Origin of the sequence: Halomonas koreensis (assembly GCF_031451675.1) — a bacterium.
Taxonomy (GTDB): Bacteria; Pseudomonadota; Gammaproteobacteria; order Pseudomonadales; family Halomonadaceae; genus Halomonas; species Halomonas koreensis.
In genome coordinates this window covers 1-56,856 of the sequence record NZ_JARWAK010000002.1, presented here as the reverse complement: position 1 = coordinate 56,856, position 56,856 = coordinate 1, and the positions used below count along the sequence as shown (strand labels likewise).

The 56,856-nt window shown below is 69.1% G+C and carries 49 protein-coding genes and 3 tRNA genes (1 of these 52 only partly in view); 19 read left to right on the top strand and 33 right to left on the bottom strand.

The annotated features are described in order from the left end of the window. The 3 genes in view from QC818_RS02390 to QC818_RS02380 are tightly spaced (at most 32 nt apart) and all read right to left on the bottom strand, a layout consistent with a single transcriptional unit that may run on beyond the window. Positions 1-3,729, bottom strand: the 5' portion of a protein-coding gene (locus QC818_RS02390) for an AAA family ATPase (RefSeq protein ID WP_309651242.1). The gene continues 171 nt to the left of window position 1, outside the view; 3,729 of the gene's 3,900 nt are visible here — the first part of the coding sequence; the start codon lies at positions 3,727-3,729; the stop codon falls past the left edge of the window. 32 nt (positions 3,730-3,761) lie between these two features. Continuing rightward, complete coding sequence (locus tag QC818_RS02385) at positions 3,762-4,394, bottom strand: MiaE family protein (protein WP_309651241.1); 633 nt, start codon at positions 4,392-4,394, stop codon at positions 3,762-3,764. Continuing rightward, positions 4,391-4,849 (bottom strand): DUF1289 domain-containing protein, encoded by a 459-nt coding sequence (locus QC818_RS02380; protein ID WP_309651240.1) that lies wholly within the window; start codon positions 4,847-4,849, stop codon positions 4,391-4,393. Before QC818_RS02380 ends, QC818_RS02385 begins: the two co-directional genes overlap by 4 nt. A gap of 244 nt (positions 4,850-5,093) precedes the next feature. On the opposite strand from QC818_RS02380, the gene acnB reads away from it, so the two are divergent. From acnB to QC818_RS02365, 3 genes are all read left to right on the top strand, one after another. Continuing rightward, on the top strand, positions 5,094-7,697 hold the full coding sequence (acnB, locus tag QC818_RS02375) for a bifunctional aconitate hydratase 2/2-methylisocitrate dehydratase (RefSeq protein WP_309651603.1): 2,604 nt from the start codon (positions 5,094-5,096) through the stop codon (positions 7,695-7,697). A 510-nt stretch (positions 7,698-8,207) separates the two neighbouring features. Then, positions 8,208-8,693: a ribonuclease E activity regulator RraA gene (gene rraA, locus QC818_RS02370; RefSeq protein ID WP_309651239.1), complete on the top strand. Its 486-nt coding sequence runs from the start codon at positions 8,208-8,210 to the stop codon at positions 8,691-8,693. A 42-nt stretch (positions 8,694-8,735) separates the two neighbouring features. Next, entirely contained in the window at positions 8,736-10,619 is a 1,884-nt protein-coding gene (locus QC818_RS02365) for a glycerophosphodiester phosphodiesterase family protein (protein WP_309651238.1), read from the top strand. Positions 10,620-10,634: 15 nt separating this feature from the next. Here the strand turns inward: QC818_RS02365 and QC818_RS02360 are convergent, their stop codons facing one another. From QC818_RS02360 to ppsA, 5 genes are all read right to left on the bottom strand, one after another. Continuing rightward, complete coding sequence (locus QC818_RS02360; protein ID WP_309651237.1) at positions 10,635-11,033, bottom strand: hypothetical protein; 399 nt, start codon at positions 11,031-11,033, stop codon at positions 10,635-10,637. 52 nt (positions 11,034-11,085) lie between these two features. After that, positions 11,086-11,859: a universal stress protein gene (locus QC818_RS02355; RefSeq protein WP_309651236.1), complete on the bottom strand. Its 774-nt coding sequence runs from the start codon at positions 11,857-11,859 to the stop codon at positions 11,086-11,088. After that, positions 11,846-14,251: a Lon protease family protein gene (locus tag QC818_RS02350; protein ID WP_309651235.1), complete on the bottom strand. Its 2,406-nt coding sequence runs from the start codon at positions 14,249-14,251 to the stop codon at positions 11,846-11,848. Before QC818_RS02350 ends, QC818_RS02355 begins: the two co-directional genes overlap by 14 nt. Before the next feature lie 64 nt (positions 14,252-14,315). Further along, positions 14,316-14,822 carry an anti-virulence regulator CigR family protein gene (locus QC818_RS02345; RefSeq protein WP_309651234.1) on the bottom strand — a complete coding sequence of 169 codons (507 nt, stop codon included), beginning with the start codon at positions 14,820-14,822 and terminating at the stop codon, positions 14,316-14,318. Positions 14,823-14,964: 142 nt separating this feature from the next. Next, positions 14,965-17,337 carry a phosphoenolpyruvate synthase gene (gene ppsA / locus QC818_RS02340; RefSeq protein WP_309651233.1) on the bottom strand — a complete coding sequence of 791 codons (2,373 nt, stop codon included), beginning with the start codon at positions 17,335-17,337 and terminating at the stop codon, positions 14,965-14,967. A gap of 231 nt (positions 17,338-17,568) precedes the next feature. On the opposite strand from ppsA, the gene ppsR reads away from it, so the two are divergent. Next, a complete protein-coding gene (gene ppsR / locus QC818_RS02335) occupies positions 17,569-18,402 on the top strand; it encodes a posphoenolpyruvate synthetase regulatory kinase/phosphorylase PpsR (RefSeq protein ID WP_309651232.1) in 834 nt (277 codons plus the stop codon). A 79-nt stretch (positions 18,403-18,481) separates the two neighbouring features. Here ppsR and QC818_RS02330 read toward each other — a convergent pair whose 3' ends face one another. The 17 genes from QC818_RS02330 to QC818_RS02250 form a co-directional block, all read right to left on the bottom strand. Beyond that, positions 18,482-19,687 carry a CaiB/BaiF CoA transferase family protein gene (locus QC818_RS02330; RefSeq protein WP_309651231.1) on the bottom strand — a complete coding sequence of 402 codons (1,206 nt, stop codon included), beginning with the start codon at positions 19,685-19,687 and terminating at the stop codon, positions 18,482-18,484. Positions 19,688-19,933: 246 nt separating this feature from the next. Beyond that, complete coding sequence (locus QC818_RS02325; RefSeq protein ID WP_309651230.1) at positions 19,934-21,115, bottom strand: acyl-CoA dehydrogenase; 1,182 nt, start codon at positions 21,113-21,115, stop codon at positions 19,934-19,936. 46 nt (positions 21,116-21,161) lie between these two features. Beyond that, on the bottom strand, positions 21,162-22,556 hold the full coding sequence (locus QC818_RS02320) for an MATE family efflux transporter (RefSeq protein ID WP_309651229.1): 1,395 nt from the start codon (positions 22,554-22,556) through the stop codon (positions 21,162-21,164). 93 nt (positions 22,557-22,649) lie between these two features. Then, on the bottom strand, positions 22,650-23,891 hold the full coding sequence (locus QC818_RS02315) for a uracil-xanthine permease family protein (protein ID WP_309651228.1): 1,242 nt from the start codon (positions 23,889-23,891) through the stop codon (positions 22,650-22,652). Between the two features lie 121 nt (positions 23,892-24,012). After that, the gene (locus QC818_RS02310; RefSeq protein WP_309651227.1) at positions 24,013-25,683 is read right to left on the bottom strand and encodes a glycerol-3-phosphate dehydrogenase/oxidase; all 1,671 of its coding nucleotides are present in this window, start codon (positions 25,681-25,683) and stop codon (positions 24,013-24,015) included. Positions 25,684-25,873: 190 nt separating this feature from the next. Then, positions 25,874-27,601, bottom strand: a complete 1,728-nt coding sequence (locus tag QC818_RS02305) for an ABC transporter substrate-binding protein (RefSeq protein ID WP_374710047.1) — start codon at positions 27,599-27,601, stop codon at positions 25,874-25,876. 73 nt (positions 27,602-27,674) lie between these two features. Beyond that, on the bottom strand, positions 27,675-27,947 hold the full coding sequence (locus QC818_RS02300; RefSeq protein ID WP_309651225.1) for a DUF2160 domain-containing protein: 273 nt from the start codon (positions 27,945-27,947) through the stop codon (positions 27,675-27,677). A gap of 12 nt (positions 27,948-27,959) precedes the next feature. Further along, positions 27,960-28,853: a carbohydrate ABC transporter permease gene (locus QC818_RS02295; RefSeq protein ID WP_374710046.1), complete on the bottom strand. Its 894-nt coding sequence runs from the start codon at positions 28,851-28,853 to the stop codon at positions 27,960-27,962. A gap of 1 nt (position 28,854) precedes the next feature. Beyond that, entirely contained in the window at positions 28,855-29,739 is an 885-nt protein-coding gene (locus QC818_RS02290) for a carbohydrate ABC transporter permease (RefSeq protein WP_309651224.1), read from the bottom strand. Then, a complete protein-coding gene (locus tag QC818_RS02285; protein ID WP_309651223.1) occupies positions 29,732-30,832 on the bottom strand; it encodes an ABC transporter ATP-binding protein in 1,101 nt (366 codons plus the stop codon). Before QC818_RS02285 ends, QC818_RS02290 begins: the two co-directional genes overlap by 8 nt. Position 30,833: 1 nt before the next feature. Then, positions 30,834-31,922, bottom strand: a complete 1,089-nt coding sequence (locus tag QC818_RS02280) for an ABC transporter ATP-binding protein (RefSeq protein ID WP_309651222.1) — start codon at positions 31,920-31,922, stop codon at positions 30,834-30,836. A 345-nt stretch (positions 31,923-32,267) separates the two neighbouring features. Further along, a complete protein-coding gene (gene upp / locus QC818_RS02275) occupies positions 32,268-32,897 on the bottom strand; it encodes a uracil phosphoribosyltransferase (protein ID WP_309651221.1) in 630 nt (209 codons plus the stop codon). 160 nt (positions 32,898-33,057) lie between these two features. Continuing rightward, positions 33,058-33,744: a uracil-DNA glycosylase gene (gene ung / locus QC818_RS02270; protein ID WP_309651220.1), complete on the bottom strand. Its 687-nt coding sequence runs from the start codon at positions 33,742-33,744 to the stop codon at positions 33,058-33,060. A 3-nt stretch (positions 33,745-33,747) separates the two neighbouring features. Continuing rightward, positions 33,748-34,227 (bottom strand): xanthine phosphoribosyltransferase, encoded by a 480-nt coding sequence (gpt, locus tag QC818_RS02265; protein WP_309651219.1) that lies wholly within the window; start codon positions 34,225-34,227, stop codon positions 33,748-33,750. 7 nt (positions 34,228-34,234) lie between these two features. Then, positions 34,235-34,780, bottom strand: coding sequence for an adenine phosphoribosyltransferase (locus tag QC818_RS02260; protein ID WP_309651218.1), 546 nt, complete (start codon positions 34,778-34,780; stop codon positions 34,235-34,237). Between the two features lie 21 nt (positions 34,781-34,801). Beyond that, positions 34,802-36,106 carry an NCS2 family permease gene (locus QC818_RS02255; RefSeq protein WP_309651217.1) on the bottom strand — a complete coding sequence of 435 codons (1,305 nt, stop codon included), beginning with the start codon at positions 36,104-36,106 and terminating at the stop codon, positions 34,802-34,804. Between the two features lie 172 nt (positions 36,107-36,278). Further along, on the bottom strand, positions 36,279-36,908 hold the full coding sequence (locus QC818_RS02250; RefSeq protein WP_309651216.1) for a riboflavin synthase subunit alpha: 630 nt from the start codon (positions 36,906-36,908) through the stop codon (positions 36,279-36,281). A gap of 419 nt (positions 36,909-37,327) precedes the next feature. Between QC818_RS02250 and QC818_RS02245 the strand changes: the two genes are divergently transcribed. From QC818_RS02245 to QC818_RS02230, 4 genes are all read left to right on the top strand, one after another. Continuing rightward, positions 37,328-38,377 carry a methionine ABC transporter ATP-binding protein gene (locus QC818_RS02245; RefSeq protein WP_309651215.1) on the top strand — a complete coding sequence of 350 codons (1,050 nt, stop codon included), beginning with the start codon at positions 37,328-37,330 and terminating at the stop codon, positions 38,375-38,377. Further along, a complete protein-coding gene (locus tag QC818_RS02240) occupies positions 38,358-39,011 on the top strand; it encodes a methionine ABC transporter permease (protein ID WP_309651214.1) in 654 nt (217 codons plus the stop codon). Before QC818_RS02245 ends, QC818_RS02240 begins: the two co-directional genes overlap by 20 nt. Positions 39,012-39,147: 136 nt before the next feature. Beyond that, complete coding sequence (locus QC818_RS02235; RefSeq protein ID WP_309651213.1) at positions 39,148-39,945, top strand: MetQ/NlpA family ABC transporter substrate-binding protein; 798 nt, start codon at positions 39,148-39,150, stop codon at positions 39,943-39,945. A 72-nt stretch (positions 39,946-40,017) separates the two neighbouring features. Beyond that, positions 40,018-40,473: a GAF domain-containing protein gene (locus QC818_RS02230; protein ID WP_309651212.1), complete on the top strand. Its 456-nt coding sequence runs from the start codon at positions 40,018-40,020 to the stop codon at positions 40,471-40,473. A gap of 112 nt (positions 40,474-40,585) precedes the next feature. Here the strand turns inward: QC818_RS02230 and QC818_RS02225 are convergent. The 4 genes from QC818_RS02225 to glpK all read right to left on the bottom strand — a co-directional run bounded on the left by QC818_RS02225 (position 40,586) and on the right by glpK (position 42,475). Beyond that, a tRNA-Val gene (locus QC818_RS02225) sits at positions 40,586-40,662 on the bottom strand. 23 nt (positions 40,663-40,685) lie between these two features. Beyond that, positions 40,686-40,762 (bottom strand) — tRNA-Val (locus QC818_RS02220). A 23-nt stretch (positions 40,763-40,785) separates the two neighbouring features. Next, a tRNA-Val gene (locus QC818_RS02215) sits at positions 40,786-40,862 on the bottom strand. A gap of 104 nt (positions 40,863-40,966) precedes the next feature. Next, on the bottom strand, positions 40,967-42,475 hold the full coding sequence (glpK, locus tag QC818_RS02210) for a glycerol kinase GlpK (protein ID WP_309651211.1): 1,509 nt from the start codon (positions 42,473-42,475) through the stop codon (positions 40,967-40,969). Positions 42,476-42,689: 214 nt separating this feature from the next. On the opposite strand from glpK, the gene QC818_RS02205 reads away from it, so the two are divergent. Together QC818_RS02205 and glpD are read left to right on the top strand one after the other, a co-directional pair. After that, positions 42,690-43,448, top strand: a complete 759-nt coding sequence (locus tag QC818_RS02205) for a DeoR/GlpR family transcriptional regulator (RefSeq protein WP_309651210.1) — start codon at positions 42,690-42,692, stop codon at positions 43,446-43,448. A 150-nt stretch (positions 43,449-43,598) separates the two neighbouring features. Then, positions 43,599-45,122 carry a glycerol-3-phosphate dehydrogenase gene (gene glpD, locus QC818_RS02200; RefSeq protein WP_309651209.1) on the top strand — a complete coding sequence of 508 codons (1,524 nt, stop codon included), beginning with the start codon at positions 43,599-43,601 and terminating at the stop codon, positions 45,120-45,122. Between the two features lie 35 nt (positions 45,123-45,157). On the opposite strand, the gene QC818_RS02195 is transcribed toward glpD, so the two are convergent. Beyond that, entirely contained in the window at positions 45,158-45,703 is a 546-nt protein-coding gene (locus QC818_RS02195) for a histidine phosphatase family protein (RefSeq protein WP_309651208.1), read from the bottom strand. A 174-nt stretch (positions 45,704-45,877) separates the two neighbouring features. Here QC818_RS02195 and phnD point away from each other — a divergent pair, with 174 nt between their 5' ends. From phnD to phnE (QC818_RS02175), 4 genes are all read left to right on the top strand, one after another. Continuing rightward, on the top strand, positions 45,878-46,879 hold the full coding sequence (phnD, locus tag QC818_RS02190) for a phosphate/phosphite/phosphonate ABC transporter substrate-binding protein (protein ID WP_309651207.1): 1,002 nt from the start codon (positions 45,878-45,880) through the stop codon (positions 46,877-46,879). A gap of 78 nt (positions 46,880-46,957) precedes the next feature. Next, entirely contained in the window at positions 46,958-47,755 is a 798-nt protein-coding gene (phnC, locus tag QC818_RS02185) for a phosphonate ABC transporter ATP-binding protein (protein ID WP_309651206.1), read from the top strand. Next, on the top strand, positions 47,742-48,557 hold the full coding sequence (phnE, locus tag QC818_RS02180) for a phosphonate ABC transporter, permease protein PhnE (RefSeq protein ID WP_309651205.1): 816 nt from the start codon (positions 47,742-47,744) through the stop codon (positions 48,555-48,557). The genes phnC and phnE (QC818_RS02180) overlap by 14 nt, the downstream gene beginning before the upstream one ends. After that, positions 48,551-49,360 (top strand): phosphonate ABC transporter, permease protein PhnE, encoded by an 810-nt coding sequence (gene phnE, locus QC818_RS02175; protein WP_309651204.1) that lies wholly within the window; start codon positions 48,551-48,553, stop codon positions 49,358-49,360. The genes phnE (QC818_RS02180) and phnE (QC818_RS02175) overlap by 7 nt, the downstream gene beginning before the upstream one ends. Positions 49,361-49,453: 93 nt before the next feature. Here phnE (QC818_RS02175) and QC818_RS02170 read toward each other — a convergent pair whose 3' ends face one another. Continuing rightward, the gene (locus QC818_RS02170; protein ID WP_309651203.1) at positions 49,454-50,833 is read right to left on the bottom strand and encodes a class II fumarate hydratase; all 1,380 of its coding nucleotides are present in this window, start codon (positions 50,831-50,833) and stop codon (positions 49,454-49,456) included. 195 nt (positions 50,834-51,028) lie between these two features. Here QC818_RS02170 and QC818_RS02165 point away from each other — a divergent pair, with 195 nt between their 5' ends. The 3 genes from QC818_RS02165 to ehuB all read left to right on the top strand — a co-directional run bounded on the left by QC818_RS02165 (position 51,029) and on the right by ehuB (position 53,025). After that, positions 51,029-51,403, top strand: coding sequence for a phasin family protein (locus QC818_RS02165; RefSeq protein ID WP_309651202.1), 375 nt, complete (start codon positions 51,029-51,031; stop codon positions 51,401-51,403). A 113-nt stretch (positions 51,404-51,516) separates the two neighbouring features. Continuing rightward, entirely contained in the window at positions 51,517-52,056 is a 540-nt protein-coding gene (locus QC818_RS02160; protein WP_309651201.1) for a carboxypeptidase-like regulatory domain-containing protein, read from the top strand. A gap of 93 nt (positions 52,057-52,149) precedes the next feature. Continuing rightward, complete coding sequence (gene ehuB, locus QC818_RS02155) at positions 52,150-53,025, top strand: ectoine/hydroxyectoine ABC transporter substrate-binding protein EhuB (RefSeq protein WP_309651200.1); 876 nt, start codon at positions 52,150-52,152, stop codon at positions 53,023-53,025. 3 nt (positions 53,026-53,028) lie between these two features. On the opposite strand, the gene hda is transcribed toward ehuB, so the two are convergent. Continuing rightward, entirely contained in the window at positions 53,029-53,730 is a 702-nt protein-coding gene (hda, locus tag QC818_RS02150) for a DnaA regulatory inactivator Hda (RefSeq protein WP_309651199.1), read from the bottom strand. Then, positions 53,727-54,803, bottom strand: a complete 1,077-nt coding sequence (locus QC818_RS02145; protein ID WP_309651198.1) for an AI-2E family transporter — start codon at positions 54,801-54,803, stop codon at positions 53,727-53,729. The genes hda and QC818_RS02145 overlap by 4 nt, the downstream gene beginning before the upstream one ends. 141 nt (positions 54,804-54,944) lie before the next feature. Here QC818_RS02145 and purM point away from each other — a divergent pair, with 141 nt between their 5' ends. Then, a complete protein-coding gene (purM, locus tag QC818_RS02140; RefSeq protein ID WP_309651197.1) occupies positions 54,945-56,018 on the top strand; it encodes a phosphoribosylformylglycinamidine cyclo-ligase in 1,074 nt (357 codons plus the stop codon). After that, positions 56,015-56,755: a phosphoribosylglycinamide formyltransferase gene (purN, locus tag QC818_RS02135; protein ID WP_309651196.1), complete on the top strand. Its 741-nt coding sequence runs from the start codon at positions 56,015-56,017 to the stop codon at positions 56,753-56,755. The genes purM and purN overlap by 4 nt, the downstream gene beginning before the upstream one ends. Positions 56,756-56,856: the final 101 nt, after the last annotated feature.

Below are 56,856 nucleotides of genomic sequence, written 5' to 3'. Positions count from 1 at the left end.
CTCCTGGTGGAGGTTGCCGTCGTCGCGGGCCTGCTCCAGGGCCTGCTCGGCCAGCGCCCGGACCTCCTCGGGGGGATGGCCCAGGCGATGCCGCACCCAGGCCAGCTGCACGGCCAGCTCGGGCACGAACAGCGTGGCCCGCTCCCGGGCGATCAGCAGGCACTGGTCGAGGTAGTCCTCGGCCCGGGCCAGCTCGCCCAGGGACACGCAGGCATCGACGAACCACAGCGCCGGGCGCTGGTAGGGGTCGCGGCCGGTGACCTCGGCCAGCTCCTCGAGCGCCGCCTCGATGCGGTTGAGCCCCTCGCGGTCGCCGGACAGGGCGCGCTGCCAGCCGAGCACGATGCGCGCCGCCACCTGCCACAGCTGCAGGTCCGGGGTCCCGGTCAGCTCGAAGGCGCGCTCGGCGCGCTGGGCGGCGAGGTGGACATGGCCCACCTGGCGGTAGAGGGCGGCGGCATACATCAGCGCCATGGCCAGGCTGCCGGGATGATTGATGCGCTCGGCCAGGCGGATCGCCGACTCCACCTGGCGCTCGGCGCGCCGGTAGTCGCCCCGCAGGCACAGCGCCCAGCCCTGGAAGCAGGCCGCGGCCACCTGGGGGTGATCCGAGAACGGCAGCCACTCGATCATCATCGGCGAGTTCAGCGGATCGATCTCCTCCAGGTGCTCGTAGGCCTGCTGGATGCGTCCCGCCCAGTACTCGCAGCTGGCCCGGGCGAAGTCGGCCAGGCGGCGGTAGCGCGGGTCCTCCAGGCGGTCGGCGAGGTCGGCCAGGCGCGAGGCGAGCAGGAAGGCGTCGGCATGGGCGTTGCGCTGGCTGCAGCCCACCCACAGGCCCCACTTGACCAGGAAGGCCTGCTCCAGGTCCTCGATGTCCTCCGGCGCCTCGTCGGCGCAGACCAGCAGCTCCCGGGCGCGCACGAAGCTCTCGTGGGCGGTCGGCGAGCCGTGCCCCTCCAGGGCGAAGGCCGCCTGGCCACGCACCGTGTGCAGGCTGATCTCGCGCTCGGCGGGATCCTCCACGTGGCGCAGGCTGGCCAGGCCGGCGTCGGCCATCTTCAGCGCCGTGCGGTTGGCGCTGACCTTGAGCGCCTCCCGGGCCGCCAGCTCGAAGTAGCGCGCGCCGCGGGCATAGTGGCCGCTGCGCCGCAGGTGGGTGGCGAAGTCGCCGGGGTGGCGACTGATCCACATCGGGAAGCGCTCCTCGATCAGCGCCACCACCTGGCGATGCAGCGACACCCGCAGGTCCCGGGGACAGGACAGGTAGGCGGCCTCCTGGAGCAGCTGATGGGTGAACTGGAACTCGCGGCCGCCCTCCTCGCCGGCCACCGCCTCGATGATCTCCAGGCGCTCCATCTGCTCCAGGGCCGCGCTCAGCCGCGGCAGCTCCCAGCCGCTGCACTCGGCCAGGAAGTCGAGCCGGAAGCGCCGCCCCAGCACGGCGGCCACATGGGCCACCTCGCGGTCGGCGTCGAGCTGGTCGATGCGGCTGGCGAGCAGGCCGAGCAGGCCGTGGGGCAGCTCGTCCAGCTGCACGCTGCGCCCCTCGCGGCGGTCCATGTCGACCCGCCGGCAGAGCTCCTGGAGGTACAGCGGCACGCCGTCGCAGCGCTCGATGATCTGGCTGCGCAGCCGCGGGCTGAGGTGCAGCCGGTAGCGACGGGCCAGCTGGGTGAGCAGCCGCGAGGCCTGCATGGGATCCAGGCGGCCCAGGGTGATCTGCTGATCCCAGTCGAGCTTGGCGGGCAGCGCCTCGCGGCCGTGGTGACTGGCCACCAGCAGGAAGGGGCAGTTGATCGGCAGCCGGGCCTGCAGGCCGGCCAGCACCTTGAAGGAGGGCTCGTCCAGCCACTGCAGGTCGTCGATCATCACCACCAGGGTGCGCTGCTCGGTGAGCCGCTCGATCAGCCGGTGCAGCAGGCCCACCACCAGCTCCACGGCCTCGCCGCTCTGGGCCAGCACCGCCAGCTCGCGGGGCTCGCGCACGCCCAGCGCCTCCTCCAGCAGCAGGCGCTGCTCGTCGTCGAGATCGGCGTCCACCAGGGCGTCCAGCGCCTCGGCCTCGATCCGGCCGCCCAGGTGCCAGGCCAGCAGCTGGCGGGCCACGCCGTAGGGCTCCTGCACCGACAGCCGGGTGGTGGGCTGCCAGCAGATCGCCGCCTCGCGGCTCTGCTCCAGCTGGCGGAAGCCGACCAGCAGCGCCGACTTGCCGAGCCCCGAGGGCCCGCGCACCAGCACGCTCTGGCGCAGGCCGATGCCGGCCCGGGCCAGGGCGTCGCGCAGGTTGCGCAGCGCCGACTCGCGGCCCACCAGGCTCGGCGGCAGGGCCTCGCGGCCGCCCTCGTTGGTGCCCAGCACCAGGGCGCGCAGGCGCACCTGGCCGTCGCTGGCGACCAGCCGGGTGGACAGCCGGGGCTGGAGGTCCAGGGCCGGCGGCATGTGCTGGCTGGCGTCCTGGGAGATCACCAGCTCGCTGCCCTGGGCGGCCCCCATCAGCTCCAGGGCGCCCTGGGTCACCTGGCCGAGGGGGTCGACCAGGTGGCGCTCGGGCAGGTAGACCACCCGCCCGCTGTTGAGGCCGGCGGCCAGGGCGATGCGCGGCGGCTCGCCCTCCCCCGACCAGTGGCGGGCGCTCTCCTCGGGCAGCACCCGGCGGCAGTGCTCGTACAGCGCCACCAGCTCGGCCAGCTGGTGGGCCGGCCCGTGGGTGCCGAAGCAGGCCAGCCCCAGGCCGCCGGTGGCGCCGGGCAGCCAGAAGCCGCCCAGGTGGTGGCACTGCTGCTCCAGCCAGCGCATCAGCTCGATCTGCAGCGCCAGGCAGGCGCGGGCCTCGCCGCGAGTCGCCAGGTCGGCGTCGAGGGTCAGGCGGATGGCCATCACCGACAGCTGGCGCTGCTCGATCTCGTCCTCGCGGGGCGGGGCGCTGTCCGCCGCCAGGGTCCGCGAGAAGGCGCCGCTGGGACCGGCACCGGGCTCCGGCTGGCCGTCGGACCAGTAGCGGGCCAGCTGCAGGAAGGACGGGTCCGGCTGCTGGCCGGTCAGCGCCAGCAGCTGCAGGTAGCCGTTGTACTGCTCGTGGGCCGCGGCCAGCTGCCCCTGCTCGGCGAGCTGGCGCACCAGCCGCTCGTGGAAGGGCCCATAGCCGGAGAAGCGGCTGACCAGGGCCTGCAGCAGCTCGTCGGGAAGCGGGTCGCAGCGCTCGAGGACCGCCTCGGCATAGCGGATCACCCGCTGGCGCCACTCGTTGCGCACCTGCACCAGCCAGCGCTGGAACTCGGCGCAGGCGGCGAGCTGGAGCTCCTCGGCCAGGTCGCCCTGGTAGCATTCCAGGACCGCCTCCAGGGTCTCCACCTCCGGGGGCGAGGCCAGCAGGCCCTGCAGCTCGTGGAGGTCGAAGCGCCAGTGCTCGGGCAGGCGGAAGGCGATGGTCTGGCGGGACACCGACAGCACCCGCTCGGCCTGCTCGCCCAGCGACTGGCGCAGGCAGTGCAGGGCGTGGCGCAGGTTGGTGCGCCCCGACGACAGTCCCTGGTCCGGCCACAGCAGCTCGGCCAGGGTCGCCCGGTTGACCGGCTGCTCGTGCAGCAGCAGGTAGACCAGCAGCGCCTTGACCTTGTCGTAGCTGAAGTGGGTCAGGGCGTCATCGCCCAGGGTCAGCGAGAAGTGACCGAAGAGAGCCAGGCGATCCTGGTCGTCGGGGGTAACGGCGTCGGAAGCATCCCGCATGTTGATGGGTCCTGCTGGGCGTCGCCCCGGCCTCAGGCCGGGACGCCGCTGTGAAAACGAAATACCGTGTCCGGCATGCGAATCAGCTCGGCCTCGCGCTCGGCGAAGAAGGCGACCCGATCCTCGATGGCGGCCGGGGCGGCCTGCCGCGCCAGCATCAGGTAATCCTCATAATGACGCCCTTCCGACTTAACCAGACCGCGGTAGAACTTGGCAAGCTCGTCGTCAAGATGGGGGATCAAACGCGCGAAGCGCTCGCAGCTGCGGGCCTCGATCAGGGCGCCGATGATCAGGATATCGACCAGCCGCCAGGGTTCTTCACCGCGCAGGTGACGCCGCAGCCCCTCGGCATAGCGCGAGGCCGAGAGATGCCGGTAGACGATGCCCCTGGCCTCCATCAGCTTGACCACCTGCTCGAAGTGCAGCAGCTCCTCGCGGGCCAGCTGGCTCATCTTGGTCATCAGCAGCGGCCGGTCCACGTAGCGGTAGAGCAGGCTCATCGCCGTGGAGGCCGCCTTCTTCTCGCACTGGGCGTGATCGATCAGCAGCAGCTCGGGGTTGGCGAGCGCGGCCTCCACCCAGGCATCGGGCGTGGCGCAGTTCAGGAAGTCGAGCAGCCCGGCGGGCAGCAGGTCGTCGGGGGCGGCGGCGGATATCGCGGTCATGGCTGGGTCCGGGGGTTCTGGGTTCGGGAGAGGGCCTCGGCCTCGCGGCGCGCCTCGGCGGCGGCCATCAGTTCGCCGACCAGGCGCGCGTGCAGGGTCGCGGCGTCCAGCGGCTCGACGGGGGCCAGCCCATAGCGCGACAGGTCGCGGATCCGCTCGCGGCCCACCCGCAGCAGCTCCACGGCCCGGGACAGCGCCGGCTGCTCGGGCCGGAAGCGGATCCGGTGGCGCACCAGCTGGGCCTCCAGGGCCTCGGCATCCACCACCCTCAGGTGGCGGGCGGCGACCTCGACGCGCAGGGCGTCCAGCTCGGCCATGCGCCGAGCCCGCGCCTCGCCGGTCAGGGCGGGCCAGTCGCGGATCTCGTCGTCGATGCGCTGACAGCCGCGGCACACCCGGTCCCCGACCGTCGTCGAACACACCCCCACGCAGGGGGAGACCACGCGCCCCGTCATCGGCGGCTCCTCTCCGTTGATTGCGGGGCCCATGGTAACGCGCCGCCGCGGCGCTGGCACCCCGCCCGGCCCGCCGACCAAAGTTCAAGGGCCCGTCATGGCGGGGATTCTTAACATTGTCGACAGTTTCTCCTAGAATGACGCCACCGTTGACCGTGCCGTTTCACGTCGTGCCGAGCGGTCGCGCCGAGGCGCCATGACCCGCGCGGCGAGTTCGGCCACCACCACCAATGAGGGCCACCACGTGCTTGAAGCCTATCGCCAACATGTCGAGGAGCGTGCCCAGGCCGGCGTGCCGCCGAAGCCGCTGAACGCCGAGCAGACGGCTGCCCTGGTCGAGCTGCTGAAGAACCCGCCCGCCGGCGAGGAGGAAGCCATCCTCGACCTGCTGACCAACCGCGTGCCGCCGGGGGTCGACGAGGCCGCCTACGTCAAGGCCGGCTTCCTGACCGCCATCGCCAAGGGCGAGGCCGAGTCGCCGCTGATCGACAAGGTCCATGCCGTCAAGCTGCTGGGCACCATGCAGGGCGGCTACAACATCGTCTCGCTGGTCGAGCTGCTGGACGACGACGCCCTGGCCGCCGAGGTGGGCGAGCAGCTCAAGCATACCCTGCTGATGTTCGACGCCTTCCACGACGTGGAGGAACGCGCCAAGGCGGGCAACGCCGTGGCCAAGGACGTCATCCAGTCCTGGGCGGAGGCCGAGTGGTTCCTGTCCCGGCCCGCCCTGGAGGAGAAGATCACCCTGACGGTCTTCAAGGTCCCCGGCGAGACCAACACCGACGACCTCTCCCCGGCCCCGGATGCCTGGTCGCGCCCGGACATCCCGCTGCATGCCAACGCCATGCTCAAGAACCCGCGCGACGGCATCGAGCCGGTCGAGCCGGGCGTGACCGGCCCGCTCAAGCAGATCGAGGACGTGAAGGCCAAGGGCCACCCGGTGGTCTACGTCGGCGACGTGGTCGGCACCGGCTCCTCGCGCAAGTCCGCCACCAACTCCGTGCTGTGGTTCTTCGGCGACGACATCCCCAACGTGCCGAACAAGCGCGCCGGCGGCTTCTGCTTCGGCGGCAAGATCGCGCCGATCTTCTTCAACACCATGGAAGATTCCGGTGCCCTGCCCATCGAGATGGACGTCGAGAAGCTCGAGATGGGCGACGTCATCGACGTCTACCCCTATGAAGGCAAGGTCTGCCGTCACGGCACCGACGAGGTGCTGACCACCTTCGAGCTCAAGACCCAGCTGCTGCTCGACGAGGCGCGCGCCGGCGGCCGCATCCCGCTGATCATCGGCCGCGGCCTGACCGCCAAGGCCCGCGAGTCACTGGGCCTGGCGCCCTCCGAGGTGTTCCGCCTGCCCGAGCAGCCCGCCGACACCGGCAAGGGCTTCACCCTGGCCCAGAAGATGGTCGGCAAGGCCTGCGGCATGGACGGCGTGCGCCCGGGCATGTACTGCGAGCCGAAGATGACCACCGTGGGCTCCCAGGACACCACCGGTCCGATGACCCGCGACGAGCTCAAGGACCTGGCCTGCCTGGGCTTCCAGGCCGACCTGGTGATGCAGTCGTTCTGCCACACCAGCGCCTATCCCAAGCCGGTCGACGTGGAGACCCACCACACCCTGCCCGACTTCATCATGAACCGCGGCGGCGTCTCGCTGCGTCCGGGCGACGGCATCATCCACTCCTGGCTGAACCGCATGCTGCTGCCCGACACCGTGGGCACCGGCGGCGACTCGCACACCCGCTTCCCGATGGGCATCTCCTTCCCGGCGGGCTCCGGCCTGGTGGCCTTCGCCGCCGCCACCGGCGTGATGCCGCTGGACATGCCGGAATCGGTGCTGGTGCGCTTCAAGGGCAAGCGCCAGCCCGGCGTCACCCTGCGTGACCTGGTCCACGCCATCCCCTACTACGCCATCCAACAGGGCCTGCTGACCGTCGAGAAGTCCGGCAAGAAGAACGCCTTCTCCGGCCGCGTGCTGGAGATCGAGGGCCTCGAGGACCTCACCGTCGAGCAGGCCTTCGAGCTCTCCGACGCCTCCGCCGAGCGCTCCGCCGCCGGCTGCACCATCACCCTGGGCGAGGACTCGGTGGCCGAGTACCTGAAGTCCAACATCACCCTGCTCAAGTGGATGATCGCCAACGGCTACGGCGACAAGCGCACCATCGAGCGCCGCATCCAGGGCATGGAGGAGTGGTTGGCCAACCCGAGCCTGATGCGCGCCGACAAGGACGCCGAGTACGCCGAGGTGATCGAGATCGACCTCGACCAGCTCGCCGAGCCGGTGCTGTGCGCGCCGAACGACCCGGACGACGCCCGCCTGCTCTCCGAGGTGGCCGGCCAGTCCATCGACGAGGTGTTCATCGGCTCGTGCATGACCAACATCGGCCACTTCCGCGCCGCCGGCAAGCTGCTCGAGAAGCAGCCCGCGGGCAGCCTGAAGACCAAGCTGTGGCTGGCCCCGCCGACCAAGATGGACCAGCACCAGCTCACCGAGGAAGGCTACTACGGCATCTACGGTCGCGCCGGGGCGCGCATGGAGATGCCCGGCTGCTCGCTGTGCATGGGCAACCAGGCCCGGGTCGCGGCCAAGAGCACCGTGGTCTCCACCTCCACCCGCAACTTCCCCAACCGCCTGGGCGACGGCGCCGACGTCTTCCTGGCGTCCGCCGAGCTGGCCGCCGTGGCCGCGGTGGAGGGTCGCCTGCCCAGCGTCGACGAGTATCGCCGCTATATGAGCGAGTTCGACGCCATGGCCGGCGAGATCTATCGCTACATGAACTTCCACGAGATCGAGGAATTCCAGAACGCCGCCTCGAGCGTGATCCCCGTGGCTCAGGAAGGCTGAGCCCCTTCGACGCCGATGCTCGCACCATCGCAGGTCCGCCCCCGGGCGGGCCCGTCGATCACCGAAGCGCCCCGCCCGGGGCGCTTTTTTTTGGTTCTTCGCACCTTGGCGTGAATACCATTGTGGGGCACTCGGTTCGGCGCTTCAGAGCCCCTCAAGGCCGGGCGGGCAACATAGAATCTCCCGCGAAGCGCCCTATCAGCGAGACAGAGCCATCGCGCAGGTCACCGTGGGAGCCCAATTCATTGGGCGAAAGGCGCCGATAGGCGCCCGGGGGAGATCCTACCGCGGTGCCTCTATCGCCGCCGCTGCGCGGCGGATCGCGATCTGAAGATCGCTCCCACGAAGAGCACACCCACCATGCCAAGCTGAGCCGTGCAGCGACTTCACGCTGATCCGCGAAGAACCTTTTTTTTGCATGCCCGCGGCCGGCGGGCGACCAAGGGGGCATTCCCCTGGGCGGCGGCTATGGCATCATCGGGCCCTCACTGTCATCGCCGAGAGGTTCCCATGACGACCATCGTCACCCCCGATATCTGCGACGCCTACCCCGAGGTCGCCATCCTCGAGCCGCTGTTCGTGAACTTCGGCGGCCTCGAGGCCTTCTGCGGCCCCGTGCGCACCGTCAAGTGCTTCGAGGACAACTCCCGAGTCAAGGAGGCCGTGTCCGAGCCCGGCGACGGCGCCGTGCTGGTGGTCGACGCCGGCGGCTCGACCCGCTGCGCCATGCTGGGCGACATGCTGGCCGAGAAGGCCGCCGGCAACGGCTGGGCGGGCGTGGTGATGTACGGCTGCGTGCGCGACGTCGACGATCTGGCCGAGACCGAGCTCGGCATCCAGGCGCTGGCCGCCCATCCGCGCAAGAGCGACAAGCGCGGCGAGGGGCAGCGCGACGTGCCGGTCAGCTTCGCCGGGGTGACCCTGGAGCCCGGGCAGTGGCTGTACGCCGACAACAACGGCATCCTGGTGGCCGAGCAGCGCCTGGCCCTGGACTGACCGCCCTTGGCGGGGCCGGCGGGGGGCTGCCACCCTGAGGGCATGACCACCGTGCTGGCCCTGTCCCGGCTGACCGGCGATGTGCTGCGCAGCCTGCGGGATCACCTGCGCCCGCTGATCGCCTGCCACCTGTTCTTCACCCTGCTGGCCTCCGGCCTGCTGCTGCCCGCGGCGGGCTGGGCCCTGGCCCACCTGCTGGCGCGGCTGGAGCGCCCGCTGGTCAGCCATGCCGCCGTGCTCGAGGCCCTGCTGACCCCGATCGGACTGGGCTGGCTGCTGGCGCTGCTGGCCCTCGCCTTCCTGGTGCTCTATCTGCAGCAGGCCGGCCTGACCCTGGTGGCCGTGCGGCCCCGGGATCACCATCTGAAGCTGGCCGTCGACGCCCTCTGGACCTGCCTGCGCCGGCTGCCGTCGCTGTCGGGGCTGGCCCTGCTGCAGGTCGGCAGCCAGCTGGCGCTGCTGCTGCCGGTGGCGCTGGCGGTCCTGGTGCTCCACGACCGCCTGCTCGGCGACCTCGACCCCGACTACCTCCGCCAGGTGCGACCGCCGGCGCTGTGGCACTTCCTGGCGACCGCCGCCCCCGCCGTGCTGGGCTGGGCGCTGGCCGCCGCCGCCCTCTACACGCGCTGGCACCTGGCCCTGCCGGTGCTGATCCTGGAGGGGGCGACGCCCCGCCGGGCGCTGGCCCGCAGCGCCCGGCTGACCCGCGGACGTGGCCACGGCATCGCCGCGGCGATCCTGGTGCTGCTGGCCGCGCTCCTCGCCCTGCCGCTGGCGGCCACGGCGCTGTTCGACGCCGCCTTCACGCCGCTGCTGGCGCGGCTGCCCGAGCGCCCCGCCCTGCTGATGCCGGCCATGCTGGGCTACGTCAGCGCCTACACCCTGGTGGCCCTGGCCGCCACCTTCGTCGGCATCGCGGCCAACGCCCTGCTGGGGGCCTGCCTCTACCTGCGCCTGGCCCATCGCGAACCCCGCCCGCCGACGCCGCCCCCCGGCGCCCACCCGGGGCGCCTGGCCTGGGGGGTCGAGCTGGGGGTCATCGCCATCGCCGTCACCCAGGCCTGGCTGATGCTGCAGGCCGGCGAGATCCGCGAGCGGGTCGATATCGTCGCCCACCGGGGCAGCTCCCGGGCGGCGCCGGAAAACTCCCTGGCGGCCATAGAGCGGGCCGTCCGAGAGGGGGCCGACCTGGTCGAGGTGGACGCCCGCCTGACCGCCGACGAGGCGGTGGTGCTCCACCACGACCGCAGCCTGGCCCGGCTGGCCGGGGACGCCCGACGCATCGCGGCCCTGGACCGGGCCGCGCTCACCGCCCTGCGCCTGACCGGCCCCCGGGGCGGGGCATCCCGGGTCGCCGGCCTGGACGAGGCCCTGACCCGGGTGCGCGGCCGGGCGGGGCTGATGATCGAGCTCAAGGGCGAGCCGGGCCGGGAGGCCCGCCTGGTCGCCCGGGTGGGCGAGGTGCTGGCGGCGGAGGCCCGGGCCCGGCGGCGCTGCCGGGATCGGGCCGCCGACGGGGTGCGGCGCGCGGCCTGCGGGGATCCTAGGGTGATGCGCCGCGTGGCCCTGGCCAGCCTCTCCTACCCGACCCTCAGCGAGATCGCCGAGCGGCTCCCGGCGGCGCGCCGGATCCTGCTCGCCCAGCTGACGCTGCGCGGCGCCCTGCCCCGCCGCGGCTTCGACATCCTGGCGCTGCGCCACAACCGCGTCGATGCCGCGGCGGTGCGCCGCGCGGACCGCCATGGCTATGCGCTCTACGCCTGGACCGTCAACGATCCGGCGCGGATGTCGCGGCTGATCGACCTGGGCGTGGACGGCATCATCACCGACCGCCCCGGCCGGCTGCGCGCCCTGCTCGCCGAGCGCCATCGGCTCGGCGATGGGGCGCTGATGCTGGTCAAGCTGCACAACTGGCTCCGGCAATAGGCCCCGCGACAGGGATCAGCCGCGCCGGCAGCGCCAGGCCGCCAGGCCGCCGATCGCCGCCAGGCCGGTCAACCCCGCCGCCCCCCAGCCGACGGCGTCCACCAGCGCCTGGAAGCCCCCCGGCGCCGCCCGGGGGCGGGCGTCCATGCCGTGGGCCGCCAGGCGGACGCCGCCATAGAGCAGCAGGGTCACCAGGGCAAGCGGCAGGATGCCCTGCAGCCGGGCCAGCGCCCGGGTCGGCGCGGCCGGTCCCGAGGGGGCGGGTCGCCGGGCGGCGCGGCGGCGCGGTCGGCGCGCGCCCGCCGCTCGCGGCGACAGGCGCCCCAGGGCCCAGCACCCGATCCGCCACAGCCCCCAGCCGAGGGTGAAGCAGAGCGACACCATCAGGCCGCCCATCACCAGGAAGTACGTCATCGCAGCGGGTCTCTCGCCAGAGGGGGCGGCCATGATGCCAAAAGACGCCGCCTCAGGGCACCACCACCACCGGCATGGCCAGCCGGGCCAGCCAATCGGGGTCCTCGGCGAGCAGCGCGCGCAGGGCGGCGCGATCCAGCATCAGCGCCCCGCCCCGGCACACCGACAACCGCCGCACCAGATCGGCCGCAGCGCCCCGGGGCAGCGGCTCGATGCCGTCGAACAGTGTCGAGAACGGCGCGGGCACGGCCGGCAAGGCGCCGGTGCCGGGCGACGCCAGCACACGCAACGGCCCGGGCTCCGCCGGCTCCCGCCCCTCGTCCCAGACCACCACCGGGCAGGGGGCGCCGAGCATCAGTCCCAGGCCCGTGGCCCCGGGCCGCCCCCCGAGGGGGCCGGCCGGCCCGGCCTTGCCGATCAGCATGATGTCCCCGGGGGCGGCGAACGCCAGGGCCTCGGCGAGCACCCGTCCGCGGCTGACGTGCAGCGAGTGGCGCAGCCGGCGGCCGGCCACGGCGAGCTCCAGGTCGTGGCCGACGCGGGCGGCCTGGCGGGCCAGGCTCGCCTCCAGGCTCGGCGCGGTGAGCCGCCGCACCAGCCCGGTCTGGGCGCCGACCTCCCGGGCGAAGGGAAAGGCCGCGCTGTGCAGCAGGTCCTGGTCCTCGATGTAGAGTGCCACCAGCTCGACCTCCTGGCGCTCGGCCAGACGCACCGCGGCGCCCAGCGCCGCCAGGCTGTAGCGCGAGGCATCCAGCAGCGCCAGCACCCGGGCGGCGATCAGCGACACGCCCGGCGCCTCGCCCGCCGGCCCGTCATGCTCGGCCATCGTCCTGTTCCTCCTCGCCGCCACTGTCGGCGCCACTGTCGGCGCCGGCCCCGGGCCGCGTGCGGCTGCGCCGCACGGTCTCGTGGAAGGCCGCCAGCCGCTCGCCGACCCGAGCCGCCAGGGCCTCGCCCGTCACCCCGCCGGCGGGGGTGAGCAGCGCCAGCGCCTCGTCCACGTGACGCACCGCATAGAGGCGGAAGCGCCCCGCCGCCATGGCCTCGCGGACCTCCGGGCCGAGCATCAGGTGCGCCACGTTGGCCGCCGGCAGGATCACCCCCTGGCCATCGGGCTCCCCCTGGTGGCGGCAGGCCGCGAAGAAGCCCTCGACCTTCTCGTTGACGCCGCCCACCGCCTGCACCTCGCCGTGCTGGTTGATCGAGCCGGTCACCGCGAGGGCCTGGTCCAGGGGCTGGCGGGCGATCGCCGAGACCAGCGCGCAGACCTCGGCCACCGAGGCGCTGTCGCCTTCCACCCCGCCGTAGGACTGCTCGAAGGCCAGGCTCGCCGACAGCGACAGCGGAGCGTCCCCGGCATAGCGGTTGGCCAGGTAGCGGGACAGGATCATCACCGCCTTGGCATGGATGGGGCCGCCGAGCTTCGCCTCGCGCTCGATATCCACCACCTGGCCGCTGCCCGGCCGGGCGGTGGCGGTGATGCGAATCGGCAGCCCGAAGCCATGGCCGGTGAGCGGCATCACCGTCAGGCCGTTGACCTGGCCGACCCGGACGCCCCGGGTGTCGATCATCAGGGTGCCGCGGGCGATCAGCTCCTGGTGGCGCTCGCGGATCCGGTCGGCGCGGCGCTGCTGCTCGGCCACCGCGCGCTCCACGGCCTCGCGCCCGACGGCCACCTCGCCGGCCGCCCCGGCCCAGTGGTCCGCCTCCACCAGCAGGTCGTGCAGGTCGCGGTGCCGGGCGGTGAGCTTGCGCTGGTCGCCGGCCAGGCGGCTGGCCCGCTCGATCACCGCCGCCACGCCCTCCGGGTCCAGGGGCCGCAGCCCTTCCTCGCGCACCAGCCCGGCCAGCATGCGCGCATAGAGGTCGAGGCGAGCATGGTCGCGGTCGAAGTCGTCGTCGAGATCGGCCTCGACCTTGAACAGCTCGAGGAAGTCCGGATCGTGCTCGCAGAGCAGGTAATACAGCAGGCGGTCGCCGAGCAGCACCACCTTGACGTCCAGCGGCACCGTTTCCGGCTCGAGGCTCAGGGTGCTGATCAGCCCGTAGGCCTGCTCCAGGGACTCGGTGCGGATGCGGCCGGTGGACAGCACCCGCTTGAGGGTCTCCCAGGCGCCGGGCTGGGTGAGCAGGCTGCGCGCATCGACCACCAGGTAGCCGCCGTTGGCCCGGTGCAGGGCGCCGGCGCGGATCAGGGTGAAGTCGGTGAGCAGGGTGCCGTTCTGGACCTGGTGCTCGATGCGCCCCACCAGGTGCTGGTGGCCGGGCAGGTCCTGATAGACCACCGGCGCGCCCTCGGCGTCGCCGTTGTCCACCAACAGGTTGAGGCGAAAGCGGCTGAACAGTGCCTCCGGCGGCATCTCCGGCTCGTCGGTGCGGAACACCTCGACGTTGTCGAGGAGCGCCTGCCGGATGCCGGCCAGGTGGTCGAGCACCCCCTCGTGCTCGGCATAACGATCCTCGAGCTCCTGGAGGGGGGCGCCGATGGTGGACTGCAGCATCTCCTCGTTGAGGGCGGCGATCTGGTCGCGCAGCGACTGGGTCAGCTTGGGCATCTGGCGGATCGCCTGGGTCAGCTTGCGCTGCAGGATCTCCACGGTGCCCTCGATGCGCTCCCGCTCCTCCTGATCCAGGGCCTGGTAGGCCTCCGGCGACAGCATCTCGCCCTCGCCGTCGGCGGGGGCGAAAGTGAAGCCGCTGGGCGTGGACAGCAGCAGGATATCGTGCTCGCGAGCCTCCCGGCGCACCGCCTCGACCGCGTCGCGCTGACGCTCGCCCATGGCCTGCTTGAGCTCGTGGAGCCGGTTCTGGTACTCGTCGCTCTCGAACACCGCCGGAATGGCGCTCGCCAGCTCCTCGATCAGCCGTTCGATGTCGCCGCGCAGCTGGCGGCCCAGGCCATGCGGGAGCCTCAGCAGGCGCGGCGCCGCGGGGTCGTCGAAGTTGTTGAGGTAAACCAGGTCCGGCGGCGGCTCGCCCCCGGCGGCCCGCGCCTCGAGGAAGCGGGTCACCAGGTCGCGCTGGCCATGGCCCGGCGGTCCCAGCACGTAGAGGTTGAAGCCGCGGTGGCGGATCTCGGTGCCCAGCGCCAGCGCCTCCCGGGCCCGGTCCTGACCACCGATCAGCGCCAGGGGCTCGAGCTCGCTGGTCAGCGCGAAGTCGAAGGTCTCGCTCGGACAGCGCCGAAACACCGCCTCCACCGTCAGGGGTTCGACCATGGCCCACCTCCTCTGCCGACAGACTCAGTATGGCGGATTCCCGCGGGAGGGCGACCGAGGCGGGTCAGTCGAGGACGTCGCGAATCACGGCCCGGATGATGTCGCGGGTGATGTCGACCAGCACGACGTCGCTGCCGACCCGCCGCCACTCATGGCCGTCGTAGTGCGGCAGGTCGCGGCGGATGCCGGCGTCGAGGCGCTTGGCGATGCCAGGGGGCAGCGGCTTGCCGCGGGCCAGGTTCTGCCGGATGCCGGGCGGCAGCGACACACGCTCGTCGCCGGCGAAGGCGTCGCGGTGGCGGTGGAACACCCCGCGAATCAACGCCTCCTCGAGACGCGGAGCGTCGCGGCGATGGCCGGCCTCGCCGCCTTCGCGGTCGGCGTGCCGGCGCTCCCCGTGGCGCGGCTCATGGCGCGCCGCCGGCCCCCGCTCGGGCTGCGCCCGGGCGCCCCCGGCATGGTCGGGCGGGCCGCCGTTGCCGGGGGCGGCCTGGGCCGGCAGCGCCAGGATACCCAGCATCAGGGTAGCGACCGTCGCCAGGCGACGGCATCGACGTTTCGGGACGCGCATGATGGCCCTCCTGCTTTGGCCCGGGGGATGCCCGCAGTCTAGCGCCTCTCGCGCCGGCCGGTGTGCAAGGGAGGTGCAGAAACGATGACACCCGGGCCGAGGCCCGGGTGTCGTGGCGAGTCGATAGCCGCTGCCTCGGCGCTCAGCCGAGCGTCTCGCCGGCCAGCATGAACCAGGTCTCGAGCACCGCGTCGGGGTTCAGCGACACCGAGTCGATGCCCTGCTCCATCAGCCACTTGGCCAGGTCCGGGTGGTCCGAGGGCCCCTGGCCGCAGATGCCCACGTACTTGCCCTGAGCCCTGCAGGCCTGGATCGCCATGGCCAGCAGCTTCTTGACCGCAGGATTGCGCTCCTCGAAGAGGTGCGCGACGATCCCGGAGTCGCGATCCAGCCCCAGGGTGAGCTGGGTGAGGTCGTTGGAGCCGATGGAGAAGCCGTCGAAGTGCTCCAGGAATTCCTCGGCCAGCAGGGCATTGGCCGGCAGCTCGCACATCATGATGACCTTGAGGCCGTCCCGGCCGCGCTCCAGGCCATTGGCGGCCAGCAGCTCGACCACCTCGCGGGCCTCGTCGGTGGTGCGCACGAAGGGCACCATGATCTCGACGTTGTTCAGCCCCATCTCGTCGCGGACCCGCTTCAGCGCCCGGCACTCGAGCTCGAAGCAGGGCCGGAAGGCGTCGGAGATGTAGCGCGAGGCGCCGCGGAAGCCGAGCATCGGGTTCTCCTCGCCCGGCTCGTAGAGCTTGCCGCCGATCAGGTTCTCGTACTCGTTGGACTTGAAGTCCGAGAGCCGCACGATGACCCGCTGGGGGTAGAAGGAGGCCGCCAGGGTGGCGATGCCCTCGACCAGCTTGTCGACGTAGAAGCCGACCGGATCGTCGTAGCCCGCGGTGCGCAGGTCGATGGTCTGCTGCAGGTCCGCCGGCAGGGTGTCGTACTCCAGCAGCGCCTTGGGGTGCACGCCGATCATGCGGTTGATGATGAACTCCAGCCGCGCCAGGCCGACGCCGGCGTTGGGCAGGCCGGCGAAGCCGAAGGCGCGGTCCGGGTTGCCGACGTTCATCATGATCTTGAACGGCAGCTCGGGCATGGCGTCGACGCTGGTGACGTTGCGATCGAACTCCAGCAGGCGATCGTAGACGTGGCCGGTATCGCCTTCGGCGCAGGACACGGTGACGTCGCGGCCGTCGGCGAGCACCTCGGTGGCGTCGCCGCAACCCACCACGGCCGGGATGCCGAGCTCGCGGGCGATGATCGCCGCGTGGCAGGTGCGTCCGCCGCGATTGGTGACGATCGCCGAGGCGCGCTTCATCACCGGCTCCCAGTCCGGGTCGGTCATGTCGGTGACCAGGACGTCGCCGGGATGGATCTTGTCCATGTCGTCCGGGCTGTGCACGACCTTGACCGCGCCGCGGCCGATGCGCTGGCCGATGGCCCGGCCGGTGACCAGGGTGCGCCCCTTCTCCTTGAGCTGGAAGCGCTCGAGCTTGCCGCCCTGCTGCTGGGAGACCACGGTCTCGGGGCGCGCCTGGACGATGTAGAGCTCGCCGTCGTCGCCGTCCAGCGCCCACTCGATGTCCATCGGCCGGCCGTAGTGCTGCTCGATGGTCACCGCCTGCCGCGCCAGGGCCATGACCTGGTCGTCGTTGACGCAGAAGCGCGCGCGCTCGGCCAGCGGCACGTCCACGGTCTCCACGGACTTGCCGGCGCTGGCGTCGCCGGTATAGACCATCTTGATCAGCTTGGAGCCCAGGTTGCGGCGCAACACCGCCGGCCGGCCGGCGGCCAGGGTCGGCTTGTGGACGTAGAACTCGTCGGGGTTCACCGCGCCCTGCACCACGGTCTCGCCCAGGCCCCAGGAGGCGGTGACGAAGACGGCGTCGCGGTAGCCGGACTCGGTGTCGAGGGTGAACATCACCCCGGAGGCGCCGGTCTCGGAGCGCACCATCTTCTGGATGCCGGCGGACAGCGCCACGTTCTCGTGGGCATAGCCGCGGTGCACCCGATAGGAGATGGCGCGGTCGTTGAACAGCGAGGCGAAGACCTCGTGCACGGCGCGCTTGATGTTGTCGAAGCCCTCGATGTTGAGGAAGGTCTCCTGCTGGCCGGCGAAGGAGGCGTCCGGCAGGTCCTCGGCGGTGGCCGAGCTGCGCACCGCCACCTTGAGGTTGGGGTGCAGGGCGACGAGCTTGTCGTAGCTCTCGCGCAGGGCGGCCTCGAAGGCCGGCGGCAGCGGGGTGTCGATCACCCACTGGCGGATCTCGGCGCCGACCCGGGCCAGCTCGTTGACGTCGTCCACGTCGAGGGTGGCCAGCGCCTGGTTGATGCGCTCGTTGAGGCCCTCGTGGGACAGGAACTCGCGGTAGGCGTGGGCGGTGGTGGCGAAACCGCCGGGCACGGTGACACCGGCCCCGGCCAGGTTGGAGATCATCTCGCCGAGGGAGGCGTTCTTGCCCCCGACGCGCTCGACGTCGTCCATGCCCAGATGATCGAACCACAGAATGTAATCGTCCACGAGACCCCCTTGATTGGATGTCGACGCCAGAAACGCGCTCGTCGCGCCGTCACGAATGGATGCTGGCGACTCTACCAGCGGCGATCCATATTCGCCATTGGTCTAAGATCGAAGTCAGTGGAGGTTTTTTACAACAACCCGCCCGAAGCGGGGATTCCTGTAGTCGGCGTCTTGTCTCCTCCCCCGGCAGGCTCGACAATGACGCCTTCCCCACCAGCCCGAGCGAGCTCCATGACGCGCACCGCCTTCTTCATCTCCGACGGCACCGGCATCACCGCCGAGAGCCTGGGCCGCAGCCTGCTGGCCCAGTTCGAGAACGTCGAGATCCGCATGCTCACCAAGCCCTACATCGACAGCGTCGACAAGGCTCGGCGCCTGGTGTCGATCATCGAGGCCACGGCGGTGAAGGACGGCACGACGCCGATCATCATCGACACCATCGTCGATCAGGACGTGCGCAACGTGATCCGCGAGGCCCCGGGCTTCCAGGTGGACATCTTCTCCACCTTCCTCGAGCCGCTGGAGCAGGAGCTGGCCACCCATTCGTCCTACAGCGTCGGCCGCACCCATTCCATCGGCAGCGACGACGTCTACATGGACCGCATCCATTCGGTGCACTTCGCCCTGGACAACGACGACGGCGCCCGCACCCACCAGTACGACCAGGCCGACATCATCCTGGTGGGGGTCTCGCGCTGCGGCAAGACCCCCACCTCCCTCTACCTGGCCCTGCAGTTCGGGGTGCGCGCCGCCAACTACCCGCTCACCGAGGACGACCAGGACGACAACGGCAACCTCAAGCTGCCCGAGGTGCTGGCTCGGCACCGCCACAAGCTGTTCGGGCTGACCATCGACCCGCGCCGGCTGGCCGCCATCCGCCACGAACGCCGGCCCAACAGCCGCTACAGCTCCATGGACCAGTGCGTCCAGGAGGTCGAGCAGGCCCAGGCCCTCTACCGGCGCATGCACATCCCCTTCATCGACACCACCCGCTTCTCGGTGGAGGAGATCTCCACCCGGATGATCGCCGAGACCGGCATCCACCGCCGCTTCTCGCCGCGCTAAGGCGCGAGGCAGTGTGATGCCCCCCGATACAAGCCACCAGGGGGGGGCTGGCCTGCGGCTCGGCGCATGCCGCGCGGGGCTATCTCACGATCCCTTCCCGCCTGAGCCGGGCGATCTCGTCCACGGAGAGCCCCATCTCGGCGAGCACGGCGTCGCTGTCCTGGCCGAGGTCCGGCGGCGGCACCTCGGAGGTGGCGCTGGCGCCGTCGAAGCGCAGCGGGTTGGCCACCTGGGGGATCCGGCGGCTGTCGTCGCCGAGCGTCCGGCACAGGCCGCGGTGACGGACCTGGGGGTCGGCGAACACCTCGCTCAGGGTGTTGATGGGGCCGGCGGGGATGCCCCGGGTCTCGCACTCCGCCAGCCAGTCGTCGCGACGGCGGGCCCGCAGGGCCTCGCCGATCCTCGAGACCAGCGTCTCGCGGTGGGCGACCCGGGCGGCATTGGTGGCGAAGGCAGGATCCTCGGCCCACTCGGGATGGCCGAGCAGCGACGCCAGCCGGGCGAACTGGGTGTCGTTGCCCACGGTCAGCGCCAGGTGGCCGTCGGCACAGGCGAAGGCCTGATAGGGCACGATATTGGGGTGGGCGTTGCCGTGTCGCTGCGGATCCTGCCCGCCGACCAGGGCATTGAGCGCCTGGTTGGCCAGGGAGGCGACCTGGACGTCGAGCAGGGCCACGTCGACATGCCGCCCCACCCCCGAGGTGCGACGCTCGTGGAGCGCGGCCAGCACGCCGATGGCGGCATAGAGGCCGGTCATCACGTCGGTGATCGCCACCCCGGTCTTCATGGGCAGGCCATCGGGCTCGCCGGTCAGGCTCATCAACCCGCCCATGGCCTGGATCATGAAGTCGTAGCCGGCGCGATGCGCATAGGGCCCGTCCTGGCCGAAGCCGGTGATGGAACAGACGATCAGCCCGGGATTGGTCTCCCGGAGGCTGGCCGCGTCCAGGCCATAGCGGGCCAGGCCGCCCACCTTGAAGTTCTCCAGCACCACGTCGGCGCCGGCGGCCAGGGCCCGCACCAGCGCCTGGCCGTCCCGGGTGGCGATGTCCACGGCCAGGGACTGCTTGCCGCGATTGGCGCACAGGTAGTAGGCCGCCAGCCGCTCCGCGTCGCCCTGCCCTTCCAGCCAGGGCGGGCCCCAGCCGCGGGTATCATCGCCGCGCTCCGGGTGCTCGAGCTTGATCACCCGAGCGCCCAGGTCGGCGAGCAGCTGGCCGGCCCAGGGCCCGGCCAGCACCCGCGACATGTCCAGCACCACCACGCCTTCCAGCGGTCCGCTCATCTTGACTCCTTGCTCGCTCGGGGCGGATCCGGCGACACGCCTCGGGGTCCCGGCCCCGCGAGGAGGCGCCGCGCATGCCACCCGCACGCTACGGCGCTCTCGCCTCCCGCGCCGCTTGCGGGGCCTGGGCTGGCCATCCGGGCCACCCCGTTCGGCGGAGGTGCTTCATGATCCGCCTGCCCCCTGGCGCAGCAGCTGCGCGTCGGCTTGTCTCCGGCGCCCCCGATTAGACACGACGTTGGACGTTCAGCCGGTGAAGGCCTGCAGGCCGGTCTGGGCGCGCCCCAGGATCAGGGCATGCACGTCATGGGTGCCCTCGTAGGTGTTCACCGCCTCGAGGTTCATGACGTGGCGGATGACGTGGTACTCGTCGCTGATGCCGTTGCCGCCGTGCATGTCCCGCGCCACTCGGGCGATGTCCAGGGCCTTGCCGCAGTTGTTGCGCTTGATCAGCGAGATGGTCTCGGGCACCAGCTGGCCGTCGTCGATCATGCGTCCGACCCGCAGGGCGGCCTGCAGGCCCAGGGCGATCTCGGTCTGCATGTCGGCGAGCTTCTTCTGGATCAGCTGGTTGGCGGCCAGCGGCCGGCCGAACTGCTTGCGCTCCAGGGTATAGTCCCGGGCGGCGTGCCAGCAGGCCTCGGCGGCGCCCATGCTGCCCCAGGCGATGCCGTAGCGCGCCCGGTTGAGGCAGGAGAAGGGACCCTTGAGGCCGGTGACGCCGGGCAGGCGGGCCTCGTCGCCGACCTCCACGTCCTGCAGGGCGATCTGGCCGGTGGTTGATGCGCGCAGGCTGAACTTGCCCTCGATCTTGGGCGCCGAGAGCCCGGCCATGCCCTTCTCCAGCACGAAGCCGCGGATCACGCCCTCGTCGTCCTTGGCCCAGACCACGAAGACGTCGGCGATCGGCGAGTTGGTGATCCAGGTCTTGGTGCCGTTGAGGCGCCAGCCGTTCTCGGTACGCACGGCTCGAGTCGACATGCCGCCCGGGTCCGAGCCGTGATCGGGCTCGGTGAGCCCGAAGGCGCCGACCCATTCCCCGCTGGCCAGCCTGGGCAGGTACTTGTCCTTCTGGGCCTCGCTGCCGAAGGCATGGATGGGGTACATCACCAGGCTGGACTGCACGCTCATGGCGCTGCGATAACCGGAGTCGACCCGCTCGACCTCCCGGGCGATCAGGCCGTAGCTGACGTAGTTCATGCCGGCACAGCCGTAGCCGTCGATGGTCGCCCCCAGCAGCCCGAGCTCGCCCATCTCGTTCATGATCTCGCGATCGAAACGCTCGTGGCGATTGGCCTCCAGCACCCGGGGCAACAGCTGCTCCTGGCAGTAGTCGTGGGCGGTCTGGAGGACCATCCGCTCGTCTTCGTCGAGCTGGTCGACGAGGCGGAAGGGGTCATCCCAGGTCATGGGGGTGATCTGGCTCATGGCGGACGCTCCGTTTTATTTTCGACATTCTTGTCGAATGTAGACCTTAAGCATCCTCCTGCCAAGCCTCCGTCGCCGTTTCCCGCCCCGCGGCCTGATCCAGGACAAGTCGCCACTGCCACCAGGCCAGGCCGGCCATCGTCAGGTTGGCCGCCAGCAGGCCGGCAAAGATCCCCGCCGGGCCGGCCAGGGCGCCCCCCAGCCAGGCCAGGGGCACGGTGAGCACGAACAGCCGCACCACCGACAGGCGCATCGCCAGGGCCGGGCGATGCAGGGCATTCAGCGAGGACACGCTCAGGATCACCACGCCCTGGGCGCCGAGGCCCAGGGGCACCCACCACAGGAAGGCCCGCAGCACCTCCCCCACCGCGGCATCTTCCGCATAGCTGGCCACCAGCCAGGGGGCCAGGCCCTGCAGGACGCCCCAGACCAGCAGCTGCCAGGCCAGCACGAACCCGAAACACCCGAAGGTCGCCCGGCGCACGCGGGCCAGCTGGCCGGCGCCGGCGTTCTGGCTGACCAGCGGCGACAGGGTCATGGACAGCGCCAGCACGGCGATCTGCGAGATGGCCTCGAGGCGCGAGCCGACCCCGTAGCCGGCCACCGCGGCATGCCCATGACTCGCCACCACCCGGGTCACCAGGGCCATGGCGATGGGCGTGAAGACGCTGGTCAGCGCGGCCGGCGCGGCGATCCGCGAGAGTTCCGACCAGGAGCGCGCCAGGCGCCGCCACCCGAGGTCATGCCACACGAACAGCCGCCGCAGCCGGGGGTAGCGGATCAGGCCCAAGGTCATCAGGGCCCAGCTGATCACGGTGGCCAGCGCCGCCCCCTGGACGCCGAGCGCCGGCAGCGGGCCCGGCCCGAAGATCAGCAGCGGATCCAGGACCCCGTTGACCAGCGCGGCCATCGCCATCATCAGCCCCGTGATGCGGGTGTTGCCGTGGGCGCGCAGCACGCTGTTGAGCACCCGCGGCACGATCATCGCCGCCGCCCCCAGGTACCAGACGCCCATGTAGTCGCGGATATGCGGCATCAGGGTGGCATCGGCGCCCAGCAGGCCGAACAGCGGCTCCAGCGTGGCCAGGCCCACCAGCGAGACCACCAGCCCGACGCCGACCGCCAGCAGTCCGGCATCGGTGGCGCGCTCGCGCACCGCCTCCTGGTCGCCCTGCCCCAGGCGCCGGGCCACCACCGCCGAGGTGCCGATGCCGAGCCCGATGGCCAGGCTGATCACGGTGAACACCACCGGGAAGGTGAAGGCGACCCCGGCCAGGGGCGCGGTGCCCAGCCGGGACACGAACCAGGTGTCGACCAGGTTGAAGCTCATCATGGCGAGCATGCCGCCTGCCACGGGCAGGCTCTTGCGCAGCAGGGTGGCGGCGATGGGGCCGTCGAGCAGTTCGCCGCGGGGCGCGGCGGAGGGAGTGCGGGAAGGCATGGCATCCTCGTCGGCGATCGGGTCGGGGATTGTGCCCGACCCGGCGCCGCCTGCCAAAGGGCCCGGGGGCGGCGCCCGCCGGGCCGGGCCGGCTCAGTCCTCGTCGGCGCGGGGCAGGATGGCGTTGAGCACGATGCCGACCACCGCGGCCAGGCCCACGCCCTGGAGGGTGAACTGGCCGCCGCCGACCTGCATGCCGCCGATGCCGAAGACCAGGATCAGCGACACCACCACCAGGTTGCGCGGCGCGGTCAGCGGCTTGCCGGCGCGCACCAGGGTGTTCATGCCGACCACCGCGATGGAACCGAACAGCAGGGTCATGATGCCGCCCATCACCGGCCCCGGGATGGTCTGCAGCACCGCGCCGAGCTTGCCGAGGAAGGACAGGGCGATGGCGATCACCGCGGTGATCACCATCACCCAGGGGTTGAAGGCGCGGGTCAGGGTGACCGCGCCGGTGACCTCGGAGTAGGTGGTGTTGGGCGGGCCGCCGAACAGCGAGGCCGCGGTGGTGGCCAGGCCGTCGCCGAGCAGGGTGCGGTGCAGGCCGGGCTTATCCAGGTAGTTGCGCCGTGTCACCGAGCCGATGGCGACCATGTCGCCGATGTGCTCCACCGCGGGGGCGATGGCCACCGGGATCATGAACAGCACCGCCGCCCAGTGGAAGCTGGGAGCCACGAACTCCGGCAGCGCCAGCCAGGCCGCCTCGCGGATCGGCGTGTAGTCGACCACGCCCATCAGCGCCGCCAGGGCGTAGCCAGTGGCGATGCCGCCGAGGATCGGGATCAGCCGGATCATGCCCCGCCCGAACACCGCCAGCACCAGGGTCACCAGCAGGCTGGCCATGGACAGCAGCATGGCCCGGCCATAGCCGATCGCCTCGCTGGTGCCGCCGGTGGCCATGTCCACCGCCACCGGCGCCAGCGCCAGGCCGATGACCATGATCACCGGCCCCACCACCACCGGCGGCAGCAGGTAATGCAGCCAGGCGGTGCCCTTGAGGCGCACCAGCTGGGAGATCAGCACGTAGACCAGGCCCGCGGCCAGCAACCCGCCCAGGGTCGCGGGAATGCCGAAGCTCGACACCGAGCCCTGGATGGGGGCGATGAAGGCGAAGGACGAGGCCAGGAAGACCGGCACGCTCACCCGGGTCACGCCGTGGAAGATCAGGGTGCCGATGCCGGCGGTGAACAGCGCCACATTGGGATCGAGGCCGGTCAGCAGCGGCACCAGCACCAGCGAGCCGAAGGCCACGAACAGCATCTGGGCGCCGACGATCAGCGTGCGCAGCGGGGATTCGGCCGACGCAGGGGCGGCCGCCGTGTTGTCGATCATAGGAGGGGCTCCAGGAAAACCAGCAGGGCGGATGGGTCGCGCGGCATTCTACCAGCCTGGGCGCGGCTTGGGAGGCTCCCGGACTGGCCGGGGCCCCCTTCATCACCACCGACCCCGCCAGCTATCCCGGCGTGGATTGGCCGCCTGGAGGTGCCGCCTCCGCCCCGGCGCGGGGCCGAGGCCTGTCGCTGGCGAAATACTCCGCCATGCGCTCCAAGGCCTGATCGCCGAAGAGGATATCGCAGGCCTCCTGCAGCCCCGGGGAACGACGGATCGCCTCCTGGGGAACCACCAGCGAGATCTTGGATCGACGCCGCAGGAAGTCCTCGAGCCGGGTCACCATCTCGCGACGCCGTGTCAGCTTGAGCTCTCCGCGCAGATACTCGGTGCCTTCGATCAGGACCTCGCCCTGCCGCGGATCCTGGCGGATATCCTCGAGCACCTCCAGGGCCTGGGTGCCGTAGCGCCGCCATAGCCGGGTGCTCAGAGGCTCCGAGGCATGCGGGGCGGTCATGGCGTCCAGCTCCATCAGCCGTGCCTGATGCATGAAGGTGTCGCGCACCGAGGCATCGGGCTCGCCATACCAGCGAAAGTCCGGGTAGGGACACGCGACCCCGAGCCGTCGCACCGCCTCCACCACCTCCTCGCCGACGTTGAGGCAGTCGGTCAGCTTGCCGCCGAAGATGCTCAGGTGACAGGCCTCGATGTCGATGTCGATGTCGATGGCGTGCTTACGGGACAGGTTGAGGAAGTCCCGCTCGCCGCCCTTGCGGGGCTTCACCGCCAGGGGCCTGACGCCGCAACGGGTCGCGATGATATCGGACTCGGTCAGCGGTGCCTCCAGCGCCAGGCGCGTGTTGATATTGTCGAGGACGAAACGGACGTCATCCTCGGTCACGCCTACTTCGGGCGACTCGACCCGGGTATCGGTGGTACCGATGCAGGTGCGGGCCCCCATGGGGATGACGAAGAACAGCCGTCCGTCATCGGCGAAGAAGGCGAGGACCCGACGCTGGTCGGTCAGGCGCGGCACGATCAGGTGGATGCCCTTGGAGAAGACATGCCGGTGCTCGGTACGCTGGCCCGAGAGCTCGTTGTGCCGATCGACCCAGGGGCCGGTGGCGTTGATCAGCACCTTCGAACGGATCTCGAAACGGCTCCCGTCGATGCGGTCCTGCGCCTCGGTGATCCAGTGCTCGCCCTCTCGCCGGGATCCCAGGGACTCGACGTAGTTGGCGGCCACGGCGCCGAAATCCAGGGCGCCGCGTACGAAATTGAAGACGAAGCGGGCATCGTTGTCGTGCAGATAGGCATCGGAGTATTCGAAACCGCCCTGCGCCTCCTCGATATCGATGATCGGCTCCCGGGCCTTGATGTCGCCGGCGCGGAGGAAATGGGGCCGACGGGTGGCACCACCGCCCATCAGCCAGTAGAGCCAGGTCCCTGCCCAGGGGTAGAGCGGATGATACCGGAAGCCCTTGTTGATGGTGGTCAGGAAGCGAATCTCCTGCACCGTGGAGGGATAGCTCTTGATCAGGTGATTGCGACTCTTGCAGAGCTTGCGCACCAGGGCGAAGTCGCCACTCTCCATGTACTTGATGCCGCCCCATACCAGGTTGGAGGACTGCATGCTGGTGCTGCCGGCGAAGTCACCGCGGTCGATCAGCGCGACCCTTGCGCCCTTGCCGCCGAGCGCCGCCGCGGCGACCGCCCCATTGATGCCGGCGCCGATGATCAGGACATCGAAGGCCTGGTCGGGCAGCTTGCGGAGATTGTTCTGTCGTAGCTCCATCTCTCACCCTTCCTGGAAGCAGAAACAACAGGCCCCGCTCGGTGCCTGCCGAGCGGGGCTCAGGGTTCCGTTCAGGCAACCGTTCACACTGGAGTTGCCCTCCGCCGCCCGGCGACGGAGGCGGCAGGCCCGAGGGCCCACCTAGGAAGCTGTCGGAGGCAACCGTCGGTCACATCCGACAGGCTGCCCGTCATCCACGCGTGCCGGCGGCCATCCACTCCTCCATCATCTCGTCATAGGGCACGGTATGCCCCTGGGGCATCTCGTCATCCAATCGGGCCTTGGGCGAGCCGGGCCGAGAGAGCCAGTGCTCGGCAGCCTCTTCCTCGTTGAGGTCGGGCGCATAGTCCTCGAAGACCCTGGCCCGGGCCAGGCGGGCCATGATGCTGTCCAGATCCCCCGCCAGGTTGTCGAGCGCCTCCTTGGGTGAAATGTCCCCGCTGACGGCGGGGGCCAGGTTCTGCCACCACAGCGGCGCCATGCGCGGATAGTCGGGCACGTTGGTGGAAGACGGCGTCCACTGGGACTCATTGGGGCTGCGGTAGAACTCCACGAGGCCGCCGAGCCTGGGCGCCATCTCGGTCATCTGCTCGGAGAAGATGTCGGACCTGCGGATCGGCGTGAGCCCGGCCATCAGCTTCTCGAGCGACACGGCCTTGGAGACCGTGAACTGGGCGAACAGCCAGGCGGCGGTACGACGATCCCCGGGGGTGGAATCGAAGAAGGTCCAGGAACCCACGTCCTGATAGCCGACCTTCATGCCCTCCTCCCAGTACGGCCCGGTGGGTGACGGCGCCATGCGCCACTTGGGCCTGCCATCCTCATCGGTGACCGGCAGCTCCGGGTCGGTCATGTCGGCGGTAAAGGCGGTGTACCAGAACATCTGCTGGGCGATATTGCCCTGTGCCGGCACCGGGCCCGCCTCGCCGAAGGTCATGCCGCTGGCCTCGGGGGGCGCGTACCGCTCGAGCCAGTCGACCATCTTGGTCACGGCGAACACCGAGGCCGGCGAGTTAGTGGCCCCACCCCGGCTCACGCTGGCGCCCACCGGCTGGCTCTGCTCGTCGACGCGGATGCCCCAGTCGTCGACCGGGTTGCCGAACGGCACCCCGGGACTGCCCATGCCGGCCATGGAGAGCCAGGAGTCATGGAAGCGCCAGCCCAGGGACGGATCGCGACGGCCGTAATCCATGTGGCCATACACCTCGGCGCCATCGAGCTCGCCGACGTGCTCGGTGAAGAACTCGGCGATGTCCTCGTAGGCGGTCCAGTTGGTGGGCACACCCAGCTCATAGCCGTAGATCTCGCGGAACCGATCCTGCAGGTCCTCGCGCTGGAACCAGTCGTAGCGGAACCAGTAAAGGTTGGCAAATTGCTGGTCGGGGAGCTGGTAAAGGTTGCCATCAGGCCCGGTGCCGTATTGGAGCCCGATGAAGTCGTCCAGGTCCAGGGTCGGCAGCGTATAGTCCGCCCACTCTTGCTGCATGGCGCGGGAGAGGTTGACGGTGGTGCCATAGCGGATATGGGTGCCGATAGCATCGGAGTCGTTGACGTAGGCATCGTAGATATTACGTCCCGACTGCATCTGGGTCTGCATGTTGTTCACCACATCACCCTCACCGATGATGTTGTGAGTGACGTCGATGCCGGTCAGCTCGCCGAAGGCCTTGGCGAGCACGTCGCGCTCGTAGACATGGGTGGTCAGGCCCTCGGCGACGGTGTTGATCTCCATGCCGCGAAAGGGCTCGGCCGCCTCGGCGAACCACAATAGTTCCTCGATCTGCTCTTCTCGGGTCAGCGTCGATTCCTGGAAATGCTCGTCGACCAGGCGTTCGGCGACGGCACGGGCATCGTGATTGTCGGCCTGCAGGGAACCACTCGCCAGCATGACGCCGGCAGCCAGTAGAGAGAGTCGCATTCTTGTCGCTTTCATATTGACCTCATTGTTGGTGAACGTTCTTCCTTGAACCTTCGCTTCCATGCGTCCCCTGTCAGCCCCAGCGCATCAGGATGAGCATCCACAGGATGGAAATGCCCAGGGCGACCCAGAGACTCAGCGGCGTGAATCCTGCCACCGCAAGGTGGATGTAGGCGGCGGAGAGCAGGCCGATGAACAAGCGATCCCCTCGCGTGGTGGCGATCGGCAGGAAGCCCTTTCGCTCGATCGATGGCGACGCGAATTCCCAGGCCGTCATCCCGGCGAGCATGGCCGCGATGACCGAGAAGAAGATCGCGGTGGGGGTGGTCCAGACCATCCATTCCATGTCGTGCCCTCCTCAGGTCCGGCCCAGGGCGAAGCCCTTGGCGATGTGGTGGCGAACGAAGTAGACGACGACGATGCCCGGCAGGATGGTCAACGTACCCGCGGCGGCCAGGGCCCCCCAGTCGATGCCTGAGGCCCCCTTGGTCTGGGTCATGACCGAGGCGATGGGCTGGGCATCGGTGGCGGTCAGGGTGCTGGCCAGCAGCAGCTCGACCCAGGAGAACATGAACAGGAAGAACAGGGTGACGCCGATCCCCGAACTGATCATGGGAATGAAGATCTTGACGAAGAACCTGGGGAAGCTATAGCCGTCGATGAAGGCGGTCTCGTCGATCTCCTTCGGCACCCCGCTCATGAAGCCCTCGAGGATCCACACCGCCAGCGGGATATTGAACAGGCAGTGCGCCAGGGCCACGGCGATATGGGTATCGAAGAGGCCGACGGTGTAATACAGCTGGAAGTACGGCAGCAGGAAGACCGCCGGCGGGGCCATCAGATTGGTCAACAGCCAGAAGAACAGGTGCTTGTCGCCGATGAAACGGTAGCGACTGAAGGCGTAGGCCGCCGGCAAGGCCACCACGATGGTGATCGCCATGTTCATCAGCACGTAGGTGATGGAGTTGACGTACCCCATGTACCAGTTCGAATCGGTGAAGATCTTGGCATAGTGCTCGAGGGTGAAGGCCTCGGGCCACAGTGTCAGCCCACCGAGGATCTCGGTATTGGACTGGAAGGACATGTTGAGGAGCCAGTAGATCGGCAGCAGCACGAAGACGATGTAGAGCGTCATCAGGCCGCGACGGCGCCACTGGCGACTCGCCGGGCGTGCCTGGCGCCGCCGACGGGCGTCGGCCGCCACCGCGCTCTCGCGTACGGCCTCGGGGGTAGAGGGAATCGAGTCGGTCATCTTAGGCTTCCCCTTCCTTCTTGTTATCTTTCTGCATGTTCATGATGGCGGTATAGAACACCCAACTGACGAGCAGGATGATCAGGAAGTAGATGAGGGAGAACGCCGCCGAAGGCCCGAGATCCTGCTGGCCGATCGCCATGGTGGTCAGCGACTGGCTGAGGAAGGTGGTCGAGCTGCCGGGGCCCCCACCGGTAAGCACGAAGGGTTCGGCATAGATCATGAAGGAGTGCATGAAGCGCAACAGCACCCCGATCACCAGCACATTGGTCAACTTGGGCAGCTGGATGTAGCGGAACACGGCCCACCGGGATGCCCGGTCGATCCGCGCGGCCTGATAGTAGGCGTCCGGAATGGAACGCAGGCCGCTGTAGCAAAGCAGCGCGATCAGCGGCGTCCAGTGCCAGACATCCATCAGGATGATGGTCACCCAGGCATCCACCGGGCTGGCCGTGATGTTGTAGCCATACCCCAGCTCGCGCAGGCTCCACCCCATCAGGCCGATGTCACCACGGGTGAAGATCTGCCAGATGCTGCCCACCACGTTCCAGGGGATCAGCAACGGCATGGTCACCAGGATCAGCACCGCCGAGGCCTGCCAGCCCTTCTTGGGCATGATCAGGGCGATGCCGATGCCCAAGGGCACCTCGATGGCCAGCACCGTCAGCGAGAAGGCGAACTGGCGCAGCACCGCCGCATGCAACTCGGGGTCATTGAGCATCTGCTGGAACCACTCGGCGCCGGTGAAGAACCGGGTATTGGCGTCGAAGACGTCCTGGACCGAGTAGTTGACCACGGTCATCAGCGGAATGATGGCCGAGAAGGCCACCAGCAGCAGCATGGGCAGGATCAGCCACCAGGCACGGTTGTTCTGGACTTTATTCATGATCGATCTCCACGCGGAACTCGTCGACGTACAGGCCGAGGCGCTCGTCGGGGAAACGCAGGTAGGCGCAGCCGACGGGGACGGCCTGGTCCTCCTCGATGCGGGCCTTGAGGGGCGTATCGCCGAGCCTCAGATAGAGGATCGAGTAGGTGCCCAGATCCTGGGCATGCTCGACCACGGCCTCCATGCCAGCCTCGACCGGGGCCGCATGGACCTCGACGAACTCGGGCCGAATGCCCAGCTTGACGTTGCTCGAGCGGGCGCCTTCGATGGCTCGCCGAACGCCTGATCCCACGCTCAACTCGGTGTCATCGACCATGACGCGGCCGTCGTGCAAGGAGACATCGAAGAAGTTCATGCCGGGACTGCCGATGAAGTAGCCGACGAAGGTATGGTTCGGCGTCTCGAACAGCTCCCGAGGGGTACCGAACTGAACCACCTGGCCCTCGTACATCACCGCGATCTTATCGGCGAAGGTCGAAGCCTCGAGCTGGTCATGGGTCACGTAGACCATGGTGATCTCGAAACGCTGGTGGATCTCCTTCAGCTTGCGGCGCAGCTTCCACTTCAGCTGCGGGTCGATCACGGTGAGCGGCTCGTCGAACAGGATCGCCGAGACGTCGTCCCGCACCAGCCCGCGACCCATGGACACCTTCTGCTTCTCGTCGGCGGTCAGGTTCTTGGCCTTGCGCTTGAGCTGGGAGGTCAGCTCCAGGACATCGGCCACTTCCATGACCCGCTCGTGCACCCGGGCTTGCGGCGCCTTCACGTTGCGCAGCGGGAAGGCGAGATTGTCATAGACCGTCATGGTGTCGTAGACGACGGGGAACTGGAAAACCTGGGCGATGTTGCGCTGCTCCGGAGGCAGGGCATTGACCCGCTCGCCGTCGAAGAGCACGTCGCCGCTGGAGGGCTCCAGCAGTCCGGAGATGATATTGAGCAGCGTCGACTTGCCGCATCCCGACGGGCCGAGCAGCGCATAGGCCCCTCCCTGTTGCCAGACGTGGTTCATCTCGCGAATGGCATAGTCCTGGGGCGATTCGGGGTCGGAGAGATAGGTGTGGGCCAGGGATTTCAGGGTGATCTCGGCCATGTCAGATGCCTCCCAGATGGGTCGGGATATGCACCACGGCACCATGCCGGTCGAAGGCATAGACCTTGTGGGTCGGGAAGTAGAGGGTGACCGGCGCGTCGACCCGGAACTCGTGGACGCCCTCGAGATGCACCGTCAGGTGGAAGAGATCGTTATGGACATGCAGGAAGGTTTCCGAACCACTGATCTCGGCCAGATCCACGGTCATCTTCACGGCGATGTCATCCTCGGCCCGGGGCGTCAACGAGATATGCGAGGCCCTGATGCCGAAGCTGTATTCGCCGGGAGGCAGCGAACGCAGGTCCTCGTTCACCGGGAAGTGCAACCGCTTGTCGAAGGTGACCTCGGACCCGGAGATGATGCCGTCGATGATATTGATCGGCGGCTCGGAGAACATCTCGGCGGTCAGGATGTTTCGGGGACGATGATAGACGTCCTCGGTGCGACCATACTGGAGCAGCCGCCCCTCGTGGAGGACCGCCGTATGACCGCCCAGCGCCAGGGCCTCGGCGGGCTCGGTGGTCGCATAGACGGCGATGCAGTTGCGCTCGGCGAAGACCGCACGAAGCTCCTCGCGGAATTCCTCGCGAAGCTTGTAGTCGAGGTTCACCAGCGGCTCGTCGAAGAGGACGATATCGGCATCCTTGACCAGCGCCCTGGCCATGGCGGTGCGCTGCTGCTGCCCCCCCGAGAGCTCGAGGGGCAGGCGATCCAGGAAGGGCTCGATATGTAGCATCTCGGCGATCTCTCGCACGCGACGATCGATCTCTCGGCGTTCGACCTTGGCCAACCTGAGTGGTGAGGCGATATTGTCGTAGACGCTCAACCCGGGGTAGTTGATGAACTGCTGGTAGACCATCGAGACGTTGCGCTTGTGTACCGACCGCCCCGTCACATCCTGACCATCCATCAACACTCGGCCCCGGGTCGGGACATCCAGCCCCGCGATGAGGCGCATGAGCGAGGTCTTTCCGGACAGGGTGCGCCCTAGCAGCACATTGAACGACCCCGGCTTGAGTTCGAGGCTGATGTCATCGATATGCGTCTCTGCGCCGACCACGCGATCGATGTGTTCGAGGATCAGGGACATACAGTTCTCGGCTGTTGTTGTTGGCGGTATTCGGAAAGGCCTAGCGGGAACCCTAGCCGAGATTCGAATACCGCCACAAATGTAAATAACCGAAAAAACCGCCGTCGCCGCCCCCTCCTCCGCGCAATGACGGGGCAACTGTATGTTTTATAGAGCTTTCACCGACCCGTTAAACTTTGGTCAAAGGCGAGTCGGCGCGGCTCGCCGAGTACTCGGGCGACGTCACCGCGTCCAACAATGATCATTTCCGAACAAAAGGCGTTACGGGCCGATAGAGTGGCGAGCCAGGGGCGGCTCGCCGGAGGGAGCACGGCCGGCGAATGACCGGCCGCAGGAAGGAAAGGCTCAGCGGGTGCCGAAGATCTTGTCCCCGGCATCGCCCAGGCCGGGCACGATGTAGCCGTGCTCGTCGAGGTGGTCGTCCACCGCGGCGGTGTAGATCTCGATATCGGGATAGGCATCCTGGACCCGCTTGATGCCCTCGGGAGAGGCCACCAGTACGATCACCTTCATGTGCTGGCAGCCGCGCTCGCGCAGCATGTCCAGGGTCGCCACCATGGTGCCACCGGTGGCCAGCATGGGATCGATGACCAGCGCCATGCGCTCGTCCAGGTCGCCGGCGAACTTGGAGAAATAGGGCACGGGCTCCAGGGTCTCCTCGTCCCGATAGAGGCCGACCACGCTGATCCGGGCGCTGGGGATCAGGTCGGTGACGCCGTCCAGCATGCCGAGCCCCGCCCGCAGGATGGGCACGATGGTGACCTTCTTGCCCTTGAGCTGCTGGGCCGGGATCGGCTCGCCGTTCCAGCCGGGAATCTCCTGGGTCTCCAACTCCAGGTCCTGGGTCGCCTCGTAGGTCAGCAGCTTGGCCACCTCGCCGGCCAGTTCACGGAAACTCTTGGTGCTGATGCCGGCCTTGCGCATCAGACCCAGCTTGTGCTGGACCAGGGGGTGATGGATGGCGTGGACACTCATGGGGCGGACCTCTCCAGGGGCATGGGGTTCGTCGGCAAGCTTAGGGGAAACGCCGGCGGCTCGCCGCCCGCCGACCGGGACACGGGGCGGGCGCAAAATCGCGCGCCATTCTACCCGCAAGGCGGGCCGACGTTAAGCGCCCGGACGCGGCGACCGCGACTCACGCCGGGGTGGCCGGCAGCTGCCAGTCGACGGGGGTGCGCCCGTGCTCGGCGAGGAAGGCATTGGCCCGGGAGAAGTGGTGGTTGCCGAAGAAGCCGCGATGAGCCGACAGCGGCGAGGGGTGCGGCGACTCCAGCACCAGGTGCCGGCGTCCGTCCACCAGCGCCTTCTTCTGGCGGGCATGGCTGCCCCACAGCAGGAAGACCGTGGGACCGGCATGCTCGCTGACCGCGGCGATGGCCCGGTCGGTGAAGGTCTCCCAGCCCTTGCCGCGATGCGAGCCGGCATTGCCCTGCTCCACCGTCAGCGAGGTATTGAGCAGCAGCACTCCCTGGCGCGCCCAGGGCTCCAGGAACCCATGGTCCACCGGCGTGACGCCGAGATCGGCGGCCAGCTCCTTGTAGACGTTGACCAGCGACGGCGGAATCCGCACCCCGGGGCGCACCGAGAAGCACAGGCCGTGCGCCTGGCCGGGGCCGTGGTAGGGATCCTGGCCGAGGATCACCACCTTGACGCGATCCAGCGGGGTCAGCTCGAAGGCGCGGAACCAGTCCGAGGAGTGCGGGTAGATGACCTTGCGGGCGGCCTTCTCGGCGGCCAGGAAGTCGCGAAGCGCCTGCATGTAAGGCGCCTCGAACTCGTCGCCGAGCCAGCGCTGCCAGCTGTCGGGAAGCGGGCAGCCCATGGTTCAGCGCTTGACCTGGTCGGCCAGCGGCTCGACGTAGGCCACGCCCATATCCCAGGGGAACTGGATCCAGCAGTCCTGGGCCACCTCGGTGAGGTACTGGTCGACCAGCGGCCGGCCCTCCGGCTTAGCGTAGACGGTCACGAAGTGGGCGCTGGGCAGCATCTCGCGGACCTTGCGGGCGGTCTTGCCGGTATCGACCAGGTCGTCGACCAGCAGCCAGCCGTCGCCGTCATGGTCGACGCCCTTCATGACCTCCAGGTCGCCCTGGTCCTTGCCGTCGTAGCTCTTGATGCAGACGGTGTCGATCAGCCGCACGTTGAGCTCCCGGGCGATCAGCGCCGCGGGGATCAGCCCGCCGCGGGTGATGGCGACGATGCCCTTGAAGTCGCGTTCGACCAGGCGGTGGCAGAGCTCGCGGACGTCCCGGTGGAGCTGGTCCCAGGAAACGGTGAAGTGCTGGTGGTAACGATGGGTGCTCATGGTGGTGTCATTCATCCTCGGTGAAGGAGCAGACCGCGAAGACGCCGAAGCCGGCCTCGCGGATGCGATCCGCGCCGCCCAGGTCCGGCAGGTCGACGATGGTGGCGGTCTCCACCACCTGGCCGCCGCTGCGGGTGATCAGCTTGGCCGCGGCCAGCATGGTGCCGCCGGTGGCGATCAGGTCGTCGACCACCAGGATGCGGTCGCCCTCGCGGAAGGCATCGCTGTGCAGCTCCACCTCGGCCTCGCCGTATTCCAGGGTGTAGGTCTCGCTGATGGTCTGGAACGGCAGCTTGCCCTTCTTGCGCACCGGCACGAAGCTGCAGCCCAGCTCGTAGGCCAGGGGCGCGCCGACGATGAAGCCCCGGGCGTCGATGGCGGCGATGGCATCGAGGTCCATCTCCTGGTAGCGGTGCACGAAGCTGTCGATCAGCTTGCGGAAGGCCGCGCTGTTCTGCAGCAGCGGCGTGATGTCGCGGAAGTTGACCCCGGCCTGGGGCCAGTCGGGAACGGTGCGGATGACGGACTTGATGTAGTCGCCGTAGATGCTCATCGCGATTCTCGTCGGTCGGTGTCAGTCGAGGAACAGGAACTTGGCGCAGAAGACCAGCGCAAGCACCACCACGGCGGGATTCAGGTCGCGGAAGCGACCGGACAGCGCCTTGATGGCCACGAAGCTGATGAAGCCGAGCGCGATGCCCTCGGCGATGGAGAAGGTCAAGGGCATCGCCAGGGCGGCGATCAACACCGGGGCGGCCTCGGTGGCATCGTTCCAGTCGGCGTGGGCCAGGCTGCCGGCCATCAGCACCGCCACGTACAGCAGGGCGCCGGCGGTGGCGTAGGCCGGAATCGAGCCGGCCAGCGGGGCGAAGAACAGGCTGATCAGGAAGAGCCCGCCGACCACCACCGCGGTCAGGCCGGTGCGGCCGCCGGAGACGATGCCGGCGGTGGACTCGATGTAGCTGGTGGTGGTGGAGGTGCCCAGCGCCGCGCCGGCCATGGAGGCGCCGCTGTCGGCCATCATGGCGCGGCCGATGCGCGGCAGCTTGCCGTTCTCGTCGAGCAGCCCGCCGCGATGGGCGACGCCGATCAGGGTACCGGAGGTGTCGAACAGATCCACGAACAGGAAGGCGAAGACCACGCTGAACATGGCGATGTCGAAGGCCCCGGCCAGGTCCAGCTGCATCAGGGTCGGCGCGATGGACGGCGGCATGGAGACGATGCCGCCGAACTCGTTGTGGCCGAGCAGGATGGCCAGCACGGTCACGCCGAGGATGCCGATCATCACCGCCCCGGTGACCCGCAGATGGGCCAGGGCGGTGATCACGAAGAAGCCGAGCAGCGCATACAGCGCCGAGGGCTCGGAGAGGTCGCCCAGCGCCACGTAGGTCGCCTGGTTGGCCACCACGATGCCGGCGTTCTTCAGCGCGATCATGGCCAGGAAGAGCCCGATGCCGGCGGCGATGCCCAGGCGCAGCGACATGGGGATCGAGTTGATGATCCATTCGCGGATGCGGAACACGCTGAGCAGGAAGAAGGTGAAGCCGGACAGGAAGACCGCCCCCAGCGCCGCCTCCCAGCTGTAGCCCATGCCCATCACCACGCCGTAGGTGAAGAAGGCGTTGAGCCCCATCCCCGGAGCCAGGGCGATGGGATAGTTGGCCCACAGGCCCATGATCAGACAGCCCACCGCCGAGGCCAGGCAGGTCGCGACGAAGACCGCGCCGTAGTCCATGCCGGACTCGGACAGGATGCTGGGATTGACGAAGATGATGTAGGCCATCGTCAGGAAGGTGGTGATCCCGGCGATGAGCTCGGTCTTGATGTCGGTGCCGTGGTCGGCGAGCGCGAACTGTTTGTCGATCAGGCGTGTCAGCATGGGTGTCTTCCTGGATGACGCAGGATCGCGTCCTGGATGCGAGAAAAGCCGCACATGGTAGCGGAAGGCGCGGCGCGATGCGAGGCGCCCTCCCCCGGCGGCGGGGCTACCCGTTGTATAAGGGAGGTGGCGGGGTCGGCGCCAGTGACGACGCCAACGCAGGCTGAACGCCTCAGGCTCCGCGCGCCGCCATGACCCGCTCCACGGTCTCGACGATGGCCTGGGTCTGGGGGTCGATCTCGATGTTGACGCGATCCCCGGGCGCCCGGTCGGCCAGCACGGTCCGCGCCAGGGTCTCGGGGATCAGGTCCACGCAGAAGCGCGGGCCATGGCCGCCGCCGGCCGGCCGCGTCTCGCCGATGGTCAGGCTCGCCCCGTCCACGCCGATATAGCCCTTGTCGAACAGGAAACGCCCCAGGGCGGCGGGCAGCTCGAACCACAGCCGGCGATTGTTGGGCGCCTCGTCGAGCTCGACCAGCTCGGCGGTGGCGATGACGTGGCCCGACATGGCGTGGCCGCCGATCTCGTCGCCGAAGCGCGCGGCCCGCTCCACGTTGACCCGGTCGCCCACCGCCAGCTCCCCCAGGTTGGTCACCCTCAGGGTCTCGCGCATCAGGTCGAAGCCGACCCGCTCGCCGTCGATGGCCGTGACGGTGAGGCAGACGCCGTTGTGGGCAACCGAGGCGCCGATCTCCAGCCCCTCGCGCAGTGCCGCCGGCAGGACCAGCACATGGCTGCGGAAGGCCTCCGCTTCCTCGATGGCCACCACCTCCGCGGTGCCCTGCACGATGCCTGTGAACATGACGCTCCTCCGAAGTCGAGCCGCCTGCGGCGGCAGATTAGGCGGCTCAGTGTAGAGAAGCCGGGGGGCGAGCGTCCATGCCGCCGGCGACCCGCCTGCCCTGTCGGCCCCGGCATCGACAGCAATATTTCCTGCCGAATGGCCGCGATCAGACGATCTTGTTGGCACCCCGCCCTCATCCCGCCAACATGCTCCAAAACGTTTGACATACGAACGTTCGAGACCTAGGATTGCCGCCACATTTTGAAGGCGCCGATTTGGACCCGGATTGCGGGCGCCGACGCCGCGGGGCGATGCTCCGCGGCGTGAAGTGCAGCTAAAAGGGTGTGTCCAGCGTTGATGGCCACCCGCCAGGGTGGCCTTTTTTTTCGCCCCTGCACCGCCCGCCTCCCGCCCGGCGCCACTCCGGTGGCCCACAGATGATCCGACTGCAGAACGTATCCAAGACCTACTATTCCCGGGGCCGGCGCGACGGCATCGAGGCCCTCAAGGCCGTCGACCTCCACGTGCCCAAGGGCCAGATCCACGGGGTGATCGGCCTGTCCGGCGCCGGCAAGTCGACCCTGATCCGCTGCGTGAACCTGCTGGAGCGGCCGACCACCGGCAGCGTCACCGTGGACGGCCAGGAGCTCACCGGCCTGGCCGGCGACGCGCTCAACCAGGCGCGACACCGCATCGGCATGATCTTCCAGCACTTCAACCTGCTGACCTCGCGCACCGTGTTCGCCAACGTCGCCCTGCCCCTGGAACTGATGGGGATGAAGAAGGCCGACATCGCCGAGCGCGTCACGCCGCTGCTGGAGCTGGTCGGCCTGGCCGACAAGGCCGGCCACTATCCGGCCCAGCTGTCCGGCGGCCAGAAACAGCGCGTGGCCATCGCCCGGGCTCTGGCCAGCCGCCCCCGGGTGCTGCTGTGCGACGAGGCCACCTCGGCCCTGGACCCCCACACCACCGGCGCGATCCTCGAGCTGCTCCAGGACATCAACCAGAAGCTCGGCCTGACCATCCTGCTGATCACCCACGAGATGGAGGTGGTCAAGACCATCTGCCACCGGGTCAGCCTGATCTCCGGCGGCGAGCTGGTCGAAGAGGCCGAGGTCGGCGACTTCTTCACCGCCCCGCGCACCCGGCTGGGCCGCGACTTCCTCAACGACTTCCTCGAGCTCGACCCGCCCCGGGCGCTGATCGAACGCCTCGAGGAGGCGCCCGGCGAGCACAGCCACCCGGTGGTGCGGCTGGCCTTCTCCGGCGACGCCGTCTCCACGCCGCTGATCTCGCGCCTGGCCCGCGAGTGCGGGGTCGAGGTCAGCATCCTCCAGGCCAAGGTCGAGTCCATCCAGGACCGCACCCTGGGCCTGATGATCGCCGAACTCATGGGCGACGCGGCGGAGACCCGCCGCGCCCTGGACTATCTGGAAACCCACGACCTGAAGGTGGAGGTGCTCGGCCATGTCCGGCGCGATGCTTGAACTGATCCTCGAGGCCACCCTCGACACCCTGTACATGGTCGCGGTCTCCGGGCTGATCTCCGCACTGCTCGGCATCCCGCTCGGCGTGCTGCTCTACGTGACCCGCCCGCGGCAGATCCTCGAGCAGCCGGCGCTCAACGGCGTGCTCGGCGTGATCACCAACGTCGGCCGCTCGGTGCCCTTCATCATCCTGATGGTGGCGATCATCCCCTTCACCCGCGCACTGGTGGGCTCGTCCATCGGCACCAATGCCGCCGTGGTGCCGCTGACCATCGCCGCCATCCCCTTCGTGGCGCGCCTGGTGGAAGGCGCCCTCAACGAGGTCAGCCCCGGACTGGTCGAGGCCGCCCAGTCGATGGGCGCCACGCCCGGGCAGATCATCGCCAAGGTGCTGCTGCCCGAGGCCCGGGGCGGCATCTTCACCGCCCTGACCGTGACCATCGTCACCCTGGTCAGCTACTCGGCCATGGCCGGCGCGGTGGGCGGCGGCGGCCTCGGCGACCTGGGCATCCGCTACGGCTACAACCGTTTCAACCCCACCATCATGCTGATCACGGTGGTGATCCTGGTGGTCATGGTGCAGGGCTTCCAGAGCCTCGGCGACTACCTGGTCCGCAAGAGCGACCACAAGTGAGCGCCCCGGCCGGCCGCGGGACGCGACATGCTCGCGGGGCCGGCCCCAAATAACAAAAAAGCATTACACAGATGGCGCTTATTCTTTTATGATCGATCCTCGATCATCATCATCGCCTCGATAGGGAGACATCGACATGCGCAGCATCCTGATCGGCGGCCTCGCCGCCTCCGCCCTCGCCCTGGCGATCGGCCAGGCCAGCGCCGACGAGCACGGCCTCAAGGTGGGCACCGTGGCCGGCCCCGAGACCGACGTCATGCAGGTCGCGGTGGACATCGCCGAGCGCGAGTACGGCCTGGAGGTCGAGATCGTCGAGTTCACCGACTACGTGACGCCCAACGCCGCCCTGGCCGACGGCAGCCTGGATGCCAACGCCTACCAGCACGAGCCCTACATGCAGTCCATGGTCGAGGACCGCGGCTACGACTTCGCCATCGCCGGCCGCACCTTCGTCTACCCGATCGGCGCCTATTCCGAGAAGTACGACAGCCTCGAGGCGCTGCCGGAGGGGGCGACCATCGCCCTGCCCAACGATCCGACCAACGAGGGCCGGTCGCTGATCCTGCTGCACAACGCGGGCCTGATCACCCTGGCGGATCCCGAGAACCTCGAGGCCACCCCGCTGGACATCGTCGACAACCCCCACGACTTCGACTTCCGCGAGATCGAGGCCGCCCAGCTGCCCCGCGTGCTGCCGGACGTGGACATGGCCTTCATCAACAACACCTTCGCCCAGCCCGCCGGCCTGAGCCTGGACGACGCCCTGGTCAAGGAAGGCCCCGAGTCGCCGTACGTCAACATCATCGCCGTGCGCGCCGGCGACGAGGACCGCGAGGCCATCCGCCAGCTGGTCGACGCCTACCAGAGCGAGGAAGTCGCCGCCAAGGCCGAGGCGCTGTTCGAGGGCGCGGCCGTCCCGGGCTGGGAAGACTGATCCCGCGCCCGAGAGCACATCCAGACCCCGGGGCCGGCCGCTGCGCCGGCCCCTTTCGTTGGAGGAGACGACATGACCGACTACGCCCTGCTCGCCCGACAGCTCGACGCCCTGCTGGACACCCGCGACTGGCTGACCAACAGCGCCCAGACCTGCGCCTTCCTCATGCAAGAGATCCCCGACCTGAACTGGGCCGGCTTCTACCTGCAGCGCGCGCCGCGGATGCTCGGCCTGGGCCCCTTCCAGGGCAAGCCCGCCTGCCACCCCATCCCCTTCGACAAGGGCGTGTGCGGGGCCGCGGCTCGCTCCCGCGAGACCCAGCGAGTCGATGACGTCCATGTCGTCGCCGACCATATCGCCTGCGACGCGGCCTCGCGCGCCGAACTGGTGATTCCGATCGTCGCCGGGGAGCGCCTGTGGGGCGTGCTGGACCTGGACAGCCCGAAGCCGGGGCGCTTCAGCGCCGACGATCAGGCCGGCCTCGAGGCCCTGGCCCGCGTCTTCGTCGAGCGCAGCGACCTGGGGTGAGCGCCGACGCCCGCGGCACGGCGGGCGGCCCGGCGAGCTGTAGGACATGCCGAACGGCGTCGGCAACGAGAAACGCCCCGGGCCGGTGAGGCCGCGGGGCGTTTCGGGAAGCTGGTAGGACCAGGCGGATTTGAACCGCCGACCTCCACGATGTCAACGTGGCGCTCTAACCAACTGAGCTATGGTCCTGAAGGCGATGTCGCGAGGAAGGCTGGTAGGACCAGGCGGATTTGAACCGCCGACCTCCACGATGTCAACGTGGCGCTCTAACCAACTGAGCTATGGTCCTGCTTCCCGGGCGCGAGGAGGACTTGGTAGGACCAGGCGGATTTGAACCGCCGACCTCCACGATGTCAACGTGGCGCTCTAACCAACTGAGCTATGGTCCTGCCGACGGGCCTCGCTGGCCCTGACAACGGCTGCATATTCTACTCACGCCGGTGGGAAATGCAAGCCCTATTTTCCCGACGGCGCCCGGCCAACCCGCCTGCTATCAGTCACTTGAGCCCGCCTCCTCGGGGCGGGAACGCACCCGCGCCACCGCCTCCTGCCAGCCCTGGTAGAGGCGCTCGCGCTCGGCCTCCGCCATCCGCGGCCGGAAGCTGTCGCCGCAGCGCCACAGGCCGGCGATCTCGTCCAGGTCGCGATACCAGCCGAGCCGCAGCCCGGCCAGGTAGGCCGCCCCCAGGGCGGTGGTCTCCAGCACCTCGGGGCGATCCACGCGCACGCCCAACATGTCGGCGAGGAACTGCATGACCCAGTTGTTGGCGACCATGCCGCCGTCGACCCTCAGGGTCCCCGGCACGGCACTCATGTCATCGCTCATGCAGACCTGCAGGTCGCGGGTCTGGTAACAGACCGCCTGCAGCCCGGCGGCGACGATCTCGGCGATGCCGGTGTCCCGGGTCAGCCCCAGGATGGCCCCGCGCGCCTTGGGATCCCAGTGGGGGGCGCCCAGCCCGGTGAAGGCCGGCACCAGATAGACGCTGTGCCCGCTGGTGGTCTCGCTGGCCAGGGATTCGGTCTCGGCGGCCTCGGCGAACAGCTTCAGCCCGTCGCGCAGCCACTGCACCGTGGCCCCGGCGACGAAGATGCTGCCTTCCATGGCATAGGTCGGCACCCCGTTCAGGCGATAGCCCACGGTGGTGAGCAGGCGATTGCGGGAGACGGCGGCCTGGTCGCCGGTGTTGACGATCATGAAACAGCCGGTGCCATAGGTGCTCTTGCCCATCCCCGGCATGAAGCAGGCCTGCCCCACCAGGGCGGCCTGCTGGTCGCCGGCAACGCCGGCGATGGGCAGCTCGCCACCCAACCAGTCGGCCCTCGCGTGTCCGAAATCGTCGCTGGAGTCCTTGACCTCGGGCAGCACGCTGGCCGGGATGCCGAAGAGATCGAGCAGCTCCGGGTCCCAGCGCTGGGCATGGATGTCGAACAGCGCCGTGCGCGAGGCATTGGTGGCATCGGTGGCATGCACCCGTCCGCCGGTCAAGCGCCAGATCAGGAAGGTATCGATGGTGCCGAAGGCCAGCTCGCCGCGTTCGGCACGCGCCCGGGCGCCCTCGACATGCTCGAGCAACCAGGCCAACTTGGTCGCCGAGAAATAGGGATCGATCAGCAGGCCGGTGCGCGCCTGGACCATGTCGGTGTGGCCGGCGTCGCGCAGGACCCGGCAGGCCTCTGCGGTTCGCCGATCCTGCCAGACGATGGCATTGTGGAGCGGCTTCCCGGTAGCCCTATCCCACAGCAGTGTGGTCTCACGCTGGTTGGTGATGCCGATGCCGGCGATATCCGCCAGCTCCACCCCCTGCCGGGCGACCACCTCGCGACAGGTGGCCAACACCGTTTCCCAGATGGCCTCAGGGTCATGCTCGACCCAGCCATCGGCGGGAAACTCTTGGGGAAACTCGCGTTGAGCGGAGGCGACACTGCGCCCCTCGCGATCGAAGAGGATGGCGCGGGAGCTGGTGGTGCCCTGGTCGATGGCAAGGAGGTAAGAAGCCATGGCAAGCATCCTGGTGTTGTTGAAATACTGGCGCCGTTTCGCTTTCTGCAACCATAATGTTCATTTACGATCACAGAGACTACGCGAGTCACCCCCCTCGCTCAATTGGCACCAGCCAGGGCATGGCTGCGACTTTCGTCTATCGACGGCTCATCAAGATCGCCCTGCAGCATCCGGGTGAATGACGTAGAATCATGGCAATCAAGGAGTTGGCATGAACCCACAGCAACGCCAGGAGAGCATCATCGAGTTGGTACGCCGCCAGGGCTATGCCAGCATCGAGCAGCTCACCGAGCATTTCGCCGTCACCCCCCAGACCATTCGCCGCGACCTCAACCGCCTTTCCGGCGAGGGGCAGATTCGCCGCGTGCATGGCGGCGCAGGGCTCGAGTCCAGCACCGTCAACACCGCCTACGCGATGCGCAAGACCCTCAACCTGGAGGCCAAGCAGCGCATCGCCGCCGACCTCGCCCGCCACATCCCCGATCATGCCTCCCTGTTCATCAACATCGGCACCAGCAACGAAGTGGTTGCCGAGGCACTGCTGGATCACCACGGCCTGGAGGTGATCACCAACAACCTCAACGTGGCCGCCATCCTGCAGCGCAAGGACGACTTCAACGTCATTATCGCCGGCGGCCAGGTACGCCCGCGGGACGGGGGGATCATCGGCGAGGCCGCCATCGACTTCATCAACCAGTTCAAGGTGGATTTCGGCATCATCGGCATTAGCGGCATCGACGAGGACGGCTCGCTCCTGGAGTTCGACTACCAGGAAGTCCGCGTGGCCCAGGCCATCATCCAAAATTCCCGCCAGATCTTTCTCGCCGCGGATCATTCCAAGTTCCAACGCAACCCGGTGGTCCGTCAGGGCAACCTCGCCCAACTGGACGCCCTCTTCACCGACCGCCAGCCCTCCGAGCGCATCCTGCAGATCCTCCGCGACCACGACGTCGACCTGCATATCTCCTGAACCGCATCGCCAGCCCCCTTTCTCCCTCTGGTCGTTACCGGCGGCGAGGTCGACCCACTTGATGTTCGGAAACCATTACTCTATTTTCGTTTCCAAACACATCGTGATCATCCCCAGACACCCCGGCAAGCGTGCCGGCCGGAGCCCTGCATGGCGACTTCTTCAGATTTGCTAGATATCTTCGTGATCGGTGGCGGCATCAACGGCGCCGGCATCGCCGCCGATGCCGCCGGCCGCGGCCTCTCGGTGGGCCTGTGCGAGCAGGCCGACCTGGCCGGCGCCACTTCCTCGGCGAGCAGCAAGCTGATCCACGGCGGACTGCGCTATCTCGAGCACCATGAGTTCCGCCTGGTCCGCGAAGCGCTGCGAGAGCGCGAGGTGCTGCTGGCCAAGGCGCCGCATATCATCTGGCCGCTGCGATTCATCCTTCCCCACCGCCGCCACCTGCGCCCGGCCTGGATGCTGCGTGCCGGCCTCTTCCTCTACGACCACCTCAGCAAGCGCCAGCGCCTGCCCGGCTCCCGCGGCCTCAGGATCACCGCCGCCCAGGGCCTCACGCCGGACATCACCAAGGGCTTCGAGTACTCGGACTGCTGGGTGGACGATGCCCGCCTGGTGGTCCTCAACGCCCTCCAGGCTCGGGAGCATGGCGCCGAGGTCCTGGTCCACACCCGTTGTATCGACGCCCGCGAGGTCGGGGGGCACTGGGAAATCGAGCTCGAGGACACCGACGGCGGGCGGCGCTTCACCCGGCGCGCCAAGACCCTGGTCAATGCCGCCGGCCCCTGGGTCGAGGGCGTGGTCAAGGGCAAGGCCCATCGCCCCTCCCGGTACAGCGTGCGCATGATCCAGGGCAGCCATTTGATCGTGCCCCGCCGCAACCCGGACGATCGCGCCTTCATCCTGCAACACACCGACCAGCGCATCGTCTTCGTGCTGCCCTACGAGGAGGATTTCAGCCTCATCGGCACCACCGACCGAGCCTACGAGGGAGATCCGTCCCGGGCAGAGGCCACCGAGGAGGAAATCGACTACCTGCTGTCGGTGGTCAACGACCACTTCACGACGCCCCTGACCCGCGACGACGTCATCCGCACCTTCGCCGGGGTCCGCCCGCTGTGCGATGACGAGTCCGCCGACCCCTCGGCCATGACCCGCGACTACACCCTGGACCTGGACACCCAGGGCGCCCCGCTGCTGTCGGTGTTTGGCGGCAAGATCACCACCTACCGCAAGCTCGCCGAGGCCGCCCTGTCGGCCCTCGAACCGCACCTGCCCACCATGCAGCCGGCCTGGACCGCCCAGGCGCCCTTGCCGGGAGGCGATATCGGCGATCACGCGAGCTTCACGGCGCGACTGCTCGCCGATTACCCCTATCTGGAGGCCGGCCAGGCGCGTCGCTTCGCCCGCACCTATGGCACCCTGTGCCGGGCCTTCCTCGACGGCCGGGATTCCCAGGCAGCCCTGGGCGAGGCCTTCGGGGCCGGCCTGACCGCCGCCGAGGTCGACTATCTGATCGAGCGTGAGTGGGCGCGCAGCGCGGAGGACATCCTGTGGCGGCGCACCAAGCTGGCCCTGCACCTCAGCGCGCGCGAGCGACAGCGGCTGAGCGATTATCTAGAGACCGCACTCCCGGTCGCCGGGCCGTCGACAAAGCGCCCACGAACCGCCTGAGCGGGCGGCCCGGGACGAGGCCCGACGCCACAGGCTTACCGCGAGGCGAGAAGTGGCGTGACACTGGCCGGCGCCAGGGGCTCGCGCTCCCGGTGGCGGCTCAGCGCCCGCTCCTGCAGGGCGGTCAGCAGGATCTGCAGCGGATCACCGTGGCTGACCAGGAGGATCGTCTCGCCCCGATGACGGCGCTCCAGCTCGTCGAGTACCGACCGCATGCGCGCCGCCACCTGGGTGACCGGCTCGACACCGTCCTGGCAGCGCGCGGGATCCCGGGCGTCCCGAGCCCATACCTCGGCATAGCGGGCGTCGCTGTGTCCCTCGAACTCGCCGAAGTAGCGCTCCCGCAAGCGCGGCTCGGCGGCGAGCGTCAGGCCGAAATGCGCGGCGACGCGCTCCGCGGTCTCGGTGGTCCGACGGAAGTCCGAGTGCAGGATGCGCTGAGGCTCGGCCCACCGCCAGTCGGCCAGCAGGGCATCGAGCTGTGCACGGCCGTGAGGGGAGAGGCCGAACGCCACCAGGCCGCGCGGCGGCGCGCTGATGATGCGTCCCTCCTGGTTGGCCAGGCTGTGGCCGTGACGCATCAGCAGATAGTGATTTCGCCATGACCCAGCGGGAGGGAAAGCATTTGACATAGTTTCGCGACAAACCCTAGATTGATGGTGAATATTCGGATTCAATCATCTGCATTTCACTGATGTCGATATCCGAACATGCAATACCCCACATGCGCTAGAACAATAATCGTGAGGCACGCCATGATCCATCCTTCCGCCCGCGCCGGCACTTTCCCGCTCGCCCCCATCGCCTTCTCCGCGCTGCTGCCGCTGGCCCTGCTGTCGGGCCAGGCACAGGCACAGGAGGACTGCGAGCGCGGCGCCCTGGCCGAAATCTACTGCGACGAGAACGGCGACATGGTCGCCGACCGTCCCGCCGACCAATCGGAGTGGGCCAACCCGGACACCCTGATCTTCGCCTACACCCCGGTCGAGGATCCGGCCATCTACTCCGATATCTGGCAACCGTTCATCGAACACCTCGAAGAGGTCACCGATCGCGACGTGCGCTTCTTCGCCGTGCAGTCCAACTCGGCCCAGGTCGAGGCCATGCGCAGCGGCCGCCTGCACATCGCCGGCTTCTCCACCGGCCCCACGCCCTTCGCCGTCAACCTGGCGGGCGCGGTGCCCTTCGCCTTGATGGGCGCCGAGGACGGGCGCTTCGGCTACACCCTGCAGCTCTATACCCACGTCGACTCCGGCATCGACGAGATGGAGGACCTCAAGGGCAAGCGCGTCGCCCACACCTCGCCGACCTCCAACTCCGGCAACCAGGCCCCGCGGGCGCTGTTCCCGGAGATGGGCATCGTGCCCGGCGAGGACTACGAGGTCGTCTACTCCGGCAGCCACGACCAGTCGATGCTCGGCGTGGTGGCCCAGGACTACGACGCCGCCCCGGTGGCCTCGGAAGTGGTCGAGCGCATGGCCGCCCGCGGCCTCTATGATCCGGAGGACGTGAAGATCCTCTACGAGTCCGACAGCTTCCCGACCACCTCCTACAACTACGCCCACAACCTGCACCCGGATCTGGTCGACAAGATCGAGGAGGCCTTCTTCAGCTTCGAGTTCGAAGGCACCGAACTCGGCGAAGAGTTCGAAGGCGTCGAGAAGTTCATCCCCATCAACTACCAGGACAACTGGCAGGTCATCCGCACCATCCAGAGCGCCAACGGCGTCGAGTACACCCCCGACAACCTGCAGTAAGCCTCGCGCGTCCGCGACGCCGGCCTCTGCGGAAGGTCGGCGTCATTGTCTTGGTGACCCTTTCTCGACGGATCCCTCATGCTAGAGATATCCCACCTTATCAAGCGCTACGGCCGCGACGAGCCGGTCCTCAAGGGGCTCGACCTGACCGTGGAAGGCAACAGCGTCGTCTCGATCGTGGGCGCCTCCGGCGCCGGCAAGAGCACCATGCTGCGCTGCATCAACCGCCTGGTGGAGCCCACCTCGGGCTCGATCAGGCTCAACGGCACCGAGCTGGTCGCGCTGCGCCACGCCGAGCTGCGCCGCGCCCGACGCAAGATCGGCATGGTCTTCCAGGGCTTCAACCTGATCGACCGCCTCACCGTGATGGAGAACGTGCTGGCCGGGCGGCTCGGCTACGTGAACCTCTTCCAGGCCATCACCCGCCGCTACCCGGAGGCCGACATCGAGCGCGCCTTCGTGTTGATGGAGCGCGTGGGCATCGCCCACTACGCCAACAAGCGCGCCGACGAACTCTCCGGCGGCGAGCGCCAGCGGGTGGGCGTGGTGCGGGCGCTGATGCAGGAACCCGAGGTGTTGCTCGCCGACGAGCCCACGGCCTCGCTCGACCCGCGCACCTCCGAGCAGATCATGGTGCTGCTGCAGAGCCTGGCCAGCGAGCTGTCGCTGCCGGTGCTGATCAACATCCACAACGTGGCCCAAGCCAGGGCCTACACCGACCGCATCGTCGGACTGCGCCACGGCACCATGATCTTCGACGGCGCCCCCACGGACTTCGACAAGGAGGCCCTGGACGCCATCTACGGCGGCATCGAGGCGCCGGAGGACGAACTCGCCCCGCCCGCCGCGGAGGAGGTGCGCGATGGCCAAGCCTGACCGCGATGGCTCCGCCTCGCCGCGCACCTGGCGCAAGCCGCCCTTCATCGCCAATCCGCTGGTGCGCTACGGCCTGCTGGTGGTATTGGCGGCCTACCTGGCCTGGGCGCTGGGCACCCTGCCCTTCAACTGGGAACGCATCAGCGAGGGCCTGCCGCGAGCGGCGCGCATCTTCGGCGGCGGCTTCCCGCCGAGCCTGTCGCGTTTCGACCTGCTGCTCACCGGCTTCACCGAGAGCCTGCAGATCGCCATCCTGGCGACCCTGCTCGGCGTGATGCTGTCGGTGCCCTTCGCGGTGATGGCGGCCCGCAACGTCGCCCCCCTGCCGATCTACCTGCTGGGACGCGCGGTGATCATCGTCTCGCGCAGCTTCCACCCGGTGATCGTCGCCATCCTGTTCGTGGCGGCGGTAGGCTTCGGCCCGCTGGCGGGGATCCTGACCCTGACCCTCTACTCGATCGGCTTCGTCGGCAAGCTGCTTGCCGAGGAGATCGAGGAGATCGACTGGGGACAGGTGGAGGCGATGCGCTCCACCGGCGCCGGCTATCTGGCGACGCTCTTCTACGCCGTCTTCCCGCAGATCCTGCCCCGCCAGGTGGGGCTCTCCATGTATCAGCTCGACAGCAACCTGCGAGCCTCCGCGGTGGTCGGCATCGTGGGGGCCGGCGGCATCGGCAGCACCCTGATGAACGCCTTCGGGCGCTACGACTACGACTTCGCCTTCGCCATCCTGCTGGTGATCATCGCGGTGATCCTGGCCAGCGAAGGCGTCAGCGGCTGGGTAAGGAAGAAGATATGGTAGACGACGCCGAGCTCTTGGCCGATCGCGTTTGGCGACGGCACAACCCCAAGCAGCAGCTGATCCGCTACGGCGTGCTGCTGCTGACCCTGATGGTGGTGGTCTGGGCGATCAGCGACATCGACATCTTCTGGCCCTGGGTGTGGGACGCGCCCAACCAGATCTCGAGCCTCGGCGCCCGCATGTGGCCGCCGGACCCGACCCGGCTCGCCGAGATCGTCGAGGCGATGATCGAGACGGTGCACATCGCCACCCTGGCGACCATGCTCACCGTGTTCATCGCCCTGCCGGTCTCCTACATCGCCGCCCAGAACACCACGCCCAACCGCGCCTGCCTGTGGCTGGGGCGCTTCATCCTGGTCTCCAGCCGCTCGGTGAACACCATCATCTGGGCGCTGCTGTTCGTGGCGATCTTCGGCCCCGGGGTGCTGGCGGGGATACTGGCCATCATGTTCCGTTCGGTGGGCTTCATCGGCAAGCTGATGGGCGAGGCCATCGAGGAGATCGACCGCCGCCCGGTGGAGGCCATGGAGGCCACCGGCGCCTCCAAGGCCAAGGTGATCGCCTACGCGGTGGTGCCCCAGGTGATGCCGGCATTCTTCGCCATCGTCATCCTGCGCTGGGACATCAACATCCGCGAGTCCACGGTGCTGGGGCTGGTCGGCGCCGGCGGCATCGGAGTGATCCTGCAGGGCTCCATCGACACCTTCGCCTGGCCCACCGTAGCCACCATCCTGATCGCCATCATCGCCCTGGTGCTGGTCGGCGAGGCGGTGACCGGCCTGTTGCGTCGCAAGGTGCTCTAGCCGTCGGGAGCCATCCTGTCTACCAGCCGGCCTGGCGACGTGTCCTCGGCGCTCCGATCTCCGCGATGGCCCTGCGCCGGATGCCGCCCGAGCCTACTGCGGTAGCCCGCCCCGGGTCAGCGCGGCCGGATCCAGCAGCCGCTCCAGTTCCTCGCGGCTCAGCTCGGTGTCCTCCTCGGCCACGTCGAGGATCGGGCGCCCGGCCTGGTAGGCCCGCTTGGCGATCGCCGCCGCGGCGTCGTAGCCGATCACCGCGTTCAGCGCGGTCACCAGGATCGGATTGCGCGACAGCGGCTCGCGCAGGTTGTCCTCGCGCACCTTGAAGGTGGCGATGGCACGATCGGCCAGCAGCCGCGCCGTGTTGGCCATCAGGGTGATCGACGTCAGCAGGTTGTGGGCCACCAGGGGCAGCATGACGTTGAGCTGGAAGTTGCCGCTCTGGCCGGCCACGGTGACCGCCGCGTCGAGCCCGATCACCTGGGCCGCGGCCTGGGCGGCGGATTCGGGAATCACCGGGTTGACCTTGCCGGGCATGATGGAACTGCCCGGCTGCAGGGCCTCCAGCTCGATCTCGCCGAGACCGGCCAGCGGGCCGGAGTTCATCCAGCGCAGGTCGTTGGCGATCTTCATGACCACGCAGGCCAGGCCCTTGAGCTGGCCGGAAAGCTCGACCGCGGCGTCCTGGCCGCCCAGGCTGGCGAAGAAGCTGTCGCTGGGCGAGAGCGCCAGGCCGGTCTGCCGGCCGAGCTCCCGGGCCATCCGCTCGGCGAACTCGGGGTGGGCATTGATGCCGGTGCCCACCGCGGTGCCGCCCTGAGCCAGCCGGCCAAGCCGCGGCATGGCGGCGTCGAAGCGCTCGATGGCCTGGGCCACCTGGCTCGACCAGCCGCCGAGCTCCTGGCTCATGCGCAGCGGCATGGCATCCATCAGGTGGGTGCGACCGGTCTTGACCACGCCATCGAGTTCGGCGGCGCGCACGTCGATGGTCTCGTGCAGGTGCACCAGCGCCGGGCGCAGCTCGCGGGTCACCTCGAGGGCGGCGGACAGGTGCAGCGCCGTGGGGATGACGTCGTTGCTCGACTGCCCCATGTTGACGTGATCGTTGGGCCCCACCGGCAGGTCGTCGCGCCCGGCCAGGCGGGCGATCACCTCGTTGACGTTCATGTTGCTGGAGGTGCCTGACCCGGTCTGGAAGACGTCGACGGGAAACTGGTCGTCGTGCTCCCCGGCGATGACCGCCTCGGCGGCGGCGGCGATCGCCGCGGCGCGCTCGGCGTCGAGCAGGCCCAGCTCGCGGTTGACCCGCGCCGCCGCCAGCTTGATGCGGGCGATGGCGTGCACGAAGGCCGACGGCATCGCCTGGCCGGACACCGGGAAATTGTTCACCGCCCGCTGGGTCTGGGCCCCGTAGAGGGCATCGGCCGGGACCTTCAGCTCGCCCATGCTGTCGCGTTCGATGCGCTGCTCGCTCATGTTCGGCTCCTGCGATGACGTGTCCTGACACCATGGTGGCGGCCGCGGCCCCTTGCAAGGCGGCGATGAAAAACCGCGCCCGCGCATGTTGCATTGCACAAAAGAGCCTGCTATGTTGCACTGCAACAGACGCGAGAAGGCATCGGCATCCTGCCCCGGCCTTCGAGATGAACGCCACCCAAGGAGGCGAAGACGATGCAACCGTTCGACACCAAGCCCTACACCGAGCAGCTCGACGCCCTCTTCCTCGGCCCGGCCCGCGCCTACGCCGGCCTGACCGTGGATTTCGCCGAGAAGCTGACCCACGCCCAGCTGGAAGCCGGCCGCGCCTACGCCGAGACCGGCCTGGCCCAGCTGCGCGCCCTGGTCGACGTCAAGGACGCCGAAGGCCTGCGCAGCTACATGGAAGGCCAGCAGAAGGTCGCCAAGGAGCTCACCGAGCGCCTCAAGGGCGACGCCGAGAAGGTCGCTTCCCTGCAGCAGGACTTCGTCCAGCAGAGCCAGAAGCTGACCGAGGAGAACGTCAAGCAGGCCACCGAGACCGCCAGCAAGGCCACCAAGTCGGCCTGACGCGCCCTCGAAGGCCGAGGACCCGACGGGGCCCCCGCGACGGCGGGGGCCCCGTCGTCGTTTCTGCGGTATCCTCTCCTGCGCACAGGGCAACCCCCAACCGGGAGAGTGCGATGAAACACCCCTTACTTCCCGTCTTGCTGGGCGCGATCCTGGCAGGCTGCCAGGTGCTGCCGCCGGAGGGCGTCACTCGCCGCGATGCCCCGCCGGAGGTGATCGACATCGGCGAGGACCGTCCCGCCACGCCGGGCCGCGTGCCGCGCCGGGTGCCCTTCCCGGCCGAGCAGTACGCCGCCCTGGACAAGACCGGCAACGCCGCCCTGAGCGGCCGGCTGACCCTGAACGGCCGCGCGGGCACCGTGATCGGCGCCGGCGAGACGATCTCGGTGGCCCCGGTCACCACCTACTCCGCCGAGGCCGCCGAGCAGGCCCTGGCCGGCCGCGCCGTGGAGCCCGCCGACCCGCGGGCCCGAGCCTATACCCACACCACTCGCACCGACGCCGACGGCTACTTCCGCCTGCGCGGCCTGCCCGCGGGGGACTTCTATGTCTCCGGGAGCCTGGTCGATCCGGCCACGGGTCGCCGCCGCATCATCATCCACCAGGTGTCCTTGGCCGACGGCCAGCACCGTGAGGTACGCCTCCACCGCTGAGGTCCGCCATGGCGACGGATCGGCCAGGCATCTACCCTGAAGGCGACCCCGCGGTGGCCATCCGGTCCCGCGAGTCCGGAAGGGAGACACGAGATGGAAAGGAGCACTGAGGCTCGAAGTTCCACCCGCCTGGCCATCTGGGGGCTGCCGCTGAGCCTCGCCGTGGCGATGCCGGCTCCTGCCGCTAACCTGGCCGAGCTCCAGGACAACGGCAGCATCCGCGTGGCGGTGGCCGACGAGCGACCCTACGGCTACCTGGACGAGGACGGCGAGGGCCGCGGTGCCGGTCCCGACGTGGCTCGTCATGTCCTCGGAGAGCTGGGCATCGCGGAGATCGAATGGGTGGTGACGGACTTCGGCGAGCTGATCCCCGGTCTCGAGGAAGGCCGCTTCGACATGGCCGCCGCCGAGATGGCCATTCGCCCGGCCCGTTGCGAGCGGGTCCTGTTTTCCGCACCCAATACCTCCTACGGAGAGGGGCTGCTGGTGCGGGCCTCGAACCCGCTCGAGATCGGCGGCTATGCCGACTTCGCCGAACGCGATGACCTACGTATCGCCGTGCTGGAGGGGGCGACCCAGGTCGGCATGATGGCGACGCTCGGGGTGCCCGATGACCGGGTGGTGAGGATCGCCGAGAACGCCGCGGCCATCGACACCCTACTCGGCGGCCAGGCCGACGCCTATGCCGGTACCGGCCTCACCGTGAGCCAACTGGACGAGCAGAACCCCGAGGTCGAGGTGGTACAGAACTTCGAGGACCCGGTGATCGACGGCGAGATCGTGCGCAGCTGGGGCGCCTTCACCTTCCCGCCGGATGCCGAGAGCCTGCGCGACGCCTTCGACGAGGAGCTGCTCGACTACCGCAACACCCAGGCCTGGGAAGACACCCTAGCCGGCTACGGCTTCACCCAGGATGACATCCTCAATGCCTTCCGCTTCGATGCCGACTGGCTGTGCAGCCGGGACTGACCGCTACCAGCCCAGCGCCTGCTTGACGAAGGGAATGGTCAGCTTGCGCTGGGCGGAGAGCGAGGCGTGGTCCAGGGTCTCCAGCGCCTCGAAGAGGGCATCCAGGCGGCGCGGGCCGCGATGCAGGATGTAGCGCGCCACCTCGTCGGGCAGCTGCATGCCGCGCACCCGGGCGCGCAGCTGCAGGGCGGCCAGGCGCCCCTCGTCGTCCAGCCCCTGGACGTGGTAGGTCATACCCCAGGTCAGCCGCGAGGCCAGATCGGGCAGCTTCACGCCGAGCTGACGCGGTGGCGCCTGGGCGGCGATCACCAGACGCCGCCCGGCATCGCGCAGCCGGTTGAAGGCGTGGAAGAGGCCCTCCTCCCAGCGCTTGCGCCCCACCACCCGGTCCAGGTCGTCGATGACCACCAGATCGAGCCGCTCCGCGTCCTCCAGCATCAGCGGCGGGAAGTGGCCCAGCTCTTCCAGCGGCAGGTAGAGCGCGCGCCGGTCGCGGTCGGAGGCGGCATGGCAGGCCGCCTGCAGCAGGTGGCTGCGGCCCACGCCCTCGCTCCCCCACAGGTACAGGAAGGGCTCGCCGTCATCGTCGAGCTGGTGACGCAGGCGGTCGACCAGGCCGGCGTTGGGCCCGGGATGGTAGTTGGCGAAGGTGGCGTCGTCGCGCAGCCCCACGCCCAGCGGCAGCTGCGCGGGTGCTCGGCTCATGGCGACTCCTCGTCCGGGGGGCGGTGGCCCGCGTCATAAAGTGTGCTGTTTTTATAATGCTCATGGAGATAACGCAACACCACCATGATCACCGCGGCCACCGGCAGCGCCAGCAGCACGCCGGTGAAGCCGAACAGCTGCCCGCCGGCCAGCACCGCGAAGATCACCGCCACCGGGTGCAGGCCGATCTTGTCGCCGAGCAGCTTGGGCTGCAGCACCGTGCTCTCGACCAGCTGGCCGAGGCCGAAGACGCCCCCCACGGCCAGCAGCATCAGGATGTCGCCGAACTGGAAGAAGGTCACCAGCCCGGCCACCCCGATGCCCACGATCACGCCCAGGTAGGGCACGATGCTGGCCAGCCCCGACAGCAGGCCGATCAGCAGGCCGAACTTCACCCCCAGCAGGGTCAGCCCCAGGGCGTAGATGATGCCCAGGCAGAGCATGACGATCAGTTGGCCGCGCAGGAAGGCCGACAGCACCTCGTCGCACTCGCCGGCCAGGCGCACCGCCGCGGGCTCCCAGTGGCGGGGCAGCGAGGCGCGCACCTTGGCCACCAGGATGTCCCAGTCCAGCAGCAGGTAGAAGGTCACCACCGGGATCAGCGCCAGGTTGCCGACCCAGGCGGCCAGCGCCAGCCCCGAGCGCGACACCTGGGCCAGCAGGCTGGCGGCGACGGTGCCGGTCTCGCGCCAGTTGTCGAGCAGCCCCCGGCGCAGCTGGTCGACGTCGGTGCCCAGGTCGATGCCGGTCAGGTCACGGAGGCGCGGGACCAGGGTGGTCTGCATCCAGTCCAGCGCCACCGGCAGCAGCTCGATGAGCTGACCGAGCTGGCGGCCCAGCACCGGGATCACCAGCAGCAGGACCGTCACGATGGTCAGCGTCAGCAGCAGGAACACCACCGACACCGACAGCCGCCGCGACAGCCCCATGGCCTCCAGCCGATCGGCGAGCGGATCCCCCAGGTAGGCCAGCACCATGCTGACGAAAAACGGCATCAGCACCGGCTCGATGCTGATGAAGAACCACAGTCCGATGGCCGCCAGAACGGCCAGGATCCACCCCTGTCTGCGCATCGCGCTCTCCCTGTGTGATGCCCGGCGCGGCGGTGCGAGCCGCGCGCCGGGATGCTACAATTCCCGCCCCATCTTGCCCAGCCCGGCGGGGCCGTGAGCTGCGCGGGCTGCTTCGATCGCAATGTTCATACAGGACAGGCCATGACCGATTCCACCAATCCCCCGAACGGCGCCTCCCTCAGCTACAAGGACGCCGGGGTCGACATCGATGCCGGCAACGCCCTGGTCGACCGCATCAAGGGCGTCGCCCGTCGCACCAGCCGCCCCGAGGTCATGGGCGGGCTCGGCGGTTTCGGGGCCCTGTGCCAGCTGCCCGCCGGCTACCGCGAGCCGGTGCTGGTCACCGGCACCGACGGCGTGGGCACCAAGCTGCGCCTGGCCATGGACCTGTGCCGCCACGACACCATCGGCATCGACCTGGTGGCCATGTGCGTCAACGATCTGGTGGTGGCCGGCGCCGAGCCGCTGCTGTTCCTCGACTACTATGCCACGGGCAGGCTGGACGTGGACATCGCCGCCGACGTGGTGACCGGCATCGGCGAGGGCTGCGAGCAGGCCGGCTGCGCCCTGGTGGGCGGCGAGACCGCCGAGATGCCGGGCATGTACGAGGGCAACGACTACGACCTGGCCGGCTTCTGCGTCGGCGTGGTGGAGAAGGACGAGATCCTCGACGGCAGCCGGGTCGCCGAGGGCGACGTCCTGCTGGGCATGGCCTCCTCCGGCCCGCACTCCAACGGCTACTCGCTGATCCGCAAGATCCTCGAGGTCTCCGACGCCTCCCTGGACACCGCCATCGACGGCCGGCCGCTGGGCGAGGCGCTGCTGGCGCCGACCCGCATCTACGTCAAGCCGCTGCTGTCGCTGATCAAGGAGACCGACGTGCCGGTGCACGCCCTGTCGCATATCACCGGCGGCGGCCTCACCGAGAACCTGCCCCGGGTGCTGCCCGAGGGGGCCGCGGCGCGCGTCGACGTGGCCAGCTGGGAGCGCCCGGCGGTGTTCGACTGGCTGCAGCGCCAGGGCAACGTCGCGGAGGACGAGATGTACCGGGTACTGAACTGCGGCATCGGCATGGTGCTGGCGGTGCCGGCCGACAAGGCCGACCAGGCCCGCGCCCACCTGCAGGGCCTGGGCGAGACGGTCTACCGCATCGGCGAGATCGTCGCCCGCGGCGAGGATGACGAGGCGGTCCAGCTGGAGAACCTCGAGGCATGAGCGAGAACGGCTACGCGAGCGACACCCTGAACGACTTCGCCGCCGAACCCGCCGAGGAGCGGCGGGTGGTGGTGCTGATCTCCGGCAACGGCAGCAACCTCCAGGCGCTGATCGACGAACAGAGCCACGACCGGCTGGGCGGCCGGATCGTCGCGGTGATCGCCAATCAGGCCGACGCCTACGGCCTGCAGCGCGCCCGCGAGGCCGGCATCGACGCCGTCGCCCTGCCCCATCGCGAGTACGAGAGCCGCGAGGCCTACGACGGCGCCCTCATCAAGGTCATCGAGCGCCACGAGCCCGACCTGGTGGTGCTGGCCGGCTTCATGCGCATTCTCACCCCGCGCTTCGTGCAACGCTTCCTGGGGCGGTTGATCAACATCCACCCCTCGCTGCTGCCGGCCTACCAGGGCCTGCATACCCATGCCCGGGCGCTGGCCGACGGCGTCGCCGAGCACGGCTGCAGCGTGCACTTCGTCACCGAGGAACTCGACGGCGGCCCGGTGGCGCTCCAGGCCGCGGTGGCCGTCGCCCCGGACGAGACCGAGGACAGCCTGAAGGAGAAGGTCCAGGCCCGCGAGCACCTGATCTACCCGATCGCGGTGAAGTGGTGCCTGGAAGGCCGGCTCCGGTTCGGCGAGGGCGGCGCCCGCTTCGACGGCACGCCGCTGCCGCCCACCGGCCTGCGCCTCTCCCACGCCGACGCCGCCGAGGAGCTGGACGAGGACGCGGAGGAGTAGGTTCGAGGTTCGAGGTTCGAGGTTCGAGGTTCGAGGTTCGAGGTTCGAGGTTCGAGGTTCGAGGTTCGAGGTTCGAGGTTCGAGGTTCGAGGTTCGAGGTT

Coding starts and splice junctions, on each gene's coding strand:
- QC818_RS02385 (WP_309651241.1), bottom strand. CDS start 4,394: ATGACCGCGATATCCGCCGCCGCCCCCGACGACCTGCTGCCCGCCGGG.
- QC818_RS02380 (WP_309651240.1), bottom strand. CDS start 4,849: ATGACGGGGCGCGTGGTCTCCCCCTGCGTGGGGGTGTGTTCGACGACG.
- rraA (WP_309651239.1), top strand. CDS start 8,208: ATGACGACCATCGTCACCCCCGATATCTGCGACGCCTACCCCGAGGTC.
- QC818_RS02365 (WP_309651238.1), top strand. CDS start 8,736: ATGACCACCGTGCTGGCCCTGTCCCGGCTGACCGGCGATGTGCTGCGC.
- QC818_RS02360 (WP_309651237.1), bottom strand. CDS start 11,033: ATGACGTACTTCCTGGTGATGGGCGGCCTGATGGTGTCGCTCTGCTTC.
- QC818_RS02355 (WP_309651236.1), bottom strand. CDS start 11,859: ATGGCCGAGCATGACGGGCCGGCGGGCGAGGCGCCGGGCGTGTCGCTG.
- QC818_RS02350 (WP_309651235.1), bottom strand. CDS start 14,251: ATGGTCGAACCCCTGACGGTGGAGGCGGTGTTTCGGCGCTGTCCGAGC.
- QC818_RS02345 (WP_309651234.1), bottom strand. CDS start 14,822: ATGCGCGTCCCGAAACGTCGATGCCGTCGCCTGGCGACGGTCGCTACC.
- ppsR (WP_309651232.1), top strand. CDS start 17,569: ATGACGCGCACCGCCTTCTTCATCTCCGACGGCACCGGCATCACCGCC.
- QC818_RS02330 (WP_309651231.1), bottom strand. CDS start 19,687: ATGAGCGGACCGCTGGAAGGCGTGGTGGTGCTGGACATGTCGCGGGTG.
- QC818_RS02325 (WP_309651230.1), bottom strand. CDS start 21,115: ATGAGCCAGATCACCCCCATGACCTGGGATGACCCCTTCCGCCTCGTC.
- QC818_RS02320 (WP_309651229.1), bottom strand. CDS start 22,556: ATGCCTTCCCGCACTCCCTCCGCCGCGCCCCGCGGCGAACTGCTCGAC.
- QC818_RS02315 (WP_309651228.1), bottom strand. CDS start 23,891: ATGATCGACAACACGGCGGCCGCCCCTGCGTCGGCCGAATCCCCGCTG.
- QC818_RS02310 (WP_309651227.1), bottom strand. CDS start 25,683: ATGGAGCTACGACAGAACAATCTCCGCAAGCTGCCCGACCAGGCCTTC.
- QC818_RS02305 (WP_374710047.1), bottom strand. CDS start 27,601: ATGCGACTCTCTCTACTGGCTGCCGGCGTCATGCTGGCGAGTGGTTCC.
- QC818_RS02300 (WP_309651225.1), bottom strand. CDS start 27,947: ATGGAATGGATGGTCTGGACCACCCCCACCGCGATCTTCTTCTCGGTC.
- QC818_RS02295 (WP_374710046.1), bottom strand. CDS start 28,853: ATGACCGACTCGATTCCCTCTACCCCCGAGGCCGTACGCGAGAGCGCG.
- QC818_RS02290 (WP_309651224.1), bottom strand. CDS start 29,739: ATGAATAAAGTCCAGAACAACCGTGCCTGGTGGCTGATCCTGCCCATG.
- QC818_RS02285 (WP_309651223.1), bottom strand. CDS start 30,832: ATGGCCGAGATCACCCTGAAATCCCTGGCCCACACCTATCTCTCCGAC.
- QC818_RS02280 (WP_309651222.1), bottom strand. CDS start 31,922: ATGTCCCTGATCCTCGAACACATCGATCGCGTGGTCGGCGCAGAGACG.
- upp (WP_309651221.1), bottom strand. CDS start 32,897: ATGAGTGTCCACGCCATCCATCACCCCCTGGTCCAGCACAAGCTGGGT.
- ung (WP_309651220.1), bottom strand. CDS start 33,744: ATGGGCTGCCCGCTTCCCGACAGCTGGCAGCGCTGGCTCGGCGACGAG.
- gpt (WP_309651219.1), bottom strand. CDS start 34,227: ATGAGCACCCATCGTTACCACCAGCACTTCACCGTTTCCTGGGACCAG.
- QC818_RS02260 (WP_309651218.1), bottom strand. CDS start 34,780: ATGAGCATCTACGGCGACTACATCAAGTCCGTCATCCGCACCGTTCCC.
- QC818_RS02255 (WP_309651217.1), bottom strand. CDS start 36,106: ATGCTGACACGCCTGATCGACAAACAGTTCGCGCTCGCCGACCACGGC.
- QC818_RS02250 (WP_309651216.1), bottom strand. CDS start 36,908: ATGTTCACAGGCATCGTGCAGGGCACCGCGGAGGTGGTGGCCATCGAG.
- QC818_RS02245 (WP_309651215.1), top strand. CDS start 37,328: ATGATCCGACTGCAGAACGTATCCAAGACCTACTATTCCCGGGGCCGG.
- QC818_RS02240 (WP_309651214.1), top strand. CDS start 38,358: ATGTCCGGCGCGATGCTTGAACTGATCCTCGAGGCCACCCTCGACACC.
- QC818_RS02235 (WP_309651213.1), top strand. CDS start 39,148: ATGCGCAGCATCCTGATCGGCGGCCTCGCCGCCTCCGCCCTCGCCCTG.
- QC818_RS02230 (WP_309651212.1), top strand. CDS start 40,018: ATGACCGACTACGCCCTGCTCGCCCGACAGCTCGACGCCCTGCTGGAC.
- glpK (WP_309651211.1), bottom strand. CDS start 42,475: ATGGCTTCTTACCTCCTTGCCATCGACCAGGGCACCACCAGCTCCCGC.
- QC818_RS02205 (WP_309651210.1), top strand. CDS start 42,690: ATGAACCCACAGCAACGCCAGGAGAGCATCATCGAGTTGGTACGCCGC.
- glpD (WP_309651209.1), top strand. CDS start 43,599: ATGGCGACTTCTTCAGATTTGCTAGATATCTTCGTGATCGGTGGCGGC.
- QC818_RS02195 (WP_309651208.1), bottom strand. CDS start 45,703: ATGCGTCACGGCCACAGCCTGGCCAACCAGGAGGGACGCATCATCAGC.
- phnD (WP_309651207.1), top strand. CDS start 45,878: ATGATCCATCCTTCCGCCCGCGCCGGCACTTTCCCGCTCGCCCCCATC.
- phnC (WP_309651206.1), top strand. CDS start 46,958: ATGCTAGAGATATCCCACCTTATCAAGCGCTACGGCCGCGACGAGCCG.
- phnE (WP_309651205.1), top strand. CDS start 47,742: ATGGCCAAGCCTGACCGCGATGGCTCCGCCTCGCCGCGCACCTGGCGC.
- phnE (WP_309651204.1), top strand. CDS start 48,551: ATGGTAGACGACGCCGAGCTCTTGGCCGATCGCGTTTGGCGACGGCAC.
- QC818_RS02170 (WP_309651203.1), bottom strand. CDS start 50,833: ATGAGCGAGCAGCGCATCGAACGCGACAGCATGGGCGAGCTGAAGGTC.
- QC818_RS02165 (WP_309651202.1), top strand. CDS start 51,029: ATGCAACCGTTCGACACCAAGCCCTACACCGAGCAGCTCGACGCCCTC.
- QC818_RS02160 (WP_309651201.1), top strand. CDS start 51,517: ATGAAACACCCCTTACTTCCCGTCTTGCTGGGCGCGATCCTGGCAGGC.
- ehuB (WP_309651200.1), top strand. CDS start 52,150: ATGGAAAGGAGCACTGAGGCTCGAAGTTCCACCCGCCTGGCCATCTGG.
- hda (WP_309651199.1), bottom strand. CDS start 53,730: ATGAGCCGAGCACCCGCGCAGCTGCCGCTGGGCGTGGGGCTGCGCGAC.
- QC818_RS02145 (WP_309651198.1), bottom strand. CDS start 54,803: ATGCGCAGACAGGGGTGGATCCTGGCCGTTCTGGCGGCCATCGGACTG.
- purM (WP_309651197.1), top strand. CDS start 54,945: ATGACCGATTCCACCAATCCCCCGAACGGCGCCTCCCTCAGCTACAAG.
- purN (WP_309651196.1), top strand. CDS start 56,015: ATGAGCGAGAACGGCTACGCGAGCGACACCCTGAACGACTTCGCCGCC.